Source organism: Campylobacter sp. (assembly GCF_020024835.1).
GTDB lineage: Bacteria > Campylobacterota > Campylobacteria > Campylobacterales > Campylobacteraceae > Campylobacter_D.
Genome location: NZ_JAHHTD010000002.1, coordinates 1 through 57,671, shown reverse-complemented (window position 1 = coordinate 57,671; position 57,671 = coordinate 1). Strand labels below are relative to the sequence as shown.

Sequence of the window (57,671 nt, the reverse complement as noted above, 5' to 3'; positions counted from 1 at the left end):
TTTTACTTAAAATATTTTTTAAAAATAGGAACTTTGATTATAAAGGCTTTTTAATTTGTTTTATTTTTTATAGGAGTTAAATAATTTTCTTTAATTAGAATCTGAACTATATCTTTAAATATAGGTAATGCACTTTGCGCAGCATAATAACTATAAGCTTTAGTTGGATTTCTTACTAAAACTCCTATAGTATAAGCGTGGTTTGTATCATTGGCAAAGCCGAAAAAAGAGGCATTGTAGCGATTTGAAGTATATCCTTTTCTTTCTGCTATACGTGCAGTTCCAGTTTTACCTCCTATGACAATACCTTCAGTAAAAGCTTTTTTTCCTGTGCCTTGTTCGATAACATTGATTAAAATTTGTTGCATTTGTTGAGCTGCTTTACTAGATAAAATCTTATCTTTTTTTACTTCTTTATCTAAGATTACCATACGCCCATCTTGATAAAATTTGTATGCAATTTGTGGAGAGATATAAATTCCATCATTATTAAAAACATTATAAGCAGCTAAAAGTTGTATAAAAGTAGTTTTGAGTCCATAACCATAACTTAAAACAGACTTTTCTATATCTCTTAATCTTTTTGGATTAGGAATTTCTCCTTTTTGTTCATAAGGTAAGTCTATACCACTTTTTTCACCAAATCTAAAAATTCTAAGCCCTGATATAATCTCTAAGTTACTAAGTCTTTGAGCAATTTTTATCATACCGACATTAGATGAATAAGTAATAACTTCTTCCATAGTCATTTTGTTTTTAATATGATCATCTCGTATGGTAAAACGACCAAGTTTATATTGACCTTTATTCGTATCTATAATTTCATTTGTTTTGATTTTATCAAGCATTAAAGCAGTGGTAAAAATAAAAGGTTTGATAACAGAACCAGCTTCATATCCATATTCTACAACACTCGCATTTAGTACCGATAAATCTTTTCCACGATTTTGCGGATCATATCTTCTTGAGCTAGCCAGTGCTAAAATTTTACCACTTTTACTTTCCATTACAGCGACAATAATTTCATTGGCTTTAAGATCTTCATTTTTTTGATCTATAGCTTTTTCTAGACTTTTTTGAAGTTTTAGTGATATATTTAAGTATAAATTACAACCATTAATTTTGCGTTGTCCATAAGAATATAAATTTAAGATAATGTTCCCGCCTATATCTTTTAAACCTTGAATTTTTGCATTTTGAAGAGGATTTAAACATTCGTTATAGTATTTTTCTAAACCCTTAATACCTGAATTTTTAAAAATATTACTTTCCTCATCCATATAAGCTCTAGTATATCCTATAATAGGGGTTAAAGAATCTTTTGGCATATATACACGATCTTCTTTATGCTCTATGATATTAAGACCCCTTGTTTCAACTCTTCCATTACTATTTGTAAATGCTTTGAAAAAACCTTGAGCATAAAGTTTTTTTGCAAGTTCTTTAAGATAGCTTGCATTTTTAGAATTGATATTTTGTAATAAAATAAAACTATAACTTCTTTTTTTAGCATTCATTCTTTTTTTGATATCTTGCATTTCTTCATCGCTAGCACCGCTATAAATTTGAAAAAGTGTTAAAAAAAGATCTTTTTTATTGGGATTTAAACTCCTTAAATCTATCTCTGCTCTATAAATTTGCCTACTAGAAGTAATGATGAAATTATCATTAGTGATAATATTACCTCTTAAAGCAGAAAAATATTGCTCTTTTTCTGTGTTAGGGATATGTCTTTTGGAGGTAAGAAAAAATGTAGATAATAAAAACAATACCATAAAAAACAGAGCCACACAAAAAGCAAAAGCAACCTTTGAAACTCTATTTCGAGTGGTATTTTGGAGCATATATTATATTTGAGTTCTTGAAATTTCTTTATAAGCGTTTATAGCTTTATTTCTAACTTCAAGCATAAATTTCATACTTGTTTCAGCTTTGCTAATAGCTATAGCTGCTTGATGTAAATCTTTTACTTCACCTGTAGCAATATCTGTCATTGCAGCTTCGGCATTTTCTTGATTTTTATTAAGATCATTAATAGAATTTTTTAATAAACTTGAAAATTCATTACCAATATTGTTTGTATTATTTGTATTAGTTTTGTTATTTAAATTATTGAGTTGATTAATATTATTTATATTCATTCGTTTAACCTCTTAGTAAATCTATGGCACTTTGTGCTATGGTTTTAGTGCTTGTAAATGCACTTACATTAGCTTGATAAGCCCTGGTTGCTTCTATTAAGTTAGCCATTTCTATAACAGGATTAATGTTTGGAAATGCGACATAACCTTGTTCGTTTGCATCTGGATGAGATGGATCAAATTTCATTCTAAAATCTTTATCATCTCTAACTACCTTATCAACTACAACACTCATTATAGCAGGTTTTGCATCTTTTTGCGAAGCTGGATCATTGAGTGGATTTTCATATTCTAAAAAATTATTATTTTTTTCTATTTGCTTATTTAAAATTTCACTAAAGTCAGTTGCTTTAAAAATAACTTCCCTTCTTCTATAAGGACCACCTTCTGCTGTTCTTGTTGTATTTGCATTAGCTATATTTGAGCTAATTACGTTCATTCTAAAACGTTGAGCGCTAAGTCCATATCCACTAATATCAAAATCACTTAAGTAAGCCATCTTTCATCTCCTAGCTTAATTTAGAACTTGTTTCAATGATAGTTGAAAAGAGGTTGCTTTGTCTTTTTAAGACACCATCTAAAGCTGAAATCATCATAGCATTTTTACTCATTTCTGTAGTCTCTACGTCTAAATCAACCGTATTAGCATCATTTCTTGCTAAATGTCCGTCTCTTAAATAAATTGTAGATTTATTTGGATCAGGAAATTTCCAAGGTTTTTGATGATTTGCATTAGTGCTTGCAAGCTCAAGTTCTTTAGTATCTTTTCTTTTAAAAATTTCATTTGCTCTATTAACTAAAGCAGTTTCAAATTCTATATCTCTTGCTTTATAAAAAGGAGTATCTACATTTGCAAGATTAGAATTTATCATTTGACTTCTTAAATTTCTTCCTGCTAGTGCATTAACAACGAGTTCTTTTGATTTAAAAGGGTCTATCATCTTTTTCCTTTCATAAAACTTTTCTCAATATAAAGCAAAAAATATTCCAAAAATCTAACATCTTATTTGCGAGAGATTATATCCTTTTAGAGTAAATTTCTAAAATTTTCAAAGCCACTTTGTAGATTAATTTTTTTTTCTAAAATTTCTAAAAAATCTTTTTTAGATAATTCTTTTGCACCCATAAATTTTAAATGATTATTAGGAATTTGACAATCAATAATAAATTCAAAAGGAGATAGAATTTCACAAAGTTTTATTAATGCAATCTTAGAGATATCTTTTTTAAGACTAATCATACTTTCGCCAAAAAACATTTTACCTATAATAAGTCCATATAAGCCACCAATAAGTTTATTATTTTCATACACTTCGACACTATGAGCTATATTTTGCTTAAAAAGCTCATTATAAATTACAATAAATTCTTGAGATATCCACGTTTTTTCTCTTGATGCACAAAGATTAATGAGTGAATTAAAGTTTTTATCAAGTTTAATATCATAAGTTTTTAAAGATTTTTTAATACTTTTTTGTATGTGAATATCTGCAGGAAAAAGAACCATTCTAGGAGAAGGACACCACCAAGTAACAGGATTGCTTGTCCATGGAAAAAGTCCTAATTTATATGCTTGAAGTATAAAATTTAATTCTAGTTTTTCACTTATAAAAACTGGAGCATTATCAGGACTTTTTAGAAGTTTAGAATACAAATTTGATTGTTTCATCTTTAGAAAGTCTTAATTTTACTTTTCCACCATTTTTTAGTTTGCCAAATAAAATTTCATCACTTAATTTTTCACCAATTTCATCTGCTATTACACGTTTTAACAACCTCACTCCAAAATCTTTAAAAGAAGCTTTTTTTGCAATAAATTCTTTTACTTTTTTATCAGCTTCTATGCTAATATCTTTTAAATTTGAACTCATAATTTCAAGTTCTTTTTGAACTATTTGTTCTAAAATTTCATCATTTAAATCATTAAAATGTATGATTTTATCGATACGATTGATAAATTCAGGAGTAAAAAAATCTTTGATGGCTTTATTATTTTTTTCTTTGTTATTACTTAAAAATCCCAACTCATTTGTTTCCTTAAGACCTAAATTTGAAGTCATAATAATGATGGTATTTTTAAAATCAGCTTTAAGACCGCTATTATCGGTCAAACTTGCATTATCAAAAATTTGCAAAAAAGTATTAGTAAGATCAGGATGAGCTTTTTCTATTTCATCAAAAAGCACTACGCTAAAAGGATTTTTTCTGATACTATTGCTTAATAACCCTCCATCTTCATATCCAACATAGCCAGCTGAGGTTCCTATAAGCTTACTAATATCATGCTTTTGAGCATATTCACTCATATCAAATCTTTCAAGATTTAAGTTTAAAATTTGTGCTAATTGTTTTGCAAGTTCTGTTTTACCAACTCCACTTGCTCCGGTAAATAAAAATACACCTTTAGGGGTATTTTTAGCTTTCAAACCTGCATAACTTTGTTTTAAGATTGAACATAAGGCTTTTATAGCTTCATTTTGCCCGAATATATTATTTTTTAGATTATTTTCTAAATTTTTTAAAATTTTTCCTTGATCACTTTCATAAATTTTATGAGAATGAGTCATTCTAGCTAAAGTATTTTCTAAATCTTCATTTTTAATTATTTTTTTAGTTTTTTTATTTTCTAATGCAAAATTAGCTCCCAATTCGTCTATTAAATCTACCGCACTATCAGGTAAAAATTTATCATGTAAAAATTGTTTAGCAAGCTTGATACTATTTTGTAAGATTTCATCGCTAAGTTTGATTTTATGAAAATTTTCATATTTATTTTTTAAGCCTTTTAAAATCAAAAAACATTCTTCTTCACTTGGCTCGTCTATATCGATTTTAGCAAATCTTCTACCTAATGCTCTATTTTTATCAAAAGTATTTTTGTATTCTATAAAAGTTGTAGCACCTATACATTTAATAGAACCATTGCTTAATGCAGGTTTTAATAAATTTGACATATCCGCACGACTTTCATTACTAGCACCCGCACCAACTATGGTATGAATTTCATCTATAAATAAGATCGCATTAGGGATATTTTCTAATTCTTTAATAATATCTTTTAATCTTTTTTCAAAATCACCTCTATATTTAGTTCCTGATAATAAGCTAGCCATATCAAGACTATAAATTTTTGAATTTTGCAGATGTGTTGGGACTTTATTTTGTGCAATAGCTAAGGCTAAACCTTCTACTACAGCAGTTTTTCCAACTCCAGGTTCTCCTACTAAAATTGGATTATTTTTTTTACATCTACTTAAAATTTGCATTATCCTCTCAAGTTCAAATTTTCTACCGATAACAGGGTCTATTTTCCCAGATTTTGCAAGTTCTACAAGTTCAATTGTATGAATTTTTACATTTTCAAATTCAGTGCTTTGTAGAAGTTTTTCTAGTTTTTCTTTGTTGATTAGATGTTTTTTTAAAAGTTGATGAGAGTAAGATTTTTCCTCCTGAATTAATGCAATTAAAAAATTCAATACATCGGTTTGTTTTTTTTTATTTAAATTTTGTAAGATATCATTTAATACTATAGAAAATATAGGCTCTATGTCTTTTTTTAAGACTTCATTATTCTTTGCTAGATAATTTTTTAATTCTATTTCAAAGGTTGATAAGTCTCCATCTCCAATTTCTTCTAGTATTTTTTTAAAATCATTGCTTAATTTTACTAAGGTAAAAAGTAAATGTTCGCAAGTTATAAATTCGTGATGATTGATAAAGCTTAAATGTCTTGCATTAGGAATGAATGAATCTATTAGTTCTTGATATTTCATTGTTCTTCTATCCTTGTTTGTAATGGAAAATTATTATTTTTTGCTGCTATATCAACTTGTTGTTTTTTACTTAGAGCGATTTCTTGGGTATAAATACCACATACTCCGGTGCCTTGATGATGAATTTCTAACATAATAGCATTTGCTTTTTCAAAATTGTGATGGAATATATTAATTAAAATATCTATAACAAATTCCATTGTTGTAATATCATCATTTAGCAACAATACTTTAAACATCTTAGGATCTGCTAATTTTTGTTGTTCTAAGGTTTCATTTTTTAGACTCATGAGAAATCCTGTCGATATCTTTTTGCATAATTTGCTCTGGAATTCTTCCTAGATAATACTTTACAAAATTTTGTGTAGTATTCCAAAAATTACTTAAATCTTGATATTTTTTGTCTTTTAAAATTACTTTAAATGGAAGTTGTTCCATATTTTTGTAGTTTATATCTTTTAGAATTTGTGCAATAATTCTGTCATTTTCTTTAGAATTGCTCAAAAAATAATATGCCCCATATGTGATAGCAAAATCTTTAATAGCTTGATCGCTTACGTTTTCAAAATGGCTTAATCCTATTAAGATAAGATTAGGGTTGTTTTTTTGCCATAAATTAGTAAGAATAGGTGCTTCTTCTTGGCAAGGAGTGCAAAAGGTTCCAAAAAAATCTAACATTAAAATTTTTTCTTCTTCACCTTTGATAACAAATCCATTTTCAGCTCTTACTAGAGTTTTTTCACCTCCATTGATATTTTGCAAGATTATTTCTTCTCCTGTTTTAAATTCTTTGAAATAAAAGTCATCTTCTAAAGTAGCTTGATTAGAACAAGCATTTAAAAAAAATCCGATATTTATTAAAATTAAATACACAAGTTTTTTCATATAAATTCCTTTATGTTAATAATGATTTTTTATAGCAGCTCTTGCTTCAAGATCTGCTTGTTTTTTCTTAAGACTTTCTCTTTTATCGTGTAAATTCTTTCCTTTTGCTAATGCTATTAAGACTTTGACTTTATTTTTTTCATTAAAATAAAATTCTAAAGGAACTATGGTAAATCCTTGAATACTTATTTTTCCAAATAGTTTATCAATTTGCTTTTTATGCATTAAAAGTTTCCTAGCATCTTTTTCATTATGCCTATAAAAAGTGTGTGTGGTGCTTAAATGAGAAATATGAGCATTAAGTAAAAAGATTTCTCCTTTAATAATGCGGATAAAAGAGTCTTTTAAATTTGCCCTAAAAGCTCTTAATGCTACTACTTCAGAACCTTTCAAAACAATTCCTGCTTCAAATTTTTCTAAAATTTCGTAATCAAAAAAAGCTTTTTTGTTTTTTACAATAGTTTTTTTCATTTATTAAACCTTAAAAACACTACTTCCACTTCCACTTAAGAAATATCCTTGAGAAAGAAATTCCTGCATTTTAGGATAAATTTTTACACAAGGGGCAAATAAATCATTTAATTGAGTATTTTTAAATTCTAGCAATTGATTTGTTTTAAGTTGGTTAAATTGTTTGGCTAGTTGTAAATTTTCTTTTAAGTTGTAGTGCGTTTTGTCAAATGCTTCATAAACTTTAGCGCTTGAGCATACAAAAGGCAAGAAAGTAAAATCTAAACAGACAAAATCATCATCAAAATACTCCACAATTTCTCCACAACCACTAACATTTGCACTTTCATATCCACTTAAAAAAAAGAGTAAATCAGAACCAAGTTTTTGGCAAATTTGTTTTAAAATTTGCCAAGATAATTTTAAATTTAACTCTTCATTGATCATAAGTAAAAAAGAAACAGCATCAGTGCTACTTCCACCAAGCCCTCCACCTATAGGTATATTTTTAGTTAATTTTAAACTCTTATTTTTAAAAAAATCTTTCAATTCTTCTTCATACCCTAAATTTTTAAGTTCATTATATGCTTTATGGATAATAGTATCTTCTTTAAAATTACCGGTAATTTCAAAACCTTCTTTATTTTTTTCACTACTAAAATCTAGCTCATCATATAAGTGTTTTAACAAGATAAAACGTGATGATATTAAATGATAAGACCTTGTATCAAATCCTACGATTTTTAAAAAAATATTAGCTTTGGCGTAAGCTTTCATTTTTTAAGCTTTTTACTCAAATCATCAAGCTTAATGGTTTCATCGCTAATTGAATGTAAATTTTCACTTTTTACTTGTTCAATAAGTTCTTTTCTTAAAATCATTAAAGTTTTTGGAGCTTCAATGCCTATTTTTGCATATCCTTTGCCGGTTTGAACTATTTTTATTTCTATATCATCGCCTATTTGTATGCTTTCATTTTCTTTTCTTGATAAAATTAACATTTTAAAACCTTATTTAAATAATATTGCACCTGACTATCTTTTATATTTATAATGGAAAAAAAATTAGCTGTTTCTAGGAGATAGCAACCTTCTTCTTGAATTTCTAAGTCATCTAAGAAAATTCTTTGTCCATTGTATAATTTTTGGGGACATTTTATCGTATTTTTTTTAAGATTTAAATAATCTAATATGTCAAGTTCTTTCTCATTATCATAATAAAAATCACCTTCGCAAATTCTTTCAAGGGAGCTTAAAGTAGCATTAATTCCTAATTTTTTAGCAAATAATTCGCAATATGATCTAATATAACCTCCTTCACTCACTGAAATTTCCATAGTTAAAAATGGATGATTGTAGTGTAAAATTTTAGAATAAAAAATTTCCATTTCGCAAGTTTTTAAATTTGCTTGAATACCTTTTTTTGCTAGCTCATAAGATCGCACACCATTAATTTTTTTAGCACAATAAGCAGGTGGAGTATAAGAAATAACCCCTAAAAGTTCTTTTTGTATTTTTTGTAAAATTGAATGATTAAATGGCGTCAAAGAGGTTATTTTTTCTATATTTTGATTATCAATACTTTTAGATTTTACCCCAAGCCAAAGTGTGGCTTTATATATTTTAGGACTTTTTTTAAAAAATCTAAATAATTTTGTATATTGTCCAAAAGCGATCAATAAAACGCCCTTTGCAAAAGGATCAAGAGTTCCTGAAAAGCCAGCTTTTTTATTTTTGTATTTTTTTTTAAGTTTATTTAAGAAAACATTAGAGCTTAATCCACTTGGTTTATATGCTACAAAGAGTTTATTCATATAATTTTTTCCACAAAATTTGACATTATGATTCTTTCTATACCACCAAAATTAATGGTTAATCTTTCTTCAACTCTTATTTTGCTTACACTTATTACTCTACCTATACCAAAAATTTTATGCTTGATTAAATCACCTTTTTTGTATGATTTAGCATCATCAAGGATTAATTCTTTTTTTATGACATTGCTTTCACTTAAAAATCTACTTTTAGCTAATTTAGCTCTGCTTCCTTTATAAAATCTTGAGTTAGCATAACTTAAATAAAGCTTTTTTTTAGTTCTTGTAATAGCTACATAAGCGAGTCTTCGCTCTTCTTCTATATTGCTTGATTCGCTAGTTAATGGAAAAAAACCTTCTTCTAAACCCACAAGAAAAATATAATCAAATTCAAGACCTTTGCTAGCATGTATGCTCATAATGCAAATACTTTCTTGTTCTAAACCATCTTGTTCATTTAAAAGTGTAATTTCATTTAAAATATCATCTAAATTTTTATAATTTCCATGAGAAATTTTATCTTTTAAGTTAGCATAAAGTTCATCGATATTTAAAATTTTATCTTCACCTTCTGGAGAATTTTTATAAAATTCTTTTAGTTTAAATTCGCTTTCTAAAGAAGTGATGATATCAATTAAGCTATCTTTTTCTTTAAGTTTATATATATTGAGTATAAATTTTTCTATTTCTTTTTCTGTTTTTTTACTAAAAAATTTATTACCTATTGTGGTGCAAAGTGCTTCAAATAAGGATAAATGATGTTTTTTAGCATAATCTTGAAGTTTGTTTAATGCAACATTACCAAAATTTCTCTTAGGTTTATTTATGATACGTTTAAAAGAATAATCATCATTTAAATTAGATAGCAATCTCAAATAAGAAATGATATCTTTAATTTCAGATCGCTCATAAAATCTCATTCCACTTAGCAATTTAAAAGGAATTTTTTCTATGGTAAAAGCTTCTTCTAAAGCTCTAGAAAGTGCATTTACTCTATAAAGTATAGCAATTTCACTAGGATCAATACCCAATTTTAAAAGTTTTTTTACTTCTTTTGCTATTTTAAAACTTTCTATTTTTTCATCATCGTTTTGTAAAATTTCAATTTCTTCGCCCTTGTCTTTAGTGCAAATTAAAACCTTACCTAGTCTTTTTTTATTATGCTCTATAAGCTCATTGGCAGCTTGCAAGATAGCACTAGTAGATCGATAATTTTGTTCTAATTTTACAAGCTTGACGTTGCTAAATTGTTTTTGAAAATTTAAAATATTTTCTATTTTAGCTCCACGCCATCCATAAATACTTTGATCATCATCACCAACTACACAAATATTTTCATGAGTTGAGCATAATTTTTTTAAAATTTGATATTGTAAAGTATTTGTGTCTTGATACTCATCAACCGTGATATAAGCATATTTTTTACTTTGTTCTTTTGCAAAATTTTCATCTTCTAAAATTTTATTTGTAAGCATTAATAAATCATCAAAATCCATAAAATTATGTTGAATTAAAAAATGTTCATATTGCTCATAAAGATGAATAATTTCTTTATAGTTTTTATTTTTTTCATCATCTAATAATCCTAATTCTTTTTGAATTTCTTGAGCATTTTTACTTTGATTTTTAAAATTTGAAATATAAGCCCCTATGGTGGCTAGTGAATTTTTCAAATTTTCACTAGCTAAATCTTTTAAAATCTTTTTTTTATCATCTGTATCGATGATAACAAAATTATTTGCTCGAGAGATTCTTTCGCTATGAAGTCTTAGGAATAATAAGCCAAATTTATGAAATGTGCAAAGTAGAGGATTGAGTAAATTTTCATTTTTAATCAGAGCTAAAGCTCTACTTTTCATTACACTAGCAGCTTTATTTGTAAAAGTAAGAGTTAATGTATGGTGTGCTGGAATTCCTACTTGATCAATCAAATACGCAAGTCTAGTGGTAATAGTTTTTGTTTTTCCGCTACCTGCACCAGCAAGTATCAACATCGCACCATCTATATGTAAAACGGCTTCTTTTTGACTAGAATTTAAATCCTGTAATAAATTCATTTTTTTAATATGTCTTTATTATTTGGATTGTTTAAAAAAGCATTCATAGATTTTTCTTTATGCTTTTGTTCATTATGTTTTTTAAAATAATTAGAAAAATTTACAAAAATTATATTCTCCATTACTTGAATTTGGGTGATTGCCCCTAAATCAACTTTTACAAAGGTTGCAAAATCATCAGGCCCAAAACCTGCGTGAAATTCCATATTTTCTTTGTTTAAAACTATAGATTTAAAAGTATATCCTCCAAGTGCAAAAATACAATAAGGATTATTGCTTATCATATCAATTTCCTTTGGAAGCGAGGGGGTTAAGGTTACAAATTTTGTATTTACTACAATATTAAATTCTACTTCTTCTTTAATCAAAATTTGTAAGCATTGATATATACTATTTTGCATTAAATCTATGAAATCTTTATCATTTAAGATTTTATCAATCATCACTAAGCCTTAAAAATTCATTTACTATATTTTTTACTTGCTCTAAACCTATATTCCAAAATTCATCACTTTCTATATTAAATCCAAACATAGACACGAGTTCGCTTGGGCTCTTGCTTCCTCCACTGCTTAAAAATTTAATATACAATTGCACAAAATCTTTACATTTGCCACTTTTGTATAAGCCATATAAGGTAAGTACTAGAAGTTGTGCATAAGCATAAGCATAGCAATAAAATGGCGAATGGATAAAATGCGGTATATACGAATACCACAAAGCATATTCCTTACTTAGTTTAACACTATCTTTAAACATTTTTTGAGATTCTTCTAGCCATATTTCACTTAATTCTTTAGAGTTTAATTCCTCATTTTTAGTATGAAATCTTCTTTCAAAAGTAGTGAAATTAATTTGTCTATATAAGGTGGCAAAAATATCTTCAATCTTAGCAGCATATAAAGATAAAAGCTCATTTTTGTTTAATTTTTCTTTTATATGATCAAAAATTAACATTTCAGCAAACACTGAAGCAGTTTCTGCTGTGGTTAATGGTGTATTTTGATTTAAAAAACTAACATTATATGAGAGTTTTTGATGGATAGTATGACCAAGTTCATGAGCTAATGTAAAAAGATCACGTCTTTTATTGGTAAAATTTAGTAAGATATAAGGATGAGTTAGCGGGGTGCTAGAATGAGAAAAAGCACCACCTTGTTTAAAATCTTTAGGATAAACATCAATCCATCCATTATTGAAAGCTTCATTGGCTATATTGTAAAATTCAATTGAAAAATTACTAAAAGCTTTTAAAACTATTTCTTTAGCATCTTCAAAATTTATTTGCATATCTTGTCCAATTGGTGCATATCTATCATAATCTTTAAGGCTTTTATAACCAAGTATTTTCTTTTTAGCATTGTAAAATTTAGCAACTAAGTCAAATGAATTCTCAGTTGAATTAATAAGTGCATCTACGCTTTTTTTAGAAATTTGATTTTTGATATGTCGTGAGGTTTCAGGACTTTCATAGGCTCTTAATTTGCATATATTAGAAAGTTCAGTTTTTATCATATTAAATATATAAACTAAAAGTTTATTTTGTTTTTTTAACCCTTTGCTAAAACATTTTGATGCTTTTTTTCTAACATTTCTATCAGGATCATAAAGCTTACTTAGAATTTCTTCTTCGCTTATTTTTTTCCCATCAAATTTAAATCTTAATGCACTAAAAGTTTCATCAAATAATCTTGAAAAAGCATTAGCTCCAGTATTTGATAAATGCAAAATTATTCTTTCTTCTTTTTGTGAAAGATTATGTTGTTTGTGTTGAATAAGATTATTTAAATAAAAAGCATAATCTTTGCAATAATTTATAAAATTTTGATTTTTTTCTTCGCTTAACTCACAAAATTCAAGTTCAAAAAAGAGTAAATGTTCTTCTATTTCTTTACTTAAATTTTCATATTTTGCATAAAATGAACCTTTGGTTGTATCTTGAGCAAATACCAAATACACATAGGTTAAAATATGAGAAAGTTTTAAGATTAAATTTTCATAATCTTTTAAGGCCTGTAAAAAAAATTCATTACTTAAATTACTTAAATTATTTTCGTAATTTTGTTTAAATTGTTTTGCTTCTTTGCAAATTTTATCTATATATATATTTAACTCTTCCTCGTTTTTAAATAACGCGCTTAAATCCCAATTTTTCATATTTAACTTTCTAAAATTAATTTTTTTAATACAGCCATTCTAATAGCAACCCCATTTTTAACCTGCATTAAGACCTTTGATCTTTTATCTGCCATAATCTCATCACTTATATCTATGTTTCTATGCACAGGGCCTGGATGTAAGATAATGATATCTTTATCTTTTATAAGTTTTTTAGTAATACAAAAATCATTTGCATAGTCTTTTAATGATGCGTAAGTTGGTATGTTATGTCTTTCAGTTTGTGTTCTAAGACTCATTATTATATCAACACTATCAATAACATCTTCTAATTTATTGAATTTTTTTATTGGATAAGTTGGCATAAAATGAGGTGGACCAACTAAGGAAATATCGATACCAAATCTAGGAAGTAATTCTAAATTTGAAGCAGCAACACGAGAATTTTTTATATCTCCAACTATGGCGATCTTTTTACCTTCTACATCATAATCAAAATGTTCCATTATAGTAAAAAGATCAAGAAAGGCTTGTGTTGGATGAGCGTGTTTTCCATCACCACCATTAACAATAGGACAATGAGTGTAATTAGCAAGTGTATATGGGATTCCTGAATTTTTATGCCTTATTACAATGGCACTTGGTGCCATAGCGTCTAAATTAGCAGCAGTATCAAAAAGTGTTTCGCCCTTGCTTGAGCTACTTCTTGAGACATCAAGTTTTAGTATTCTTGCACCTAATCTTCTTGCTGCACTTTCAAAACTTGATTGAGTCCTTGTTGAATTTTCAAAGAAAATTGTTGTAATACTTTTTCCTTGTAAATCACTGCGTTCCTTTTCATCTAAATAAGATTTAGCATCTTTAAAGAGTTTTAAGATTTCTTCATTGTTAAAATCTTTTGTAGTAATTAAGTGCCTCATGAAAAACCTTTTTTAAAATTTTAAATTAAGTTCATTATCAGAGCAGATTGCACTAAATAAAACATCTGTAGAGCTATTTAATGCAGTTTCTACACTATCTTGAATCACTCCTATTATAAATCCTACGGCGACAACTTGCATTGCTATATCATAATCAATATTAAACAAAGAGCAAGCAAGTGGTATTAAAAGTAATGATCCACCTGCTACGCCACTTGCTCCACAGGCAGCAAAAGTTGCTAAAATGCTTAGAAGCATAGCTTGTAAAAAGTTAATTTCAATTCCAACCGTATGGGCAGCAGCTAAGCTTAATATAGCTATAGTTACAGCAGCACCAGCCATATTTATAGTAGCACCTAGTGGTATAGAAATGCTATAGAGATTATTATTGATATTAAGTTTTGAACATAATGCCATATTTACAGGTATGTTTGCAGCAGAACTTCTTGTAAAAAATGCAAATACAGCACTATGCTTTAAGCAGATAAAAATCAATGGATATGGATTTTTTTTAGTATAAATGAAAACAATTAAAGCATTGATAACAAAAGCTACAAAGAACATAGTTAAAACTAAAATTACTAATAATTTTGCATAGCTTAAAAGACCTTGAGCACCAGTTTGAGCTACAGAATTTGCCACAAGACCAAAAATTCCAATAGGAGCAAGTTTGACTATAAATTTAACGATTTTTAACACTCCTTCGTTAATATCTGAAAAAAGTTGTTTTGCGTCATTAGAACAATGTCTTAAAGCAAAACCTCCTCCTACTGCCCATACTAAAATACTCAAATAGTTTCCAGAAGAAAGAGCGTGTATAGGATTATCCACTATTTGAAGCAATAAGGTCTTAAAAACTTCACTAATGTGAGTAGGGCTTAAATTTGAAGCTTTTTCGACATTTGTTAATGTAAGTTCAACAGGAAAAATAAAACTAACACTAACAGCGCTAAGTGAAGCTAAAAAAGTGCCAGTTATATATAAAAAAATAATATGTTTTATTTTAGCATTTCCATAAGTAAATTCTTTTGTGCATATTGTAGTTAGGATTAAGATAAAAACTAAAATAGGGGCTATTGCTTTTAATGCTCCTGTAAATAAATTTCCAAATATATTTGCAAAGGCAGCTAGGTCTTTAGAAACTAATCCAATGAGCACTCCTAAAATAATACCAATGCAAATTTGCAGTATTAAATTCCCATTCTTATAGTATGTAATTGCACTAGAAATAAAATTCATACATAACCTTTTTATATATTGTCGATCTTTGTGGGTTTATTTTAGCAAAGCAAAGCTTAAAGTTTTTGATTTTTAAGTAAAGTTTTGTTACAATCAACTCGGATATATAATTTAATTTTTCAAAGGAAAAAAATGTATTTATTTACTTCTGAAGTTGTTAGTGCCGGACATCCTGATAAATGTGCAGATATAATAGCTGATAATATCGTTGATACTTTTTTAACACACGATAAAGATTCACGTGTTGCTAGTGAGGTATTTGTAGCAGGCAATAAAGTCGTAATTGGTGGCGAAATTAAATCAAAACATAAATTAGAGAAAATAGATTATGAGAATATAGTCAAAAAAGCATTAGCTGATATTGGTTATGATGGCCACCCCCATTTTAATAAAAAACAATGCTTACATCCTGATGATGTAGAAGTTATGGTGTTTTTAAACGAACAAAGTCCTGATATTAATCAAGGTGTTGATCAAGAAGATGGAGAAATAGGAGCGGGTGATCAAGGCATTATGTTTGGTTTTGCAAGTAGTGAAGCTAAAGAGTATATGCCTGCGGCTATTTCTTATGCGAGAATGCTTTGTGATAAGGTGTATAATTATGCAAAAGAAAATCCTGATAAGCTTGGAGTAGATATAAAAACTCAAGTAACAATTGATTATGGAACTAAGGAAAATTTTGAAAATTGTAAGCCACAGAGTATCCATACTATAGTGGTTTCAGCACCATGCGTAGATAGTATGGATATTGAAAATTTAAGATCTTTAATTATGAAATTAATCTTAGATACAAATTTACCAGAAGATCTTTTTCATATGGAAAAAACAAGAATTTTAATTAATCCAACAGGAAAGTATGTAAATCATAGCTCATTGCATGATAGTGGATTAACGGGAAGAAAATTAATAGTAGATAGTTTTGGTGGTTATGCTCCAATAGGCGGAGGAGCACAATCTTCTAAAGATTATACTAAAGTAGATAGAAGTGGTTTGTATGCTGCAAGATGGCTTGCAAAAAATATTGTTGCTGCACAACTAGCAAAAAAATGTATTGTTCAATTATCCTATGCTATAGGTGTTGCAAAACCTACTTCTGTAAGTGTTGATTGTATGGGGACAAATACTAGATTAAACGATAATATTTTAAGCGATTTTGTAATGAAAACTTTCCCTTTAACCCCTAATTGGATTAAAAATAAATTTGCTCTTGATAAACCTAGTAAAGAAACGTTTTTATATGCTGATGTTGCTGCAAGAGGTCAAGTTGGTCAAGCAGATTATCCTTGGGAAAAACTTGATGCTGTAGAAGAATTTAAATCACTAAAATGAAGCCTTAAAAAGCTTCATTTTACTTTCGAGAGTATTTTTTATTTTTTGTAATAAAATTTCTTTTGGTTTTATCACCATATTACCTTCTCCGTTAGTTGTATGATATACACTTACATTGTAATTGTTTGCATAAAATTGAATTAAAATATTTTGTAATTTGTATTGGATAGAATGATCAAACCACGCATTGTTTGAAATAGCTATAATAATTTTAGAATTTTTATATATTTGTTCTTTTGTTGCTTCATAGCATATAGCATTAGTAATTTTTTGATTATTTAAAGTATATTGATTAAATATTTTTCCTTTTGAAAATTCATCTAAATCATAAAAAGCTTTTTTAAATAAATCTTTAAAAATGGGAATTTCTTCCCCAAAAGGAACAAGATAATATTTGTTAAAAATTTCTACTTTTCCTTTGTTAAAAATGTAAGTGCTATTATAAATACCATTAGAAGTTAAACTTATAGCTCCGGTAATGATAATGATTTGATGAGATAGTTCTTTTAAAAGTTGTATATGATATGAACTTTTATTTAACGCAAAAGCAAAAGTAGTTTCTGGAAAAATTATAAGTTCCTTTTTTTCTTTGATTGCCTGTATTATTTGCTCTATAATCATATTTGAGTGAGTTTGTAGATTTTCTTGTAAAAATTTTTGATCTTGAGATATATGAGTTTGAATTAGTTTATAGTCTAATTCTAATTTCTCGGGATTTTTTTGCTCATATTGTATGCCTATTAAAGCTAAAATTAAAATAATACTTATTTTATAATATCTTGAAATATATTTTTCATAATAAAAATAAGCTATTAAAAAAATAATAATTGCACCTTTATAACTCGCATCAAAAATTCCATATACACTTAAAATTCCAAAATTTAACCAGTCAAATCCAAAAGGATGCACAAAACTTAATAAAAAAATTCCACAAAGGCGTAAAAAATCAAAATATAAGAAATAACAAATTAAAAATAAAACACCATAAATAATACCAATGATAAGTATTTCAATAGGAATTAAATATGATAAGTTAAAATAAATTGATGATAAGCCTACCCACCAAAACCATAAAATTCCTATAAAAAAACCAGTTAAAAAATAGGACATTTTGTTTTTACTTCGCAACAATAAAACTAAACCATAAATACTTAAAAAGGGATTGAGCAGTTCTAAAAATAAATTTTCAAAAAAAGAAAGATATATGAAATTTGAAATTAAAAGTGCAGAAAAAAAGGCTTTTATTATTTTAAAGATGATAGAATTAGGATTTATGAATTTAAGAAAAAGGGGAAGAAATGGCAGAAAACGGAAATATTTGGACTTCATTATTGCCTCTCATTGTGCTTTTTGTAATTTTTTATTTTTTGGTTATTAGACCACAACAAAAACAAGCAAAAGACCACAAATTAATGATTTCATCTTTAGAAAAAGGTGATAAAATCATCACTAGCGGTGGAATAATTTGTGAAGTGGTAAAACCTGAAGATGATTTTATCAAAGTTAAGCTTAATGATGAAAATGTAATGATAAAAATTTCTAAAGATTTTATAGCAAAGAAAATTAATGCGTAATGGAAAAATTACTTATAGAAGTATCATTTTTTTTATAGTTTTTATCGTAGGCTTAGTTTTTTCCATACCTTCGTTTTTACAAACTAAAAGTGGTGCTAAGATTAATTTAGGACTTGACTTGCAGGGTGGTTTGTATATGTTGCTTGGAGTTGAAGTTGATGAGGCAATTAGATCCAAAATTAAATCTATTGCTTCATCACTTAGTTATTCCATCAATAAAGAGGATATTATTATTGATAAAATAAAAATTGGTGATGATAATATAAAATTTACTCTTTTAGATGAAAGTGATGTAGCTAAGATTGATTTATTGTTAAAAGATATAAAAGGTTTATTAATTGAACGTCAAAATCTTCATTATACGATTTCTCTAACTCAAGAGGAAATTAAGCTTACACAAGAGCAAGCTATATTGCAAGCAATAGAAACTATAAGAAATCGTTTGGATCAATTTGGACTCGCAGAGCCAAATGTGGCACGATCAGGAAATGATAAAATTTTAGTTGAACTTCCAGGTATTAAGACTGCTGCAGATGAGACAAGAGCTAGAGAGCTTATTGCTAAAGCAGCACATTTGCAATTAATGGAAGTAGATGATGTAAGAATGGATCAAGTTAATAATCTTACGCAAAATGAGGCAGCAGAGTATGGAGATGTAATTTTTGAAGATGCTAAAAATTCACAGATGAAATATCTTGTAAAATCTATACCAATACTAGATGGTGCAATGCTAACTGATGCTAAGGTTGGGTTTGGACAAGGAAATAATTTACCTGTTATAAATTTTACTTTAAATTCAGAGGGTGCGAAGAAATTTGGAGATTATACTGGAAATAATATTGGAAAACGTTTAGCCATAGTTTTAGACAATAAAGTTTATTCTGCACCAAGAATCAATGAAAGAATTGGTGGAGGTAGCGGTCAAATTAGTGGAGGTTTTAGTGTAGAAGAAGCTCACGATGTAGCTATTGCTTTAAGAAGTGGTGCGCTTTTAGCACCTGTTAAAATGCTAGAAAAAAGAAGTGTTGGGCCATCATTAGGAGCTGATAGTATTAGAATGAGTATGATTGCTTTAGCTGGAGCTTCTATTTTAGTAGTTGCTTTTATGATTGTATATTATGGCATAGCTGGAATTTTTGCAAATATTGCTTTAATTGCAAATATTTTAATGATTATTGCTGTTATGGCGATGTTTGGAGCTACACTTACTTTGCCTGGTATGGCCGGTTTGGTTTTAACAGTTGGTATGGCTGTGGATTCTAATGTTATTATAAATGAAAGAATTAGAGAATTATTAAGAGATGGTATGAGTATAAAACAAAGTATCGAAGGTGGGTATAAACATGCTATGAGTGCGATTTTAGATTCAAATATCACTTCGCTTATTACTTCTATAGTTCTTTATGCTTATGGAACAGGTGCAGTAAAAGGTTTTGCTATAACTTTGAGTATAGGAATTTTAGTTTCAATGGTTACCTCTATTGTAGGGACTCACGGAATGTTTGAGATGTTTATAAATCGTATAGAAAAAAGCAATAATACTAGACTTTGGTTTGGATATAGGAGACCTTAATGCAGTTTTTTAGTCAAAAACACATTTATAATTTTATGAAGATGAGATTTGTAGCTATATCTTTATCTTTTGTTTTATTTTTTGGTTCGCTTTTTATTCTTTTTATTAAGGGTTTAAATTTTGGTATTGATTTTACCGGTGGGACATTAATACAACTTCAATATGAACAAAAAGCTCCACTTGTTGATATACGAAAAGCATTGTCTGATAATGAAGATTTAAAAGGTGCAAGTGTAACTGAATTTGGTAGCGAAAATGAAGTAATTATCCGTTTTTCAGGGAGTAGTGATAGTTTAGGCTCAGATCCTGGAATAGGCGTTGCAAATTTGTTGCAAAATACTGGTAAATTTGAGGTGCGTCGTGTAGATGTGGTGGGTCCTAAAGTGGGAGATGAATTAAGAAATAAAGGTCTTATGGCAGTTGGAATGTCTTTAATTGCTATATTGATTTATCTTGCTATTAGATTTGAATGGCGTTTTGCTATGGCTTCTATAGTGTGTGAAATTCATGATATTGTGATTACATTAGGAGCTATTGCTTTATTTGAAATTGATGTCAATTTAGATATTTTAGCGGCTATTTTAACTGTGCTTGGATATTCTTTAAATGATACTATTATTATCTTTGATAGAATTAGAGAAGGTATTAAAACAAGTAAAAATTCACAACTTGATCTTATTATAAATGAGTCAGTTTCTGCAACTTTATCAAGAACAACACTTACTACAGGATTGACTTTGATTTCAGTTGTTGTATTGTATTTTTTTGGTGGCTCAATGATAGAAGGTTTTGCATTAACTATGATAGTAGGCATTTTAGCAGGAACTGCAAGTTCTATTTTTGTAGCAAGCCCTGCATTATTATGGTTTAAATTTAGTGTTATGCAGTATCGCCAAAAAGAATTAGAAAAAGCTAAAAAAAGACAAGAAAAAGATAAAATAAGATCTATGTATGAAAAAGGAATAGTTTAAAAAATGAATTGGGGTAAAGTTGTATATATCTTTTTTGCTCTTATGAGCTTAACCACTATAGCAGGTTTTTTATACGAGCAAAATGAAGTGGCTTTATTTGTAGCAGCTTGTGTAAATTTAATTTCTACATTATTAAAAATTGGTGTTAGAAACTTTTTAGCAGCAGAATTGTTCGCTAGTTCTTTAGTCGCAGATTTGCATTTAATACCTGCATTTGCGTTAATGCAGATTAATCCAAGTGCCAATGTGATGGTTTATACTTTAGCAATAGGTGCATTGATAGCTAATGTATTTTCAATGATTTTAGTAATAGTTGATTCGGTAAAAAATACAGAAGATGATAATTAATAATCAGGAGTAAGCAAATGGCGTATGAAGCATCGCAAATAGAAAAAAAGTGGCAAGATAAATGGCAAAAGGATAATTATTTTGAGCCTAAAGATGATTATTCTTTACCAAAAAAATATGTTTTATCAATGTTTCCTTATCCTAGTGGTAGAATTCATATGGGACATGTTAGAAATTATTCTATAGGTGATGCGATTGCAAGATATTATAGAAAAAAGGGCTTTAACGTCTTACATCCAATAGGTTTTGATAGCTTTGGTATGCCCGCTGAAAATGCTGCTATAAAACATGGTGTTCATCCTAAAAAATGGACTTATGAAAATATTGATTATATGAAAAATGAATTGTTCTCTTTAGGTTTTTCATTTTCAAAAAAACAGATGTTTGCAACTTCAGATCCTTTATATACAAAATTTGAACAAGAAATTTTTATTAAAATGTATGAAAGAGGTCTTATTTATACAAAAGAAGCTGAGGTTAATTGGTGTGATAATGATAAAACGGTTTTGGCAAATGAACAAGTAGAAGATGGTAAATGCTGGCGTTGTGGTTATGATGTTATTAGAAAAAAAATGCCTGGATATTATATTAAAATTACTGAATATGCTGAAGAATTATTGCAAGATTTAAAAAGATTAGAGGGCAAATGGCCTAATCAAGTTTTAACAATGCAAGAAAATTGGATAGGAAAAAGTGTAGGGCTTGGTTTTGATTTTATTTTAGATAAAAATAATAAAATAGAAGTTGAAAAGGTTAATGTTTTTACTACAAGAGCAGAGACGATATATGGAGTTTCTTATATTGCTTTAGCTCCTGATCATCAAATTGTAAATGAGTTAATTTCTAAAGGGGTTTTAAAGCAAGATCTAGTGGAAAAAATTCAAAATATACAAAATCAAAGTCCGCGTCAAAGGCAAGCGTCTGAAAAAGAGGGCTATTTTTTAGATCTTTATGCTATACATCCTTTAAATAAGGAAAAAATTCCATTGTGGGTTGCAAATTTTGTATTGGGAAATTATGGTAGTGGAGCTATTATGGGCGTTCCAGCTCATGATGAAAGAGATTATGAATTTGCAAAGAAATATAATCTTGCTGTAAAACAAGTAATTGCAAAAGATAATAAATATCAAGAGTTTTATTCTGCTAAGGAAGGTAAATTAATAAATAGTGATGAGTTTAATAATTTAGAATGCGATGAGGCACGAGAAAAAATTAGTTTAAAAATTAAAGAATTAGGTATTGGTAAAAAAATAACTAATTTTAAAATTCGAGATTGGGGCGTTTCAAGGCAAAGGTATTGGGGTGCTCCTATACCTATGATTAAATGTCATAATTGTGGTTTAGTGCCTCAAAAAATTGAGAATTTGCCTATAAATTTACCAGAAGATGTAATTATTAATGGCGAGGGTAATCCTTTAGATAAACACGAAAAATGGAAAGAATGTATTTGTCCAAAATGCGGTAAGTTAGCTCAAAAAGAGACTGATACTTTAGATACTTTTTTTGAAAGCTCTTGGTATTTTGCACGTTTTGCAAGTGATAATCGCACATGGGAAAATCAGGCTATTGATAGAAAAAGTGTTGATTATTGGATGAATGTAGATGAGTATATTGGAGGTATTGAGCACGCGATATTGCATTTGTTGTATGCTAGATTTTTTCAAAAAGCATTAAGAGATCTAGGATATTTAAGGGATAATGAGCCTTTTGAGAGACTTTTAACTCAAGGTATGGTTACTAAAGATGGCTTTAAGATGAGTAAGTCTAAGGGTAATGTTGTTGATCCTGATTATATTATAGAAAAATATGGAGCTGATAGTGCAAGATTGTTTATACTTTTTGCAGCACCTCCTGCTAAAGAGTTAGAATGGAATGATAATGCGTTAGAGGGAGCTTTTAAATTTATTAATAGACTATATGAAAAAGCAATAAAATTGCAACCTGGTTACTTAGAGCAAATTAATCATAATGATTTAAATAAAGATGAAAAATATGCGAGATTAAAAGTTTATGAGGCTTTAAAAAAGTCTTTTGAGGTTTATGAAGAAAATTTTGCTTTTAATACTTTGATTGCTTCATGTATGGAAGCTTTAAATGCTTTAAATGCTATATATAATGAAAAAATTTTAAAAGAAGCGTTTTATATTATTTTGAATATTTTAGAACCCGTGATTCCTCATATTTGCTTTGAATTAAGCGAATATTTATTTAAATGTGAAAATTTTAAAGTTTTAGAGATTAAAGAAGAGGTTTTTCTCAAAGATAATTTTACGATTGTAATTAGTGTAAATGGTAAAAAGCGTGGCGAGATAGAAATTTTATCCAATATGAGTAAAGATGAAATTTTAATATTAGCTAAGAAAAATGTAGCAAAGTGGATTGCTGATAAAGAGTTGATTAAAGAGATTTATATTGATAAAAAACTTGTAAATTTGGTTGTTAAATGAAAAAACTAATTTTTACATTTTTAGCTTTTTTTTTAGTTTCTTGTGGATATATACCATCATCACATATGGCTGGAGTAGTGCTGGGGGAAAATGTTTTTTTAAAGATTAATATTAGCAAACAAGATCCTCAAAATAGTGTATTTATCACAGATGTTTTAAGAGAAGCTATGTTAAATAAACTTGGTAGAAGTATCACTAATGAAAATAGTGCTGATAGTATTATTATTGTTACAATGAAAGATTTAAAATATACGCCAATGATTTATGATAAAAATGGTTATGTTGTTAATTATAAAGCAGAATTATTTTTGGAATTTAAATTGCGTTATCAAAATGGAAAAGAAGAAATTATCAATACTAAGGGTAGTTATTATTTTGATATTAATCCTAATTCGATTATAAGTGATCAAGCAAGATTTGAGGCGATTAAAAATGCTTCAAGTCAAGCATTTGATGAATTTATTTCTATTGTTGCTATTAGAGGTTATAAATAATGGCAAGTCATATTAATGAAATTGCAAAAGAAACCCTAATAAAATTAAAAGAAAGAAAACTTCATCCAACTCCGGAAAATTATAGTGAAATTTTTGAAGAGTGTGCGCAAAAGGCAGGTATTGCAAGCTTCAATAAGGCTAGAATTGAAAAATACATTAATTTATTAGATGATATATACAAACAAGAATTAAAAAGAAAAAAAATTTATACTATTGATGAATTTTTAGCTTTTTTGGTTTCAAGACTTAATAGACAAACTAGTAAAAAATATGAAGATGTTTATGCTTTATTAGAATTAATTATTTATCAACTTAGTATAAGTAAAGACAAAAAGATTAAAGAATTAGCTCAAGCTTCATTGTGTAGGTTATCTCAAGCAATGGACATTGAAACGATTTATCTTTTAAGATCAAAATGGAAAGAGCTTGAGAAAAGTTATGAAGATGAAGAATTATTAAAGAAATTAGAAGAATTAAATATAAGAAATTTTTCTGATTTTTATTTTTTAATAGAAAAACTTATTTTTATGTTAAAAGAGCGTTCTTATGAAAAACAAGCAGAATTATTGCTTTGTAGTTTAGATCCCTTATTTGGAGAGAGTAAGGAGATAGAGCAATTTAAGGAACAATTAAGAGAAAATCCAAGACTAATAGCAAGAAAAGAATTTGCTCGTGATTTTTGTTTGATGATGCAAAAGAAAGAAGCTATAGATAGATATTATATACAAAAAAATCTTTCCTTTTTTCATAAGCATTTAGAAAGCTTAAATGAGATGGTGTCTAAGCTTTATAATCATAGTCAAGAAGATGTAAAATTTATTGATACTTTAACTAAAGACAAAAATGGTAATGTGCAAGTTAATTTTGATATTTTAAAAGACAAATTATTATATGCAAATGAACAAATTGCACAAATTAAAACACAAATTCATGCCACTAGTGATGATGAGCAAAGAGAGCAATGGAATTTAGCTCAAGAGCTTAAAAAGCTTGATGAAAATTATTATCTTTATGCTGTGAATTATACTTTATGTTTTTTCAAAATAAATGATATAGAACACATAATTAATACATATGGAGTCGATAGTTATAAAACTATTGAAGAAAAATTTAAGAAAATTTTAAAAGATTCTTGTAAAAATACTGAAGAAATTTGGATTTTAGATGAGAGCTCTTATCTTGTTATTTTACCAGGAAAAAATTTAGAATATGGTCAAATTTTCACAGAAAGAGTATTAAAACTTATTGAAGATTATAAGTTTATTTATAAAGATAGAGTTGTAAAAATAAAATTATTAACATCATACATAGAAAAAAGCAGTTTTGCAGATGGTGATATTTTAAAAGATCTTATAGATAAAAGTGTAAAATGAAATTTAAAGATTTTATTACAAAAAAAACTATGTTTTATAAAAAAATTAATAGATTTTTTATGTTTTCTATATATGAAAAATATAAAGATCATTTTGCAAAAACAAAAAATATTCAGATTGTAGGGACTAATGGCAAAGGTAGCACAGGGAGATTTTTGGCTATGCTTTTGCAGCAAGAAGGTTTTAACGTAGGTCATTATACTAGTCCTCATATTTTTTCTTTTAATGAAAGATTTTGGTTAAATGGTAATATTTTAGACGATGAAACATTGGAAAAGGCACATCAAAAATTAGAACAAATATTAACTAAAGACTTAATGAGACTTAGTTATTTTGAATATGCTACTTTTTTAGCGTTGATAGCTTTTGAAAGATGTGATTATGTAATATTTGAAGCTGGTGTTGGCGGAGAGTATGATGCTACAAGTGTTTTTGAGAAAGAATTTAGTGTTTTTACTAGAATTGGTTTTGATCATCAAGATATATTAGGAAGCACTCTTAATAGTATTGCAAGAACTAAATTAAAAACTATGAAAATTAAAGCGATTATTTCTAGCAATCAAAATAAAGAAATTTTAAATTTAGCCAAGCATATTGCACTTTTAAAAAAATCTACACTTTGGATATCTTCATTTCACGAAGATAAAAAGATTGAATTTTTAGCTAAACAATACATTGAAAAATATTCTTTAGCCACATTTTTAAAAGATAATCTTTTGCTTGCATTAGAAAGTTTTATGTTGATTTTAAATAAAAATAAGAGTGATTTAGTTGAAAATATTAAGAAGCTTTCAAAACTTGATTTAAGGGCTAGATGTGAGCAAATTTCTTATAATCTTTTTGTTGATGTTGGTCATAATGAGATGGCAGCATCAGCTTTAATTTCAATTTTCAAGGAAAAAAAAGTTCATTTAGTTTATAATTGTTTTTTAGATAAAGATTTTCGTAGTATTTTAAGGATATTAAAGCCTATTATTAAAATAATTGAAATTTATGATTATCAGTGCGAAGATAGGGTTTTAGCTGGCGAAGAGTTGATAAAATGTTTAGAGGAATTAAACATTAAATACAAGACATTTGAATCTATAAAAAATGAGAATTTATATTTAGTTTTTGGTTCTTTTGTTTTAGTTGAAAAATTTTTAAGAGGATATTGTGAAAGATAAATTTACACTTACTATAACAGATGTCAATGGTTCTAGACATTTTTTGTTGAGTCAAATTATTAAGAAAGTAATTATTTATTTTACATCTTTTGTTTTCGTAGTGATAGTTTTAGGCGCTTTATATATTAATTATTTAGCAACTAAAAGATCAGAACTTTTAAAAGATCAAGAAAGTTTGAGTGCAAAAAATACTAAACTTTTTTCTCAAAATGAAAGTATGCAAAAAAATTTAGAGGAAAAAGCCGCTTTATATGATGAGCTTCAAACTCAACTTGCCGATATTGAAGAAAATCTTGGTTTAAAGCAAGATGAAAGTTTAGATATACCCGAAAGATTAGAAAAGGTAAAATTAACCAATGACCAAGCATATTTATTTTTAACTCAAATTCCAAATGGTCATGTAATACCAGATAATGGCGTTACAGGGGATTTTGGTTGGCGTCATCATCCTATATTAAACAAAAAAGAATTCCATCCAGGTATTGATTTAAGAGCACCTTTGAAAACTCCTATTTATGCCCCTGCAAATGGAGTTGTAGAATATGCTGCATATAGCAATAACGGGTATGGTTATTCTGTGATTTTAATCCATAATTTTGGGTTTAAAACGGTATATGCTCATATGACTCGTCAAGATGTCGTAAAAGCAGGAGAATTTGTAAGAAAGGGTCAATTGTTAGGTTATACAGGCAGCACAGGACTTTCTACTGGTCCGCATTTGCATTATGAAGTTCGATTTATCAATAAACTTTTAGATCCTACAATTTTTATAAATTTAAATCATAAAAACTATGAACAAATTTTTGATCAAGAAAGGAGAGTTCCATGGCAATCTTTAATAAAGGCTCTATTGCTTCAGTATCCGAAACTACAGTCATTTCAAGCGGTGCAAAAATAGAGGGTAATTTTTATTTTAATTCTATGCTTCATTTAGATGGAGAAATCATTGGAGAAGTAACTTCTTCAAGTGTAATAGTAATAGGTAAAAGTGGTGTTTTAAAAGGTCAGGTTAAAGCTAATAAAATAGTAATTAATGGTATTTTTGAAGGAGAAATGAATGTTGATTCTCTTGAGATTTTATCCGGAGGTATTTTAAATGGAAATATCATCGTTAAGCAACTTAGTATAGAAAATGGTGGTAAATTCAATGGAAGTAGTAAAATTGTAGAAAAAGATGAGGAAGCGGCTGTATTTAGTGGTGTAGAAGAAAAAAATCAAGATGCAAGCTAGATTGTATGAATATTTACAAGATACACAAATTGAGTTAATCATTTGCGAAGATGATAAAGAAGCTGATGATTTAGCTCAAGTTTGTTTGTATTTAGAATTTAAAACTTATGTTTTACCAGATTTTAGAGCATATTTTGGAAGTGATTTACGTTCTTTTTCAAAAGAATTATTTGAGATTTGTAAGGTTTTAAGTGCTTATCACAAACAAACACAAAAAAAGATTTTAATTTCACCTATTAGAACCATTTTACAGAAACTACCAGGAAAAAATAACTTACAAAATATAATATTAAAGAAAAATTCTTTAATTAGATTGGAAAAATTTAAAGAAGAAATTTTATATAGTGGGTATGAATTTGTAGATATTATTCAAGATAAAGGGGAAATTTCTATTCGTGGAGAAATAATTGATATTTTTGCTATCAATGAAGAACAACCATTTAGAATTTTGCTTTTTTCAGATGAAATAGAAAGTATAAGATATTTTGATATAAACTCTCAAAAATCTATACCTCAAGAACTTTCTAGCATAGAAATATGTCCATTTTTAAGTAATTTAAATAAAGATCAATATGAAAAATTGCAGGAAAAAATTAAAAATTTTCAAAGTCAAAGTATTGTTAATGATATTAATTCTTTGGGTTTTTGGTGTATCGATGATTTTTATGATTATTTAAATTTAAATTTTATAAGTACTAAAAAATTTGATAATGAAGATTTTGAAGAAAGTGTCAGTAAAATTAATCAATATATTTTACCGCAAGCTAAGCATTGTAAAGATTTATTAAGTACTTATAATCAAGATTTTTTTTCTTTTCATAAAGATAAAAATATTTTAATTTTAGCTAAGAATGAGGTTTTATTTAAAGCTTTAAATGTAGAATATTCTCAAAATATTACTTTAAAATTATGCGATATAAGATTAAATTTAATCACTAAAGAAAAATTAATTATTTCTTTAAATAAAAAACAGAAAAATAAAAGAATTAGAAAAGTAAATTTGGTTATAGATGAGCTTAGAATAGGTGATTATATCGTTCATGAAGATTATGGAATAGCTAAATTTTTAGGACTTGAAATTATTGTTATTGCTGGAGCAAAAAAAGAATTTGTAGCACTTGGTTATTTAAATAATGACAAATTGCTTTTGCCTGTTGAAAACTTATATATGATAGATAAATATATTGGTGCTAGCGGTAGCATACCTTTGCTTGATAAGCTTGGCAAAGGAACATTTTTAAAACTCAAAGAAAAACTCAAAGAAAAACTTTTCATTATCGCTTCTAATATAGTTTCATTGGCTGCTACTAGATCGTTAATTAAAGCTAAAAAAATATGTATTGCAGATGAATTACAAGATGAATTTGTAAATAGCGCTGGATTTATTTATACTAAAGATCAAGAGCAAGTTTGTAAAGAAATTTCTCAAGATTTACAAAGTTTTAAGGTTATGGATAGATTATTAAGCGGTGATGTTGGATTTGGTAAAACAGAAGTTGCTATGAATGCCATATTCTCTTGCATAAAAAGTGGCTATACTGCTTTATTTTTTGTTCCTACGACTTTGCTTTCTTCTCAGCATTTTAAGACATTAAAACAAAGATTTACTAGGTTTAATATAAGTGTTTTAAAACTTGATCGTTTTACTAGTTCGAAAGAAAAAAAACAAATTTTAGAATTTTTAAAAGAAAAAAAACCTTGCGTGGTGGTTGGGACCCATTCTCTTTTAAATATAGAGTGCGAAAATTTAGGTTTAGTTGTAATTGATGAAGAACATAAATTTGGTGTTAAGCAAAAAGAAAAATTAAAAGAGCTTAGTAAAAATTCACATATTCTTTCAATGTCTGCAACACCTATACCAAGAAGTTTAAATCAAGCATTAAGTTCTTTAAAATCTTATAGTATTTTGCAAACTCCACCAGAGGATCGTTTAGATGTAAGAACTTTTGTTAGAGAAAGTAGTAATGCTTTGATTAAAGAAGCTATTTCAAGAGAATTAAGACGAGCAGGTCAAATATTTTATATTCATAATCATATTGCAAGTATTAATGAGAGTAAAGAATATCTTTTAGAATTATTTCCATATTTAAAAATTTTAATATTACACTCTAAAATCGATGCTAAAACAACTGAAGAAGAGATGCTTAAATTTGAAAATAAAGAATATGATTTATTATTATGCACTTCTATAGTTGAAAGTGGCATAGATCTTCCAAATGCAAATACTATTATAGTTGAAAATTCAGATCGGTTTGGTATGGCTGATTTACATCAATTAAGAGGTAGAGTCGGACGAAGCGCTATACAAGGATATTGTTATTTTTTAATTGAAGATAAGGAAAAAATTACTAAAGATTCTTTAAAAAGATTAACTAGTTTAGAAAGCAATTCTTATTTAGGTTCAGGCTCTGTTCTTGCTTATCATGATTTAGAAATTCGTGGTGGTGGAAATTTGTTGGGTGTTGATCAAAGTGGGCATATAGAACAAATTGGTTATAGCTTGTATCTTAAGATGCTTGAAGATGAAATTAACAAATTAAGCAAGAATGAAACAATCAAAGAAAAAAAGATTGAATTAAAATTAAATGTAAATGCTTTTATTAATAGTGAATATATTAATGAAGATCGTTTGAGATTAGAGCTTTATAGAAGGCTTAGTAAATGTGTGAGCGTGAGTGAAATATTAGAAATAGAAAGTGAAATGATTGATCGTTTTGGAAAATTAGATCTTTACACAAAGCAATTTTTAGATTTAATCACGATAAAAATTTTAGCTAGCAATGACTATAAGCTAATTAGCAATTTTGAACAAAATATTTGTTTTGTAAAAGATGATGAAAATAAAGAGATTATTAAGGCAAAAAGTAAAGATGATGATGATATATTAGATGCAGTGCTTACTCATCTTAGGAGTGTAAAATTATGAGTGGATATGATATATTTGAAACTTTGATTTTAGCTAATATTAATTTTAATGAATTTGAGTGGATTGAAAATGATAAATTAAGTGAATTTGAAATTTTAGTTTCTATTATTTTAACTCAAAATACGAATTGGAAAAATGTGCTTAAAGCTTTAGATAATTTAAGATGTGCCAATATCACTAAGCTTGAAGATCTTAAAGCTATTTCAACACAAAATCTTGCTTTTTTGATAAAACCTAGTGGTTTTTATAATACAAAAGCTAAATATATAAAAAATTTTATCCAAGCTTTTTTTGATAATTTTATTTCACTAGATGAATTTAAAAATAAAGTTTGTCGAGAATGGCTTTTGGGTATTAAAGGATTAGGTCAAGAAAGTGTTGATGGAATTTTAAATTATATTTGTAAGCGTGAAGTATTAGTAGTAGATGCTTATAGTGCAAAAATTTCAAAATATTTAGGTTATGAATTAGATAATTATGAAAATTTAAATGATTTTTTTATACAAAATATATCTAGTAATCAAAATAAATTAAATAAATTATTAAAAAGACAATATGAACTTTATGAACTTTATCAAATTTTTCATGCAATGATTGTAATTTTTTGTAAAAAATATTTTTTGGGTAAAAATATATCAATTCAAGGACAAGAAATACTAAAGCCTTTGATGATAACTTAGTGTTTTGTTTTTTTTAAAGTGCTATAATGTATTTGACTTCAAAAAAGGAGAGGTAATGAATACAAGTATAGTCGGGAAACAATTTGAGCTTACAGATTCCATTAAAGAGTATGTAGAAAAAAGTTTTGATACTTTGACAAAGTATAATCTTGATGTAATTTCTGCTCGTTGTGTGATTAGTGCTGATGAAAGACATGGAAAAAAAGGATTTTGGGTTGAATTTGGTATAAATTTAGCAGGAATTAATACCGTTGTTGTTAAGCAAAAGGATAAAGACTTATATGCTGCAATAGATTTAGCAATTGATAGAATTTCTAAAGTTTTAAGAAGGTTGCACGATAAAAATACTACTCATAAACACCAAGATGAAATAAAAGAAAATATCATTTTATCAAGTGTTATTGATGATGATGAAATAATTCCTGTAGAACTTGAGCTTTATAAGCCTTTAGAAATTGATGAAGCTTTAGAAAAACTTAAATCTAGCAAAGATATATTTTTAGTTTTTAATGATATGGACGCTAAGATGAGAGTTTTATTTAAGAAAAAAGATGGAAAATTCGGTTTATTTTAAATGATATTCTAAGCTCTTAAGGGCTTAGAATATTTTATTAAAAAGCTTATTTATACCCTTGTCATTTTTATTCTTTTCTTCTTTTGGATCTTGTCTAGTAATGATATTTTTGATTGTATTTAATGTGCTTTTTGTATCAAGTTTTATCTTTGGATTTTCTATTGTTCCTTTAATTATTCCTTTAAATATTGCCCTGTCTATTTCTATATTAAACGGGATATTTAAGGCACTATTTTTAGTATTAACTTTACCTTTTGTGATATTTATTTTACTATTATCAGCTAGTAAATTGAGATTTAAATCAATTAGATTTTTATTGATAATAGCACTTGCGTCCCCGCTACGATAAACATCTTTGGTAATATCTTTTTGTAATAATAATATCAGTGTATTTATCATTAAATTCTTTTTTAGCTTTCCATTTTTAAGATTTAACAAAACTTCTCCACTTTCTGTTGAAAGATTGTAATTTGCTTTTAAATCAGATTTTGCTTCGTAATAATCTGGTAAATCTAAACTTTGAGTTAAAATTGATAAATCAATATTTTTAATATCTGCTTTTAATATATTATTTTTTAAAGTTGCTTCCATTTGCCCTTCAAAGATTTTTTTACTAAAAATGCTTGCATCAATTAAATTATTTTCAAAATTTAATTGACCATTAAAATTTGCATTTCCTTTTAATTTTCTATCTACTAAAAATCCTAAGGTTGAAAAGTCATTGATTGAAATATCATAGTTGCTTTGTAGAAAAATTTTATTAATATCAAATTTACCTTTAAAGGTATTGATGTTAGCAAAAGATGAATGTATTTTTGTATCAAAATCTAGAATAGATTTGTTAATTTTTCCTTCGATATTTACTTTCGCTGAAGTATTTTTTGGAAATTTTTTATTAAGAAATTTTGAAAGTTCTATTTCATTGAAAGACGAATCAATATTTACATTAAATTTTCCATTTAAATTATTAAAATCTAAAGAATCTAATTTTATATCTGCATAAATATTTCCATATGCTAAAACTTGTTGTCTTATTAAAGGAAAAATCTGTTGTAATTTCAAACTATTTATAGTTGCTTGCAAATTTTTTCCATTATATTTTGCGTTGATTAATCCTTGCATAATTTTGATATTTGCATCAAGGTTTTGTATAATATTTTCCTTAAGATCGATTTTAGCGTCTATACTTAAAGGTCCATTAAGGTCTTGCTTGGTTAAAACTTTTATTTTATTAAGATTGTCTATAAATGCATTTAAATTTAAATTTAGATTTTTATTTTCAAGATGATACAAACCGCTTAAATTTGAAATTTTGGCTATATTTGAATCTAGTGACATTTCATAATTAATTAATGAATTTTTTGCATCTGCTTTTGCTTGTAAATTAAAATTAGTCTTTGGAAAATCTAGATTATTGATTTTTTTAAATTCACTAGCATTAATATTTGCATTTTTAAGTTCTACAAAAAGATCAAAATTTTTAAAATCTAAACCTTTAGCATTAAAATCTAATTGTAATTTAGAATTTATAAATTTTGGCATAGAAATGGTATTGAGCAATTGTGCAATCTCAATAGAGCTTGTATTTAAATTTAAATTATCATCTAAAAGTGTAGCTTTTAATTCTCCACCAAGTCCATAAAAAGTAGCATCTATTTTTTTTAATTGATTTTGTGTAAATTCTAAGTTGCCATTAATTTTACTTTTTCCTTGAAGTTTTATTTTAGCGATACTTGAAAATTGATTAAAATCATCTAAAAGAATTTCAAAATCAGAATTTAATTTGTTGTTTTGAAGCTCATAAATACTTTGTTGAGTATAGAATTTAAAAAAATTACTTAAAATTTTACTTTTAGAAGTAATAATATCATTTTGTATTAAAGAATTAATTTCACCTTTTATAAAATTTTCTTTTGGCAAGCTAAGATTGAAATCTCGTTGAATTAATGTATTATTAATGGAGTTTGTATAAAAACTAATTAAAGAACTTCCATTTGCTTTTGAATCTTTGGCGTTAATATTAGTGGTAATACTTATTTTTCCTTGGATATATCTTGGTAAATTTATAAAATCTAAAATTTGAGTCATATCCATATCTTTTCCTAAAAATTGCAAATTTAAAGGATAAAAATTAACAATATTGGCCTTTAGATTAAGAATAGAATCAAATAAAAATCCATTTCCATTTATATTGAAATTACTACTTTTTCCGATAATATTTCCTTTAAAAGTAATATCTTGTTGATTGCTTAATTTTAGCTCTTTAATGTATTTTTTTTGCAAGTCTATAATATAATTTAAATCAAAACCTAAACTCAAAGGAGATATATTTCCTTCAATATTAATAAAAAATTTATCATCTAAATTCGCCTTTATATCTAAAGTAGAAAAGCGAATTTTGAAATTATCAAATTTAACCTTTATACCGCTTTTTTGTATGATAATCTCTTCTAGTTTTGGTTTTAAGAAATTATTTCCTATGCTTGTAAAAAGTAAAACATAGCTACTTGCTAGCAGTATGAAAACAACTATTAAGGAAGTATAAAAAATTTTTTTCATTTTAATACCTTTATACTAATATATCATATAAATTTAGTTTAATAGACTAAACTTATATGATATATATAACTTAATTTATTGACAATTTACTTTATTTTATGTATAATTGTTATCACTCAAAAATAACGAGTGCTAATAATGATACATTTTGAAAGGATAAAAAATGAATTTTCAACCTTTAGGAAAGCGTGTATTAGTTAAACGCTTAGAAGAAGCTACTACGACTGCTTCAGGAATTATTATACCAGATAATGCTAAAGAAAAGCCATTAAAGGGAGAAGTTGTCGCAGCAAGTAAAGAAGTGGAAGGAAAAGAAATACAAATAAACGATGTTGTGATTTTTGCAAAATATGGTGGTACAGAAATAAAAATAGATAATGTAGAATATTTAGTTTTAAATGTTGATGATATATTAGGAATTTTAAAATAAAGGATATTAAATGGCAAAAGAAATATTTTTTTCAGATGAAGCAAGAAACAAGCTTTATGAGGGTGTTAAAAAATTAAATGATGCGGTTAAAGTTACAATGGGACCAAGAGGTCGCAATGTGTTAATTCAAAAAAGTTTTGGTGCTCCATCTATTACCAAAGATGGTGTTAGTGTAGCAAAAGAAGTGGAACTTAAAGATTCTTTAGAGAATATGGGTGCTTCTTTAGTAAGAGAAGTTGCGAGTAAAACAGCTGATCAAGCAGGAGATGGCACTACTACAGCAACTGTATTAGCGCATGCTATATTTAAAGAAGGTTTAAGAAATATTACAGCTGGTGCAAATCCTATTGAAGTAAAAAGAGGTATGGATAAAGCTTGCGAGGCGATTGTAGCTGAACTTAAAAAAATGTCTCGCGAAGTAAAAGATAAAAAAGAAATTGCTCAAGTTGCAACGATATCAGCAAATTCTGATGAAAAAATCGGAAGTTTAATTGCTGATGCTATGGAAAAAGTAGGTAAAGACGGAGTAATTACCGTTGAAGAGGCAAAGTCAATTAATGATGAGTTAAATGTTGTTGAAGGTATGCAATTTGATAGAGGTTATTTGAGCCCATATTTTATCACTAATGCTGAAAAAATGACGGTAGAATTACAAAGTCCATATATTTTGTTATTTGATAAGAAAATTGCAAATTTAAAAGATTTATTGCCAATTTTAGAACAGATTCAAAAAACTGGTAAACCTCTTTTAATTGTAGCTGAAGATATTGAAGGTGAAGCTTTAGCAACTTTAGTTGTAAATAAATTAAGAGGTGTATTAAATATTTCTGCTGTAAAAGCTCCAGGCTTTGGAGATAGAAGAAAAGCAATGTTAGAAGATATTGCTATATTAACTGGCGGTGAAGTGATTTCTGAAGAACTTGGAAGAACTTTAGAGAGTGCTGGTATTGAAGATCTTGGACAAGCTTCGAGTGTGATTATTGATAAAGATAATACTACTATTGTAAATGGTGCTGGAGAAAAATCAAGTATTGATGCGAGAATTACACAAATAAAAGCTCAAATTGCCGAAACAACAAGTGATTATGATAAGGAAAAATTACAAGAAAGATTGGCAAAACTTAGCGGTGGTGTTGCAGTAATTAAAGTTGGTGCTGCTACTGAAACTGAAATGAAAGAGAAAAAAGATAGAGTAGATGATGCGCTAAGTGCTACAAAAGCTGCTGTTGAAGAAGGAATAGTAGTAGGTGGTGGTGCTGCTTTAATTAAAGCAAAGTCTAAAATTAACTTAAATTTTTTACAAGGCGATGAAGCAATTGGTGTTGCGATTGTAGAGAGAGCTTTAAGAGCACCTTTGAGACAAATTGCTGAAAATGCTGGTTTTGATGCTGGTGTTGTGGTAAATACAGTGGAAAATAGCCAAGAGGAAAATAAAGGTTTTGACGCTGCAAAAGGCGAATATGTTAATATGCTTGAAAGTGGTATTATTGATCCTGTTAAAGTAGAAAGAATTGCATTGTTAAATGCTGTTTCTGTTGCTAGTATGTTACTTACTACAGAGGCTACTATTAGCGAAATTAAAGAAGATAAACCTGCTGCTATGCCAGATATGAGCGGTATGGGTGGAATGGGCGGTATGGGTGGAATGATGTAATTTAGCCCCCCATCTTTTTTACCTTTCTTATTTTTTGGCCGTCTTATTTTTAAAGGCGGTCTAATTTACAATTTCAATTTTATATTCTTTTAGTATAATTAAAGCAGATTATATTTTAAGGTTTTAATTATGAAAAATTTAAAAGAAGAAATTTTCACTAAATCACAATATATTAAGCCAAAAAGATATTCTTATCAAGGCAAAGATGACAAAATATATACTTGGGATTTTATAGAAGCTATGGATAGTGTTTCTGTGTTTTTATATCATACTCAAGATGATGTTTTTTTATTTGTCAAACAATTTAGAATTCCATTATGGGATTATCAGAAACGAAATAATATAAATTTAGATGAAATAGGCTATAGCGTGGAACTTTGTTCAGGTCTTGTAGATAAAAATTTAAGTTTAGAGCAAATTGCAAAGGAAGAATGCATAGAGGAAGTAGGATATAATCCTAAAAAAATAGAATTAATTAGAGAATTTTATACCGGTTTTGGTTCTGGAGTAAGTAGGCAATTTTTATATTTTGCACAAATAGATGAGGACGACAAAATTAGTTGTGGTGGTGGAATTGATGGAGAAGATATTCAAATAATTAGAGTTAAAAGAGATGATTTTGAGCATTTTTATAAATCAAATATTGTTAAAAATCCATTACTTGAGTTTTCGTATTTATGGTTTAAGAATAGATAGATTCTATTCTTAAACGTTTTCTTTATTTGTATTTTCTAAATTATCCATCTCTTTTTCTTCTAACATTTTTTTGAATATTTCAAATAATTCTTCAGAAGCTTTTTCAGCATTAGAGCATTTGTCTAAAATTTGATTTTGCACTAATTCACTTGATGTATCTTTGCTATATGCTAAATTTATAGCTTGATTAACATTTTCATGAACTTTTTGATGTGGAGAATTTAATTTTCCAAAAGATTTACCATTAGAAAATCTTTCTTTTCCTATACCCATTATCCATTTTGCAAGGCGACAACTTAAATGATCAGAAAGTGCTTTTCCTGAAGAATGGATTATTTCATTGTAGCCATTTAATTTAAATGCTATATGATCTAATTTTGCAAGTGAAATGAATATTTCAGATGTAATATTTTTTGCATGGATATTAGTTGAGTTTGCGTTAGCGATTAATTGTGTAAATTTGCTTGAAAATTCCATAATATATTGATTTGAATCAAGAGAAACTTTTTCTACTTGTTCGCTTTGACCATACATTTCATCTGCATTTTGCTTTAGTAGATTAATATTTAATTCCACTTCCGAAGTTGCTTTTTGGGTTTTCTCTGCAAGTTTTCTAACTTCATCAGCAACAACAGCAAAACCACGACCATGCTCTCCAGCACGAGCTGCTTCAATAGCAGCATTTAGCGCTAAAAGATTAGTTTGATCGGATACATCTTTAATGAGATTAATGACATTTGTAATTTCATCAACACTACGATGGAGATTGCCAGCTGTGTCTCTTGAGCGATTTGCAGATTCTATGATACTTTGCAACGAAGAAAGAATTAATTGTGCGATAGAATTTAATTCTTGCATATCGTGTAAAGATGAGTCAGAATATTGAGAAATTTTTTCTGTTTTATCTACATTTTTTTGCATATCACTTTGCACATTTGCTATTCCTTTTAAAACGCCAGCTAATAACATATCTAAAAGTTTTATCTCGATAGAGCATGTTTTATGTGCCGTATTTTTTTCGTAATTAGCTAGGATTTCTTGCTTTTCAAGATTTAATCTTGCATTTTCTTCTTCTAGAAATTTAATTTTATCCTTTAGTTTTTCAATTGTATTTTGGGTTTGCTTATTGCCAAACATGAATTCTCCTTTAAAACTATTTCTTGTAGTTTGATAAGTAAGTATTTAATTCATCTTTTAATTTTAATTTTTCTTTTTTAAGATTTGCAACTTCAAAATCATCTAAATGGATTCTACCTTCTTCTGCATCTTTAATTTTATGATCTAATTCATTATGTTCGTTAAATAACTTATCAAAATGCTTATCTTTACCCTTTAATTCGGTAATTAAATCTCTAAATTCATGTAACATAATTTTCTCCTTATTTTATCGAATATAGCCTAAAGATTATAACTTAAATTTATTAAATGTATTTTAACTCATCAGGCTTTTGTTTGTTTTTAATAATTTTTTTTGCAATCTTAATACTATCAGCTGTGCCCACTAAAAGTAACTTTGAACCTGTGCCTATTAAAGTATCACCTCTTGGCATAGGTGTAAATTTTTTATTTTCTAAAATTCCTACAATACTTACATTAGCCATATCTCTTAAATGAATTTCTTTTAATCTTTTAAAACGCACCCAGGATTCATCTGGAATTTTAACTTCTTCTAAATCTATAGGACTATTTTTTTTGTATAGATAATTTTCTAATAGATTTTCCATATCAGGTCTTGCAGACATAGCACTCAATCTTTGAGCGACAAGTTTAGTTGCTGAAACAATAGAATTTGCTCCAAGTTTTTTTAATTTTTGTGTTTCATCATCATTTGCTGAGCTAGCTAGTATAAAATAGGGATTGATTCTTTGAAGTTCTTTTTCAAATAATCTTACAGAAGCTATTATTGCAATATTATCTGCGATATTGTGACTAAGAGTTATTACTCCTTTTGCACTAGATAAATTTGATTTTAAAAAGGCAAGATTTGTATGCGGTGCAGCTTCTATATGGTAAGGATAATGATATTTTTCAGATATTTCATCAAGATTTTGAATCTCATCAATAACAACAAATGGAATATGATTTTCTCTAAATTGTTGTGCTAATTCTATAGTAAAATCATTATGGTAGCATATTACAAAATGATTTTTCAATCTTGCAATTTTATATAACATTCTTCTTTCCTTTATAATTTTTGATAAAGTTCCTTTTTTTATTATTTCTATGACTAAACCCATACAAAATGTGAAAATTGTAAAAGTTGATAATACATATAAAACCGTAAAAATTCTACCAGCTGTTGAAATTGGATTTACTTCTGTATATCCTAAAGTTGTAAAAGTCATTCCTGCTTGATAAATGGCATCATTGAGATTAAAATTACTTGTGAGCATATATCCAAAAGCACCAATTAAAGTTATAATAACAATGGCTATAAGCGGGATTCTTAAAAACTTAAGCTGTCCGTATAATTCATCATTGAGATTAATTGCTGGTTTAGGAGAGGAAGACCAATTGAGGAATTTTTTAAGCTTTTTCAAAAAAGACATACTACAATTCCTCTTTATATTGTAAATTTTATAGGTTATTTGTTATTTTGTTTTCTAAGAGTTCTTAAAGTAGAAGCTGCAACTTTAATTTTTCTCGTTGTTCCATCTTCTAATGTGACACGAATAGTTCTTAAATTTGGTAAAAATCTTCTTTTTGTTTTATTATTTGCATGACTTACATTATTACCTACCATAGGTCTTTTTCCAGTTACTTGACATATTCTTGACATTGATATTTCCTTGCTTGATTAAAATAAAAATAATTTTTATATTGTATCTAAAAAAGCTTAAAGAAACAAATATTAAAAAAACAAATAAAGAAAATATTGATATTAAGTATGATAGAATTATTTTCATACAAGTATTGGAGAGTATTGATTATGTATGTAGCACCTAGTTTGTTATCAGCAAATTTTTTAAATTTAGAAAAAGATATCAAGAGAGTATATGAGGCTGGAGCTGATTTGTTGCATATTGATGTAATGGATGGTTATTTTGTTCCAAATTTCACTTTTGGGCCTTGTGTTTTAGAAAATATATGTAAAGTTACTCCTATTCCTTTAGATGTGCATTTGATGGTCAATGATGTGAGCAAATTTGTAGAATTTTTTAAGCCATTAAAGCCAAAATTTATAAGTTTTCATATCGAAATAGAAAATCATCCAATAAGAATTTGTGAAGATTTAAGAAAAAATGGTATTCATCCTGCAATTGTTTTAAATCCACATACTCCAATAACAAGCATAGAATATCTTTTAGAATTTGTGGATATGGTTCTTTTAATGAGTGTTAATCCTGGATTTGGTGGGCAAAAATTTTTACCTTTAGTCTATCAAAAGATTAGAATCTTAAGAGAAATGATTGATAAAAAAAATTTAAAAATTTTCATAGAGGTTGATGGTGGTGTGAATGGACTTAATGCGCCTGATTTAGATGAAGCTGGAGCTGATATTTTAGTAGCGGGTAATTATATTTTTTCTTCACAAGATTATAAAGCTGCAATTAATTCTTTAAAGTGTGAATTTTGAGTCAGCAACAAATTGATGATCTTATTAATAAATTAAGCAAAGAAAATAGACCTTTTGCTTGGGTTGCTGATGAGTTAAAAAAGATAGAAGAGCTTTCTTGTTATGATTTTGATGTTTATACATTTGCACTTTTAGGGCTTGGTATTGAAATAAATAAAAATAATCAAATTTGTTTAAAGACTAAAAATATTAATATAAAAAATGAAATTTTTTGTGTAGTAGATATTGAAACTACAGGAAGTATTAAAAATGGACAAATTTTAGAAATTGGTGCTGTTAAAATTCAAAATTTTAAAGAAATTAGTCGTTTTGAGAGTTTGATTAAAGTAGATGATATTCCTGAAAATATTACAGAATTAACAGGTATTACTCAAGATATGAGCAAAGATGCTCCATCGTTAAAATTTGTTTTAAATAATTTTAGATTATTTTTGAAAGATTCTATTTTTGTAGCACATAATGTTCGGTTTGATTATAATTTTTTATCAAAAGCTATGCGAGAAAATGGTTTTGGTGTTTTATTAAATAGAAAATTATGCACTATCGATCTTGCTAAAAAATGTATAGATAGTCCTAAATATGGACTTGAAACATTAAAAGAATTTTTAAATATACAAAATCAGCACCATAGGGCCTTAAATGATGCTTTAGCTGCAAGTGAAATTTTAAATTATTGTATTAAAAAAATTCCATTTTACATAAAAACTACTGAAGAATTATTGCAATTTAGCAAGCAATCAAAAAAGAAAGTTAAAAAGAAATAACTTTTATAATTTACGCTATACTTGATTACTTAAATGACGGGAGCTTGTGTAACAGGCTGAGAGTAAGCTAAAAGCTTAGACCGAACCAGAACTAGATAATGCTAGCGTTGGGAAGATTTATATTAATATGCTTTTTACTTATCTTTTCCTTTCATTTATCCATAAAATTTAATTTCAAGGGATAAACAAATGAAAACTCAAATGACATACGCAAAAGAAGGTGTATTTACAAGACAAATGCAAATTGTTGCACAAAAAGAACAGGTAAAAGAGTGTTTTTTGCTAGAAAATATAGCAAATGGCAAAATTATAATACCAGCAAATATTAATCACAAGGCATTAGATCCTAATGGAATAGGGTATGGTCTTAGAACAAAAGTGAATGTAAATTTAGGTGTATCTAATGATTGTGTAGATTATACAGAAGAAATGCAAAAAGTTGATTTAGCACATAAATTTAATATAGAAGCTATAATGGATTTAAGTAATTATGGTAAGACAAGTAAATTTAGAGATGAATTAATTGCAACTTCAAAAGCTATGATAGGTTCAGTCCCTGTTTATGATGCAGTTGGATTTTTAGAAAAAGATTTAAAAGATATAAAGGCTAAAGATTTTTTAGATGTAGTATATCATCATGCAAAAAGTGGTGTTGATTTTATGACTATACATGCAGGAATAAATTCTAGAGCCGCTAGAGTGTTTAAAGAGTGCGATAGAATTACAAATATTGTTTCAAGAGGTGGATCTGTGCTTTATGCTTGGATGCAAATGAATGATTGTGAGAATCCTTTTTATGAATACTATGATGATTTATTAGCAATATGTAAAGAATTTGATGTGACTTTATCTTTAGGAGATGCATTAAGACCAGGTTGCACTCACGATGCTAGTGATAGTGCTCAAATAGCTGAATTAATAGAATTATCTTTGCTTACAAAAAGAGCTTGGGAGCAGGATATACAAGTTATGATAGAAGGACCTGGACATATGGCTATAAATGAAATAAAGACAAATATGCAAATTGAAAAAAGAATTTGCAATGGTGCTCCTTTTTATGTTTTAGGGCCATTAGTTACTGATATTGGTGTGGGATATGATCATATAAGTGGAGCAATAGGTGGTGCAATCGCTGCTGCTACTGGAGCTGATATTCTTTGTTATGTAACTCCTGCAGAGCATTTACGATTGCCTGATATAAATGATGTAAGAGATGGTATTGTAGCTACAAAAATAGCAGCTCATGCTGGAGATATAGTAAAACTTCCAAAAGAAAGAGCAAGAGATGATGCTATGAGCAAAGCAAGACAAGATATAAATTGGGAGAAGATGTTTAAACTAGCCATAGATGGAGAAAAAGCTAAAAAAATGTTTAATGAAAGAAGACCTGAAGAGCTTAATTCTTGCTCTATGTGCGGAAAAATGTGTGCTATGAATACTATGAATCAAATTTTAGAAGGCAAAGAAGTTAAATTAACAAAAGAAGTATAAAGCAAAAATCCCGTTTAAACGGGATTTTTGTTATTTGTCTATATTTTCGTAATTATAAGGTTTAAGATTTTTGTCTTTATCTAAAAGGCGTTGTGAAGGACTACCATTGATATTATCGTGTTTATAATAACGATCTCCTGCTTTGTGTCCATTTAAATCCACTTTGTAGCGAATTTCACCTGGATTGAATTTTTGAATATCTTCAAAAGTCAAATCAGAAGTTTTAAAATCTTTAATACCATTTGCATTAGCAATTTCTACTAATTTTGTTTGCCCCATTCTTGCCATATCTACAGCTTGTAAAAGCATTCTTGAAGCTTCTCTTGGATTATGAAAGCCTGTAGAATTTTCAGCACCAACAAAATCTGCTCTCATTTGAGCTTTTCTATGAAGTTCTAACACTTCTTTTAAGACATCATTGATTTTACTTACATCTGCTTTGCCATCTGTTTGATATTTTGGCATCTCACCTAAGTCTTTGCGTATAGTTTGAGTATCTTTGATAAGACTTACGATAGCATATTCTGCTGTTCTTAAATCATGAGCAATTGAATTTTGAATATCTTTAATTTGTGATTTGAGATATTCTTCACTTTGAGTATGACAAGTTTTACAAGCAGCATTAATGTTTTGCAAAGGTGAAGTAATATTATGTTGAGTCATTTTTTTTGCCCCTTTTCTAATGTAAGGCATATGACAATCAGTGCAACTAACTCCATTAGCCGCATGCACTCCACCACTATATAATTCACTTTCAGGATGTTGAATTTTAATCATAGGTGCACCACTTAGCTTATGTGTCCAGTCTTTATCAAAAATCGTGCGTATTTTATCATAATAATCATCAAACATTTCTATTCTAAATGCTTGTCCTTTTCTCCACTCGCTCCAAGGAAATACTAACTCTAATCCATTTACTTCTATTTGTGTTGGTTTATTGCCATCTCTCCACGAATCAAATTCATCATAAGTTTTTTGAGTTCCATTCCACCATTTTTTAGTAGGATCATTAGCTATGCTTTCTCCCATTACTTTGATTTTTTCTCCAGTAGGTCTAAAGTAATATTCCACATGACATTGAGAGCAAACTAATGTTCTCATTTCTTCTCTTGTAGCTTTGACTCCTTGTTCTGGATCTTTTTCATAGCCTCTTGCTATTAGTGCATTTATAGCAGCAGGACGTGTAAGTCTTAAACTCATATTATTTGGAGTGTGGCAATCTGCACAGGTTACTCCCATTCTTTTACCACCATGAGGACCGCTATGTTCAGATGAACCTTCTTTATGACCATTTACAGCAGGAATGTTTTTTATCATTGTCCAGTATTTTGTAGAATTAAAAGCTACCCATTTTTCTCTATCATTTTCTCCCTGTGTATTTTTAATAAGCCAAGGAGACCAGCCACTATGACAATTCATACAAGCTGTTGGTTGGCCACCAAATCCAGCAAATCCGTGAGAATTTAGAAAATCCTTATTATTTCTTGCTGTATCCATTTGATCAACTTGGACCCAAAAATGTCCTCTTTCTTCATTAGCATCAATTGAAAAAGGATAGCCCGCCCACAAAATAGTAAGTTGAGGATATCTTATTAACTTTGAGTATGATAAGTTTCCACCAAAATCAGTTTCCATAGGTTTTTCTCTTTCCACTGTAAGATACATATCTAAATAATCTGGAAAATTTTTACCCCATTCATCAAAAGTGGGATTTTCATCACTCATCTCAACAAAATTCTTACTAACAACACCATTGTTGTTACCTTCTTCTTGTTTTTTACTTATATCATTGTTTAACCATAAAACAGCACCAATTAATACAAGTAAAACGATTATTCCTGAGTATAAAAGACCTTTCTTAATCATTGAATCTCCTAAAATTAAAATCCGCGTTTGTGTCCTACACTGCTATGACATGAAACGCAATTTAAAGAATTATCCTTGTGAGGATTAGTTGTTGCATTAATAGCCACACTAGCATAATCAAGATGGCAACGAATGCAATTGCCTTGCACCATTTTTTTACTTTTTTCATTTGCATCTAAATTTGTTGGTAGTTCGTTTAATTTAAATGTAAAGGCGTAAGCGTGTCCTAAACCACTTTGTGCTTTAGCGATCCATTTATCTACAAAATTGTGAGGTAAATGACAATCAATACAGGTTGCTCTTGGTTCTCCCTTAATTTTTTTTGAGTGTGGAGCTGCAAGATAGTCATTATAAACTTCATTCATAATATGGCAGTTATTACATGACTTGCTTGCATTACTAAGGTAAGAAGCACCTTTAGCATTGTAAAAGGTGTAAAAACCAAATACCAGCAGTATGGCAAATAAAAGTAGAAAAATACTAAACAGACTAGGGAAAGCTTTTTTTTGTTTCAAGAATTCCTCCTTGCATACGATTAGGCGTAAAATCGCCATGTCGTAACTATATTACAAATATATTTAAGATTAATTTAAGGACATAAAATATCTTATTTTTATGATAATTTAACAAAAGTAAGTATTCTTGATATAATATTATAATAATAAAATATAGATTGAGGTAAGTAAAATGCAGTTGCAATCGTCTATGTATATTAACAGAGAATTATCTTGGCTAGCTTTTAATTCTAGGGTTTTAGATCAATGTTCTAAAAATCTTCCATTGCTAGAAAAACTTAAATTTATAGCTATATATTGCACCAATTTAGATGAATTTTATATGATTAGAGTGGCTGGTTTAAAACAACTTTTCATTGCGGGTATTAGCACTACTAGTAATGATGAAATGACTCCATTAGCTCAATTAAAAGCAGTAAGAAATTATTTACACGAAGAAAAATATGTTCTTGAGCGATATTTTTCTAAAATTTTATTAGAGCTTGAAAAAGAAAATTTATTTATTCGATCTTATGAAGATCTTGATGAGGATATGAAACAACAATGCAACGATCATTTTTTTTCTAATATTTTTCCTGTTATAGTTCCAATTGCTGTAGATGCAACACATCCTTTTCCACATTTAAATAACTTATCTTTTTCATTGGCAGTAAAACTTTGCGATCCACTTCATCCAGAACTTTTAAAATTTGGAATGATACGCATTCCAAGAGTTTTGCCTAGATTTTATCAAGTAAGTTCAAATATTTATGTGCCTATTGAGAGTATAGTGCGTCATCATGCAGAGCAAATTTTTCCTGGCTATAAGCTTTTGTCATCTGCTGCTTTTAGGGTAACTAGAAATGCAGATATGGAGATTGAAGAAGAAGAAGCTGATGATTTTATGATGATCTTAGAGCAAGGTTTAAAACTTCGTAGAAAGGGTGCATTTATTCGCTTACAAATTCAAAAAGGTGCTGATGAACAATTAATTGAATTTTTATGTTTGCATATGAATATTTTTCATAAAGATATCTATGAATACGATATTCTTTTGAATTTGTCATCACTTTGGCAAATTATTTTTAACAAAGAATTTACCCATTTGTTAAGTCCAGTATATACTTCAAAGATTTTACCGCCATTTGGAGATAATTTATCAATTTTTGGTGCTATGGATAAGCAAGATATTTTGATTTTTCAACCTTATGAGAGTTTTGAGCCTGTTTATCAATTCATAAAAGAAGCAAGTAAAGATCCTAAAGTAGTTTCTATACGAATGACACTTTATAGAGTGGAAAAAAATTCTAATATAGTTCAAGCATTAATTGATGCTGCAAGTGATGGTAAGCAAGTTACCGTGATGGTAGAACTTAAAGCTCGTTTTGATGAGGAAAATAATTTACATTGGGCTAAATCACTAGAAAATGCTGGTGCTCATGTGATTTATGGTATCACAGGATTTAAAGTGCATGCTAAAGTTGCTCAGGTAATTAGAAAAGAAGGAGAAAAATTAAAAATTTATAACCATCTTAGCACAGGAAATTATAATGCAAGTTCGGCTAAAATTTATACAGATGTTAGCTATTTTACTTCAAAAGAAGAATACTCACAAGATACTACTACTTTTTTTCATATTTTATCAGGATACAGCAAAAGTCGCCGTCTTAAAACTTTATCAATGAGTCCTAAGCAGATTAAAGAAAGAATTTTAGAAATGATAACACTAGAGGCAAATCACAAAGAAAATGGAATTATCATAGCTAAAATGAATGCCTTAGTTGATGTAGATGTGATTAAAGCATTATATGAAGCATCAAATAAAGGAGTAAAAATCAATCTAATTGTAAGAGGAATTTGCTGTTTGAGACCTGGTGTGAAGGGTTATAGCGAAAATATAAAAGTTAGAAGTATAGTTGGAAAATATTTAGAGCATGCTAGAATTTTATATTTTAAACATACAAGTCCAAATTATTTTATTTCAAGTGCTGATTGGATGCCAAGAAATTTAGAAAGACGTTTAGAGCTAATGACACCAATATATGATGAGCATTCTAGAGCAAAATTAGCTCAAATTTTGAAGTTGCAATTAAGTGATAATGATTTAGCTTACGAATTAGAAAGTGATGGAAGATATGTAAAAGTTGGCATAAATGAAGATAAAAAAATTAAAAATTCTCAACAGATTTTAGAAGATTATATTAGTAGAATTTTTAATACGCTTAAAAAAGACACAGATCAAAGCAGGGCAGCACGTCTTGCAACTAAACTTTTTAGAGATAATTAACCCTTGTAAAACAAGGATTAATTGTTTATTTCCAACCTTCAATATAATTTTTTAATTTTCTACCAACTTTAGGATGTTTGAGTTTTTTGATAGCAGAGCTTTCTATTTGTCTAACTCTTTCTCTTGTTACATTAAGTTCTTTGCCTATTTCTTCTAAAGTTCTATCACTTTCATCATCCATTAATCCAAAACGCATTCTAATAACTGCTTTTTCTCTATCGTTTAATTGATCTAAAACTTCATCAATTTGTTCTTTTAGATCATCTTTTAAAATATGATCCATTGGCGAAAGTGAAGTTCGATCTTCTACAAAGTCTCCAAATTTACCATCATCTTCATTGCTAATAGGAGCTTCTAAAGAAATAGGTTCTTTAGTAATTTTTATAACTTGTTTAACTTTGTCTATGCTTAAATTTACTTCCTTGGCAATAATATTAACATCAGGTTCTTTACCTTCTTTTTGCAAATATTCGCGAATAATTTTATTTATTTGATTGATAGTTTCTATCATATGAATAGGAATTCTTATAGTTCTTGCTTGATCTGCTATAGCTCTTGAAATAGCTTGTCGTATCCACCAAGTAGCGTAAGTTGAAAATTTATAACCTCGTTTATATTCAAACTTATCAACCGCTTTCATTAAGCCAATATTACCTTCTTGAATTAAATCTAAAAAAGGCAAACCTCGATTAGTGTATCTTTTTGCTATACTGACTACTAGTCGTAAATTTGATTTAGCCATTCTAGTTTTTGCTTCATCAGAAATTTTTTTACCACGTTTAATTTGTTCTAAAATTTCTTTTAGTTGATCTTTTTCTAAATCAAAAGAGTTTTGGCTAGCTTCTTTTGTTTGTATGAGTTTTTTTATTTCCATATAAGTACTAACCATAGTTGTTTCTAAAGCACGTTCGGCTATTTCTTCTTTGCTAAGTTTAGTGATATCTTTTAAGATATCTGCATGTCTTTGTTTTAATTCTTCTGAAAACATCGGCAATCGATACTCTAGACGCTTGAGTTCTTTGTCAAATTCCTCATCACTTTTTAAGGCAGTTTCCATTGATTTTACTATCTCTGATATGAGTTTTGAGGTTGGACCTAAATTCATAAGTTTTTCTTTTAATATATTTTTCTTAAAAGCTATTATTAGTTTATCTAGTAAATTATCTTCATTTTTTTCAGCGCTAATTGTAGAGATAGTTTTTAACCATTCTTTTTTTGCTTTTTCTAAGGCTTTGAAACTTTCTACAACTTTTAAGGTTCTTTCATCTTCTTTTTTACTTATTTTTTTAATTTTTTTATCGTTAGCAAAATCACTTTCTTCATTTTCTTCAATTTCTTCTTCAGTGTCTATTTCATCATCATTTTTATCATCATTTTCAAAGCTTTTAAAAAGCTCTTTAACTCTTCTTTCTCTATTAATCAAAGGTTCTTTATAATCAAGTATAAAATCAATTAAATAAGGTACAGAGCAAAATGCATCAATGATAATATCTTCACCAAGTTCTATTTTTTTGGAAATTTCTACCTCTTCATCTTTGTTTAAAAGCGAAATTTGTCCCATTTCTCTTAAATACATTCGCACAGGAGAGTCTGATCTACTCCATTCTAATAAGTCATTTTCATTGGCTAAATCAAATTCATTTTCTAAACTTGTATCTTGTAATTTTTGCTTTTCTTCTTGTAGTTTTTTTGCTTCTTCAAGATTGCGTTTTTTTGCAATTTCAGCTGAAGAAACTAATTCTACCTTATACTTACTCATTAAATCTCGAATTCTTTTTACACTAGTAGCATTTGGTAGTTTGGTTAAATACTTGACAAGTTTTTCGTATGTGATATAATCCTTAGAATTCTCTTTAAAAAGTTCTTCTAGGGTATTTGCTTCTCCAGCCATTTGAAGTATCCTTTAGGGTAATTTATAGTATAAAACTTGTCAGTATTCCTAAAAATTAATTAAAAACAAATAAAATTATTTTGGAACAAATGTTGCTTTTAGTGTCAAAAATACTTTAATTTTTAGGAATGACAATGCAAAATGGATATTATCAAGCTACTGGTGCTATGGTAACACAATTTAATCGTCTTGATGTTGTTACTAATAATCTTGCTAATGTTAATACTAGTGGCTACAAAAGAGATAATGTTGTTATTGCAGATTTTAAGAGGATTTTTAAAGAAACCCAAGATGAATTACCTATAGAAAATCACACAAAAGATGCAGCACGATTTGTTAATACTACTATAGATAGAGTTCCTCAAGTTAATCATGTATATACAAATTTTAGTGTTGGCTCAATGAAAATGACCCATAATCCTTTAGATCTTGCTTTGACACGAGAAGATACTTTTTATCTTATTAAAACTAATAATGGTGAAGTAAGATTAAGTCAAGATGGAAATTTTCAACTTAATGAGGAGGGATATTTAGTTAATCGTCAAGGATATAAGGTTTTAAGTAGTGATTATTTTAATAATCCAGAAAATGATGGGATTCGTATTGGCAATATTACTTCTTTTGTTAATGTGGATAAAAATGGGATTATAAGCACTGCTAATCAAAATATTGCAAGATTATTTGTAGCTCAAGTTGATGATTTAAGAGATTTACAAAAAGATGGCGATAATATGTATAAGGTGGATATAAAAAAAATAAGGGATTTACAAAATTCAAGTGCTATTAAGCAAGGTTTTACTCAAGGTTCTAATGTCAATCCTGTTTCTGAAATGGTTGGCTTAATAGAAGCAAATAGAATGGTTGAGATGTATCAAAAGGTTATGACTTCTCATATGGATGATTTAAATCAAGAAGCCATTAATAAACTAGCAAGTGTTAAATAAAATTCTAAGGATAGATAAATGTTAAGGTCTTTATATACAGCGGCATCAGGGATGGTATCGCAACAAACTCAAATTGATGTAACTTCAAATAATATTTCAAATGTGAATACTGTGGGCTACAAGAAATCTCGTGCTGAATTTGCAGATTTAATGTATCAAACTATGAAATATGCTGGAACATCAACTTCAAGCACAACTAAACACCCAAGTGGTATAGAAGTAGGACTTGGTTCTAGAGTGACTGCAATTAGTAAAATTTTTAGTGTAGGTAGTTTAAAACAAACTTCAACTTCAGGCCTTGATATGGCTATAGCTGGAAATAACGGATTTTTTCAAATTCAAATGCCAGATGGAACTATTGCTTATACTAGAAATGGACAATTTACAAAAGATGCTGAAGGCAATATAGTAAATTCTGATGGGTATAGACTTTTACCTGAAATGACAATTCCAGAAGATGCAACCGCAATTAATGTCGCAACTGATGGAACTATTTCAGTTATCCAACCAGGAAATACAGCTGAAACTCAAATAGGACAAATAGAGCTTGTAAATTTTATTAATCCTGCTGGTTTGCACGCACTTGGAGATAATCTTTTGGTAGAAACTGATGCAAGCGGTGCGCCTATTGCGGGAATTGCAGGTGAAAATGGATTTTCTACTATAAAGCATGGCTTTGTGGAGCTTAGTAATGTGCAACTTGTAGAAGAAATGACAGATTTAATTACAGGACAAAGAGCTTATGAGGCTGGCTCTAAAGCTATCACAACAAGTGATGATATGCTTGGCATAGTAAATCAATTAAAACGCTAAAATAAATTAGCGTTTTAATATGCTTATTGATTCTAAAAAATACTAAATATATCCTAAATATAAGATTTTAAAAATATTCCTTTTATAATTTATTTTTAATATAAATGTGATAATATGGCATATGTGTTACTTATTAAAAGTATGCACAATAATAATAATGAAGGGGATACGATGAACAGAAGAGACTTCATAAAAAATACCGCTATTGCTAGTGCTTGCGGTGTTGCAGGTCTTAGTGTTCCAAGTAATGTACTTGCAAATACAGAAAATAAATGGCGTTGGGATAAAGCTGTTTGTAGATTTTGTGGTACAGGATGTGGGATATTGGTTGCAAGTTTAGATGGCAAAATCGTTGCTGTAAAGGGAGATCCTGCAGCTCCAGTTAATCGTGGATTAAATTGTATTAAGGGTTATTTTAATGCAAAAATTATGTATGGAGAAGACCGCTTAGTTACTCCTTTGCTTCGTTTAAATGCTAAAGGTGAATTTGATAAAAAAGGAAAATTTCAACAAGTTTCTTGGCAGAGGGCCTTTGATGAAATGGAAAAGCAATTTAAAAAAGCATATGAAGAAAAAGGAGTTGAGGGTATTGGAATTTTTGCAAGTGGTCAATACACTATTCAAGAAGGATATGCCGCTGCTAAACTTGTAAAGGCTGGCTTTAGATCAAATAATATTGATCCAAATGCACGTCATTGTATGGCCTCTGCAGTCGTTGGTTTTATGCAAACTTTTGGAGTTGATGAACCTTCTGGTTGTTATGATGATATAGAACTTACAGATACTATAATTACGTGGGGTGCAAATATGGCTGAAATGCATCCGATCTTATGGTCAAGAGTAAGTGATAGGAAGTTAAGTAATTTAGATAAAGTAAAAATAATAAATTTATCAACTTTTTCAAATAGAACTTCTCATATAGCTGATACTGAAATTATCTTTAAGCCAAATACTGATTTAGCTATTTGGAATTATATAGCAAGAGAAATTGTTTATAATCATCCAGAAGCTATAGATAAAGATTTTGTTAATAAACATTGTATATTTGCAACAGGATATGCTGATATTGGTTATGGAATGAGAAATAATCCTAATCATCCTAAATTTAAAGCAAGTGAAAAAGATACGGTTGCTAAGCAAAATGAGATTATTTTAGATGATGAAGAAGCTGTATCTTTAGCTTATTTAGGAGTAAAAGCAGGCGATAAATTTGAAATGAAACATCAAGATAAATCCGGCATACATTGGGAAATTTCTTTTGAAGACTTTAAAAAAGCATTAGAGCCTTATACGCTTGATTATGTGGCTAAAGTAGCAAAAGGTAATGATGATGAAAGCATAGAAGAATTTAAAAATAAATTGCAAGAATTAGCAAATTTGTATATTGAAAAAAATAGAAAAGTTGTTAGTTTTTGGACTATGGGATTTAACCAACATACACGCGGTTCTTGGGTAAATGAACAAGCTTATATGGTGCATTTTTTATTGGGCAAACAAGCAAAACCAGGTAGTGGAGCCTTTTCTCTTACTGGACAACCAAGTGCCTGTGGGACAGCAAGAGAAGTAGGGACATTTTCTCATCGTCTTCCAGCTGATATGGTGGTTGCAAATGCTAAGCATAGAGAAATTTCTGAAAAAATTTGGAAAGTACCAGCAAATACAATCAATCCAAAACCAGGTTCTCCGTATTTGAAGATTATGAGAGATTTAGAAGATGGAAAGATTAAATTTATTTGGGTGCAAGTAAATAATCCGTGGCAAAATACAGCAAATGCAAATCACTGGATAAATGCAGCTAGAAATATGGATAATTTTATTGTCGTAAGTGATTGTTATCCAGGAATTAGTGCTAAAGTGGCAGATTTAATTTTACCAAGTGCTATGATTTATGAAAAATGGGGAGCTTATGGTAATGCAGAAAGAAGAACTCAGCATTGGAAACAACAAGTTTTGCCTGTAGGTGAGGCTATGAGTGATACTTGGCAAATTATGGAATTTGCAAAACGCTTTAAATTAAAAGAAGTTTGGGGTGAAAGAAAAGTCAATGATAAGGTTATTTTGCCAAATGTTTTAGAGGAAGCTAAGGCGATGGGCTATAATGAAGATGATTCGTTGTATGATGTATTATTTGCTAATGATGAAGCAAAAACATTTAAAGCTGAAGATAGTATCGCAAAGGGTTTTGATAATTCTGAAGTTCTTGGAGATGAAAGAAAAGTTATAGGTAGTGATGGAGAGGAATTTAAAGGCTATGGCTTTTTTGTTCAAAAATATTTATGGGAAGAATATCGTAAATTTGGTTTAGGACATGGACACGATTTAGCTGATTTTGATACTTATCATAAAGTAAGAGGTTTAAGATGGCCTGTAGTAAATGGCAAGGAAACTCAATGGAGATTTAATACAAAATTTGATTATTATGCTAAAAAAGCTAATCCAGAATCTGATTTTGCTTTTTATGGAAGCTTTGCTAAAGAATTACCAAAAGGAAATTTACTAGCACCTCAAACAACTGAAAAATATAGCTTAAAAAATAAAGTTAAAATTTTCTTTAGGCCATTTATGAAGGCTCCTGAAAGACCAAATAAAGAATATCCATTTTGGTTATCTACTGGTAGAGTTTTAGAGCATTGGCATAGTGGCACTATGACTATGAGGGTTCCAGAGCTTTTTCGTGCAGTTCCTGAAGCACTTTGTTATATGAATGAAGATGATGCTAAAAATATGCAAATTAATCAAGGTGATGTTGTATGGGTAGAATCACGTCGTGGAAAAGTTAAAGCACGAGTAGATTTTCGTGGTAGAAATAAACCTTCAAAAGGTCTTGTGTATGTTCCTTGGTTTGATGAAAATGTGTATATTAATAAAGTTACACTTGATGCAACTTGCCCATTGTCTAATCAAACTGATTTTAAAAAATGTGCTGTAAAAATTACTAAAGCATAACAAATGAACAATAGAAGAGAGTTTTTAGCTTTTGCATTTAAACTTTTGTGCATAAGTAGCGGTAGTGCATTTTTAGCAAGTTTAGCTTTTAGTGCTAATCAGGAATATTTTTTAAGACCTCCTGGAGCTGATAATGAAAAAGAATTTTTATCAAAATGTATAAGATGCGGACTTTGCGTAAAGGCTTGTCCTTATGATATTTTGAAATTAGCTACTTTGCAAGATTCTCCTCAAAATGGCACTCCTTTTTTTGTTGCTAGAAAAAATCCGTGTAGATTATGTGAAGATATTCCTTGTATTAGAGATTGTCCTACTAATGCACTAGATTACAAATATTTAGAGCAAAAAGATGGAATTTATAAAACCAAAATGGGTATAGCTATTATCGATAGTGCTAGTTGTGTGGCTTATTGGGGTATTCAATGTGATGCTTGTTATAGAGCCTGTCCTTTGATAGATCAGGCCCTAAAATTAGAATTAAAACGCAATGAAAGAACCGCAAAACATGCACTTTTACTTCCTGTTGTAGATTATGAAATTTGCGTAGGTTGTGGAATTTGCGAAAAAGCCTGTATTACTCAAAAAGCAGCCATTAAAGTTTTACCTAGAAATTTTGTTTTAGGAAAAGCAGGAGATAATTATATCAAAGGTTGGGATGAAAAAGATGAAAAACGCTTACAAGATGTAGATACTAAAAAGAAGTTTGATAATGGTAAGGCTAAAAATTACCTTAATAATGGAGAGTTGTTATGAAATATCTTATCTTAAGAAGAATTGTGCAATTTTCTATTTTAAGCTTGTTTTCTTTTAATATATTTGATTTTGTTTTAAAAGGAAATTTAAGTTATTCTAAAGTGTTTTCTACTATACCACTTAGCGATCCTTTTGCATTTTTACAACTTGTTTTAGCAAGTTTGCAGATAAATTTAATGGTATTAATCGGGGCATTAATAGTATTTTTATTTTATGCTATTTTTGCTGGAAGAGCCTTTTGTGCTTGGGTATGTCCGATTAATATTATTACAGATTTGGCTAATTTTTTTAGAATGAAATTAAATACAAATCAGATAAAAACAATTAATGTTAGTAAAAATTTACGTTATTACGTGATGGTTTTTTCTTTAGTTTTTTCTTTAGTTTTTTCTTTTCCTGTATTTGAAGAATTTTCTTATATAGGTATTATTCAAAGAGGGATTATATTTGGAGGAATTTCTTGGATTTTTGTAGCATTGATTATTTTTTGTATAGATACTTTTTTAAGTCCTAGATTTGTGTGTTCTCATTTTTGTCCTTTAGGTGCTTTTTGGGCTTTAGTATCTCATTTTTCACTTTTAAAAGTAAGATATGATTTGCAAAAATGCACTAAATGCTATAAATGTATTCAAATTTGTCCTGAAAAACAAGTGCTTTGGATGATAGGAAAAGAAAAGCAAGATGTTAAATCTGGTGAATGTATAAGATGTGGAAGATGTATTGATGTTTGTAATGATGATGCTTTAGATTTTAATATAATAAAAATAAGGAGAGAAAATGAAAAATAAAATCTTTTTATTCTTGATGGTTACTATTTTAATAAGTGCATGTGGTTTTGCTGTTAAGAGTGTTGATTCAAAAGATTTAGGTTTAAGAAAAACAAGTTTAGAAAGTGAAAATATAGAGTTATTAGATGTTAAATATTCTCAATCATCAGCTGGTGAATCTGTATTGATAGAAAGATCATTTGAGAATGCTCCACCGCTAATTCCTCATACTTTAGAGGATATGCTTCCTATAATTAAGGATAATAATATTTGCTTAAGTTGTCATGATCAATCTATTGCAAAAGATGTTGGTGCTACACCAATTCCAAGCAGTCATTATTATGATTTTAGAAAGAATAAATCCACTAAAAATATGGTTAGTGAAGCTAGATTTAATTGCACTCAATGTCATGTTCCACAAAGTAATGCAAAACCTTTAGTGGAAAATAATTTTAAAGCTAAATTTAAAAATGAGGAATCAAAGAAAAGATCTAATCTTTTAGACGTTTTAAATGAGGGCGTTAAGTAAAAGATGAAAAAAATATTTTTAATCTTACTAATTGGAATTTGTGCATTTGCAAGTGAATTAAAGCTAAAATCTAACTTAAATGCAGTGAAGTTAATTGATGAAAGACTCTTATTGGGATTAGACAATGGAGAAATTTTAAGTGTTTTGATAAAAACTAAACAAAAAGAGTTGATTGCTAAATTAGATAAGATTAAAAATTTTTACGAAGTTAATGCTGAACCTAGAATTTATAGCATTGATTATCTAAATGGTATGATATTAATTCTAAGTGAAGGAGATTTTGGAAGTAAAAAATTAAATATTTATAAAAAGGATATGATATTTGATTTTCAACTTCCAAATAATAGCGTTAAGAAAGCGTTATTTTTAAATGATGAGGTTGTTTTATTAGCTTCATTAGATTCTAGTATCGAGCTTTTAGAATTAAAAACAAAGAAAATTATTAATAAAATTACTTTTTCTAGTTCAAGTTTGAGTGATGTAGTTTTAGATGAAAGCAAAACAACATTAGTTGCTGGATTTGAAAGTGGAGAGATAATACTTTTTGATTTAAGTAAATGGCAAAAAATAAAAAGTTATAAAAATATTCATAAAGATAATATCTATCAATTAGATTACAAAAACAAAACTATAGTAAGTTGCAGTACAGATAGGAAATTAGGTATTATTAAAAATGATAATGAAAAATTTTTAGAAAGAGATTTTTTGATTTATGCTTGTGCTTTAAATGAAAATGGCACTATAGCTGCTTTTAGCGATAATGAAAAAAATATTATAGAATTAGTAGATACAAAAACTTTTAAAACAATAAAAAAAATTCAAAATAAAAATTTTTTGTTAGAATATCTTATATTTTTGGGTGATAATGAGCTTATAAGTGCAGGTTTTGAAAATACGATAATATTTTGGAGTATCAATGAATCTTTCTAGTGTCTTAATTTTATCTAAAAGAGAGCAAGTTGCCTCTCTTAAGAAAAAAATCGAAAAAATTCCTTTTTGTAGTATAGAGTTAATACATGAGGAAAAAATTATTGTAATCATTGAAAGTGATAATTTAGACAATGAATTACAAGCTTATAGAAATTTAGAACAATTAGATGGTGTTGTAAGTATTAATATGGTATTTTCT

General features: G+C 28.2%; 55 protein-coding genes and 1 riboswitch. Of the genes, 29 read left to right on the top strand and 26 right to left on the bottom strand.

Features of this window, described 5'->3' with window-relative positions; translation table 11 throughout:
• Positions 1 to 50: 50 nt before the first annotated feature.
• The 17 genes from QZ429_RS00750 to sstT all read right to left on the bottom strand — a co-directional run bounded on the left by QZ429_RS00750 (position 51) and on the right by sstT (position 15,396).
• Complete coding sequence (locus QZ429_RS00750; protein ID WP_291949558.1) at positions 51 to 1,844, bottom strand: penicillin-binding protein 2; 1,794 nt, start codon at positions 1,842 to 1,844, stop codon at positions 51 to 53.
• Positions 1,845 to 1,847: 3 nt separating this feature from the next.
• A complete protein-coding gene (gene fliE, locus QZ429_RS00745) occupies positions 1,848 to 2,135 on the bottom strand; it encodes a flagellar hook-basal body complex protein FliE (RefSeq protein WP_291949614.1) in 288 nt (95 codons plus the stop codon).
• 10 nt (positions 2,136 to 2,145) lie between these two features.
• A complete protein-coding gene (flgC, locus tag QZ429_RS00740; RefSeq protein WP_291949555.1) occupies positions 2,146 to 2,640 on the bottom strand; it encodes a flagellar basal body rod protein FlgC in 495 nt (164 codons plus the stop codon).
• Between the two features lie 10 nt (positions 2,641 to 2,650).
• Positions 2,651 to 3,082, bottom strand: coding sequence for a flagellar basal body rod protein FlgB (flgB, locus tag QZ429_RS00735; protein WP_291949552.1), 432 nt, complete (start codon positions 3,080 to 3,082; stop codon positions 2,651 to 2,653).
• 86 nt (positions 3,083 to 3,168) lie between these two features.
• Complete coding sequence (aat, locus tag QZ429_RS00730) at positions 3,169 to 3,810, bottom strand: leucyl/phenylalanyl-tRNA--protein transferase (protein WP_291949549.1); 642 nt, start codon at positions 3,808 to 3,810, stop codon at positions 3,169 to 3,171.
• Positions 3,785 to 5,914, bottom strand: coding sequence for an AAA family ATPase (locus tag QZ429_RS00725; protein ID WP_291949546.1), 2,130 nt, complete (start codon positions 5,912 to 5,914; stop codon positions 3,785 to 3,787). The genes aat and QZ429_RS00725 overlap by 26 nt, the downstream gene beginning before the upstream one ends.
• On the bottom strand, positions 5,911 to 6,204 hold the full coding sequence (locus QZ429_RS00720; RefSeq protein WP_291949545.1) for an ATP-dependent Clp protease adaptor ClpS: 294 nt from the start codon (positions 6,202 to 6,204) through the stop codon (positions 5,911 to 5,913). Before QZ429_RS00720 ends, QZ429_RS00725 begins: the two co-directional genes overlap by 4 nt.
• Positions 6,188 to 6,799 (bottom strand): thioredoxin domain-containing protein, encoded by a 612-nt coding sequence (locus QZ429_RS00715; RefSeq protein ID WP_291949544.1) that lies wholly within the window; start codon positions 6,797 to 6,799, stop codon positions 6,188 to 6,190. Before QZ429_RS00715 ends, QZ429_RS00720 begins: the two co-directional genes overlap by 17 nt.
• 15 nt (positions 6,800 to 6,814) lie before the next feature.
• Complete coding sequence (gene smpB, locus QZ429_RS00710) at positions 6,815 to 7,270, bottom strand: SsrA-binding protein SmpB (RefSeq protein WP_291949543.1); 456 nt, start codon at positions 7,268 to 7,270, stop codon at positions 6,815 to 6,817.
• A gap of 3 nt (positions 7,271 to 7,273) precedes the next feature.
• The gene (locus QZ429_RS00705; protein WP_291949541.1) at positions 7,274 to 8,026 is read right to left on the bottom strand and encodes a 4-(cytidine 5'-diphospho)-2-C-methyl-D-erythritol kinase; all 753 of its coding nucleotides are present in this window, start codon (positions 8,024 to 8,026) and stop codon (positions 7,274 to 7,276) included.
• A complete protein-coding gene (csrA, locus tag QZ429_RS00700) occupies positions 8,023 to 8,250 on the bottom strand; it encodes a carbon storage regulator CsrA (RefSeq protein WP_039650414.1) in 228 nt (75 codons plus the stop codon). The genes QZ429_RS00705 and csrA overlap by 4 nt, the downstream gene beginning before the upstream one ends.
• Entirely contained in the window at positions 8,244 to 9,062 is an 819-nt protein-coding gene (truB, locus tag QZ429_RS00695) for a tRNA pseudouridine(55) synthase TruB (protein WP_291949533.1), read from the bottom strand. The genes csrA and truB overlap by 7 nt, the downstream gene beginning before the upstream one ends.
• Entirely contained in the window at positions 9,059 to 11,119 is a 2,061-nt protein-coding gene (locus QZ429_RS00690; protein WP_291949531.1) for an ATP-dependent helicase, read from the bottom strand. The genes truB and QZ429_RS00690 overlap by 4 nt, the downstream gene beginning before the upstream one ends.
• Complete coding sequence (locus QZ429_RS00685; RefSeq protein ID WP_291949529.1) at positions 11,116 to 11,562, bottom strand: hypothetical protein; 447 nt, start codon at positions 11,560 to 11,562, stop codon at positions 11,116 to 11,118. The genes QZ429_RS00690 and QZ429_RS00685 overlap by 4 nt, the downstream gene beginning before the upstream one ends.
• The gene (locus tag QZ429_RS00680; protein ID WP_291949527.1) at positions 11,555 to 13,276 is read right to left on the bottom strand and encodes a M3 family oligoendopeptidase; all 1,722 of its coding nucleotides are present in this window, start codon (positions 13,274 to 13,276) and stop codon (positions 11,555 to 11,557) included. The genes QZ429_RS00685 and QZ429_RS00680 overlap by 8 nt, the downstream gene beginning before the upstream one ends.
• A 2-nt stretch (positions 13,277 to 13,278) precedes the next feature.
• Positions 13,279 to 14,157, bottom strand: a complete 879-nt coding sequence (locus tag QZ429_RS00675) for an aspartate carbamoyltransferase catalytic subunit (protein WP_291949525.1) — start codon at positions 14,155 to 14,157, stop codon at positions 13,279 to 13,281.
• Positions 14,158 to 14,169: 12 nt separating this feature from the next.
• Positions 14,170 to 15,396, bottom strand: coding sequence for a serine/threonine transporter SstT (gene sstT / locus QZ429_RS00670; RefSeq protein ID WP_291949523.1), 1,227 nt, complete (start codon positions 15,394 to 15,396; stop codon positions 14,170 to 14,172).
• A 132-nt stretch (positions 15,397 to 15,528) separates the two neighbouring features.
• On the opposite strand from sstT, the gene metK reads away from it, so the two are divergent.
• Complete coding sequence (gene metK / locus QZ429_RS00665) at positions 15,529 to 16,725, top strand: methionine adenosyltransferase (protein WP_291949521.1); 1,197 nt, start codon at positions 15,529 to 15,531, stop codon at positions 16,723 to 16,725.
• On the opposite strand, the gene QZ429_RS00660 is transcribed toward metK, so the two are convergent.
• Positions 16,717 to 18,054, bottom strand: coding sequence for an apolipoprotein N-acyltransferase (locus QZ429_RS00660; protein WP_291949519.1), 1,338 nt, complete (start codon positions 18,052 to 18,054; stop codon positions 16,717 to 16,719). The two genes, metK and QZ429_RS00660, sit on opposite strands and share 9 nt — an antisense overlap.
• On the opposite strand from QZ429_RS00660, the gene yajC reads away from it, so the two are divergent.
• From yajC to raiA, 13 genes are read left to right on the top strand one after another with little or no spacing between them, the layout of a single operon-like run.
• Positions 18,024 to 18,299 carry a preprotein translocase subunit YajC gene (yajC, locus tag QZ429_RS00655; protein WP_291949517.1) on the top strand — a complete coding sequence of 92 codons (276 nt, stop codon included), beginning with the start codon at positions 18,024 to 18,026 and terminating at the stop codon, positions 18,297 to 18,299. The two genes, QZ429_RS00660 and yajC, sit on opposite strands and share 31 nt — an antisense overlap.
• On the top strand, positions 18,292 to 19,872 hold the full coding sequence (secD, locus tag QZ429_RS00650) for a protein translocase subunit SecD (protein ID WP_291949515.1): 1,581 nt from the start codon (positions 18,292 to 18,294) through the stop codon (positions 19,870 to 19,872). Before yajC ends, secD begins: the two co-directional genes overlap by 8 nt.
• Positions 19,872 to 20,843, top strand: a complete 972-nt coding sequence (gene secF, locus QZ429_RS00645) for a protein translocase subunit SecF (protein ID WP_291949512.1) — start codon at positions 19,872 to 19,874, stop codon at positions 20,841 to 20,843. Before secD ends, secF begins: the two co-directional genes overlap by 1 nt.
• A 3-nt stretch (positions 20,844 to 20,846) precedes the next feature.
• Positions 20,847 to 21,191 carry a DUF6394 family protein gene (locus QZ429_RS00640; RefSeq protein WP_291949509.1) on the top strand — a complete coding sequence of 115 codons (345 nt, stop codon included), beginning with the start codon at positions 20,847 to 20,849 and terminating at the stop codon, positions 21,189 to 21,191.
• Positions 21,192 to 21,208: 17 nt separating this feature from the next.
• Positions 21,209 to 23,638, top strand: coding sequence for a leucine--tRNA ligase (gene leuS, locus QZ429_RS00635; protein ID WP_291949507.1), 2,430 nt, complete (start codon positions 21,209 to 21,211; stop codon positions 23,636 to 23,638).
• Positions 23,635 to 24,132 (top strand): LPS assembly lipoprotein LptE, encoded by a 498-nt coding sequence (lptE, locus tag QZ429_RS00630; RefSeq protein ID WP_291949504.1) that lies wholly within the window; start codon positions 23,635 to 23,637, stop codon positions 24,130 to 24,132. The genes leuS and lptE overlap by 4 nt, the downstream gene beginning before the upstream one ends.
• Positions 24,132 to 25,505 (top strand): hypothetical protein, encoded by a 1,374-nt coding sequence (locus tag QZ429_RS00625; protein ID WP_291949503.1) that lies wholly within the window; start codon positions 24,132 to 24,134, stop codon positions 25,503 to 25,505. The genes lptE and QZ429_RS00625 overlap by 1 nt, the downstream gene beginning before the upstream one ends.
• The gene (locus QZ429_RS00620) at positions 25,502 to 26,671 is read left to right on the top strand and encodes a Mur ligase family protein (protein WP_291949500.1); all 1,170 of its coding nucleotides are present in this window, start codon (positions 25,502 to 25,504) and stop codon (positions 26,669 to 26,671) included. The genes QZ429_RS00625 and QZ429_RS00620 overlap by 4 nt, the downstream gene beginning before the upstream one ends.
• The gene (locus tag QZ429_RS00615; protein ID WP_291949611.1) at positions 26,658 to 27,569 is read left to right on the top strand and encodes a peptidoglycan DD-metalloendopeptidase family protein; all 912 of its coding nucleotides are present in this window, start codon (positions 26,658 to 26,660) and stop codon (positions 27,567 to 27,569) included. The genes QZ429_RS00620 and QZ429_RS00615 overlap by 14 nt, the downstream gene beginning before the upstream one ends.
• A complete protein-coding gene (locus tag QZ429_RS00610) occupies positions 27,497 to 27,901 on the top strand; it encodes a polymer-forming cytoskeletal protein (protein ID WP_291949497.1) in 405 nt (134 codons plus the stop codon). Before QZ429_RS00615 ends, QZ429_RS00610 begins: the two co-directional genes overlap by 73 nt.
• Positions 27,891 to 30,827, top strand: a complete 2,937-nt coding sequence (locus QZ429_RS00605; RefSeq protein ID WP_291949494.1) for a DEAD/DEAH box helicase — start codon at positions 27,891 to 27,893, stop codon at positions 30,825 to 30,827. Before QZ429_RS00610 ends, QZ429_RS00605 begins: the two co-directional genes overlap by 11 nt.
• A complete protein-coding gene (locus tag QZ429_RS00600) occupies positions 30,824 to 31,507 on the top strand; it encodes an endonuclease III domain-containing protein (RefSeq protein WP_291949491.1) in 684 nt (227 codons plus the stop codon). Before QZ429_RS00605 ends, QZ429_RS00600 begins: the two co-directional genes overlap by 4 nt.
• A gap of 55 nt (positions 31,508 to 31,562) precedes the next feature.
• Positions 31,563 to 32,081 carry a ribosome-associated translation inhibitor RaiA gene (raiA, locus tag QZ429_RS00595; protein ID WP_291949488.1) on the top strand — a complete coding sequence of 173 codons (519 nt, stop codon included), beginning with the start codon at positions 31,563 to 31,565 and terminating at the stop codon, positions 32,079 to 32,081.
• A 24-nt stretch (positions 32,082 to 32,105) separates the two neighbouring features.
• On the opposite strand, the gene QZ429_RS00590 is transcribed toward raiA, so the two are convergent.
• Complete coding sequence (locus QZ429_RS00590) at positions 32,106 to 34,640, bottom strand: hypothetical protein (RefSeq protein ID WP_291949485.1); 2,535 nt, start codon at positions 34,638 to 34,640, stop codon at positions 32,106 to 32,108.
• Positions 34,641 to 34,803: 163 nt separating this feature from the next.
• Here QZ429_RS00590 and groES point away from each other — a divergent pair, with 163 nt between their 5' ends.
• From groES to QZ429_RS00575, 3 genes are all read left to right on the top strand, one after another.
• Positions 34,804 to 35,070, top strand: a complete 267-nt coding sequence (gene groES, locus QZ429_RS00585; protein WP_291949482.1) for a co-chaperone GroES — start codon at positions 34,804 to 34,806, stop codon at positions 35,068 to 35,070.
• Between the two features lie 10 nt (positions 35,071 to 35,080).
• Complete coding sequence (gene groL, locus QZ429_RS00580; RefSeq protein WP_291949477.1) at positions 35,081 to 36,724, top strand: chaperonin GroEL; 1,644 nt, start codon at positions 35,081 to 35,083, stop codon at positions 36,722 to 36,724.
• A 129-nt stretch (positions 36,725 to 36,853) separates the two neighbouring features.
• A complete protein-coding gene (locus QZ429_RS00575) occupies positions 36,854 to 37,420 on the top strand; it encodes an NUDIX hydrolase (RefSeq protein ID WP_291949474.1) in 567 nt (188 codons plus the stop codon).
• A gap of 9 nt (positions 37,421 to 37,429) precedes the next feature.
• On the opposite strand, the gene QZ429_RS00570 is transcribed toward QZ429_RS00575, so the two are convergent.
• The 4 genes from QZ429_RS00570 to rpmB are packed head-to-tail and all read right to left on the bottom strand — an operon-like array spanning position 37,430 to position 40,199.
• On the bottom strand, positions 37,430 to 38,557 hold the full coding sequence (locus tag QZ429_RS00570; RefSeq protein WP_291949471.1) for a methyl-accepting chemotaxis protein: 1,128 nt from the start codon (positions 38,555 to 38,557) through the stop codon (positions 37,430 to 37,432).
• A gap of 16 nt (positions 38,558 to 38,573) precedes the next feature.
• Entirely contained in the window at positions 38,574 to 38,789 is a 216-nt protein-coding gene (locus QZ429_RS00565; RefSeq protein WP_291949467.1) for a DUF465 domain-containing protein, read from the bottom strand.
• A gap of 52 nt (positions 38,790 to 38,841) precedes the next feature.
• Positions 38,842 to 39,969, bottom strand: a complete 1,128-nt coding sequence (locus tag QZ429_RS00560; RefSeq protein WP_291949464.1) for a TrkA family potassium uptake protein — start codon at positions 39,967 to 39,969, stop codon at positions 38,842 to 38,844.
• Between the two features lie 35 nt (positions 39,970 to 40,004).
• The gene (gene rpmB / locus QZ429_RS00555) at positions 40,005 to 40,199 is read right to left on the bottom strand and encodes a 50S ribosomal protein L28 (protein WP_291949461.1); all 195 of its coding nucleotides are present in this window, start codon (positions 40,197 to 40,199) and stop codon (positions 40,005 to 40,007) included.
• Positions 40,200 to 40,349: 150 nt separating this feature from the next.
• Between rpmB and rpe the strand changes: the two genes are divergently transcribed.
• The 3 genes from rpe to thiC all read left to right on the top strand — a co-directional run bounded on the left by rpe (position 40,350) and on the right by thiC (position 43,252).
• Positions 40,350 to 40,997 carry a ribulose-phosphate 3-epimerase gene (rpe, locus tag QZ429_RS00550; RefSeq protein WP_291949608.1) on the top strand — a complete coding sequence of 216 codons (648 nt, stop codon included), beginning with the start codon at positions 40,350 to 40,352 and terminating at the stop codon, positions 40,995 to 40,997.
• Positions 40,994 to 41,761, top strand: a complete 768-nt coding sequence (locus QZ429_RS00545; RefSeq protein WP_291949458.1) for a 3'-5' exonuclease — start codon at positions 40,994 to 40,996, stop codon at positions 41,759 to 41,761. Before rpe ends, QZ429_RS00545 begins: the two co-directional genes overlap by 4 nt.
• Positions 41,762 to 41,787: 26 nt before the next feature.
• A riboswitch (TPP riboswitch) is annotated at positions 41,788 to 41,892 on the top strand.
• A 58-nt stretch (positions 41,893 to 41,950) separates the two neighbouring features.
• Positions 41,951 to 43,252 carry a phosphomethylpyrimidine synthase ThiC gene (gene thiC, locus QZ429_RS00540; RefSeq protein WP_291949456.1) on the top strand — a complete coding sequence of 434 codons (1,302 nt, stop codon included), beginning with the start codon at positions 41,951 to 41,953 and terminating at the stop codon, positions 43,250 to 43,252.
• 30 nt (positions 43,253 to 43,282) lie between these two features.
• On the opposite strand, the gene QZ429_RS00535 is transcribed toward thiC, so the two are convergent.
• Together QZ429_RS00535 and nrfH are read right to left on the bottom strand one after the other, a co-directional pair.
• Positions 43,283 to 45,115, bottom strand: a complete 1,833-nt coding sequence (locus QZ429_RS00535) for an ammonia-forming cytochrome c nitrite reductase subunit c552 (RefSeq protein WP_291949606.1) — start codon at positions 45,113 to 45,115, stop codon at positions 43,283 to 43,285.
• A 17-nt stretch (positions 45,116 to 45,132) separates the two neighbouring features.
• Positions 45,133 to 45,672, bottom strand: a complete 540-nt coding sequence (gene nrfH, locus QZ429_RS00530) for a cytochrome c nitrite reductase small subunit (protein WP_291949454.1) — start codon at positions 45,670 to 45,672, stop codon at positions 45,133 to 45,135.
• Between the two features lie 133 nt (positions 45,673 to 45,805).
• Here nrfH and QZ429_RS00525 point away from each other — a divergent pair, with 133 nt between their 5' ends.
• Positions 45,806 to 47,899, top strand: coding sequence for an RNA degradosome polyphosphate kinase (locus tag QZ429_RS00525; RefSeq protein WP_291949452.1), 2,094 nt, complete (start codon positions 45,806 to 45,808; stop codon positions 47,897 to 47,899).
• A 25-nt stretch (positions 47,900 to 47,924) separates the two neighbouring features.
• Here QZ429_RS00525 and rpoD read toward each other — a convergent pair whose 3' ends face one another.
• Positions 47,925 to 49,790, bottom strand: a complete 1,866-nt coding sequence (gene rpoD, locus QZ429_RS00520) for an RNA polymerase sigma factor RpoD (protein WP_291949449.1) — start codon at positions 49,788 to 49,790, stop codon at positions 47,925 to 47,927.
• Positions 49,791 to 49,924: 134 nt separating this feature from the next.
• On the opposite strand from rpoD, the gene QZ429_RS00515 reads away from it, so the two are divergent.
• The 8 genes from QZ429_RS00515 to QZ429_RS00480 form a co-directional block, all read left to right on the top strand.
• Positions 49,925 to 50,734 (top strand): flagellar hook-basal body protein, encoded by an 810-nt coding sequence (locus tag QZ429_RS00515; RefSeq protein WP_291949446.1) that lies wholly within the window; start codon positions 49,925 to 49,927, stop codon positions 50,732 to 50,734.
• A gap of 18 nt (positions 50,735 to 50,752) precedes the next feature.
• Positions 50,753 to 51,547: a flagellar basal-body rod protein FlgG gene (gene flgG / locus QZ429_RS00510; RefSeq protein WP_291949443.1), complete on the top strand. Its 795-nt coding sequence runs from the start codon at positions 50,753 to 50,755 to the stop codon at positions 51,545 to 51,547.
• A gap of 171 nt (positions 51,548 to 51,718) precedes the next feature.
• Entirely contained in the window at positions 51,719 to 54,493 is a 2,775-nt protein-coding gene (napA, locus tag QZ429_RS00505) for a periplasmic nitrate reductase subunit alpha (protein WP_291949439.1), read from the top strand.
• A gap of 3 nt (positions 54,494 to 54,496) precedes the next feature.
• On the top strand, positions 54,497 to 55,246 hold the full coding sequence (napG, locus tag QZ429_RS00500) for a ferredoxin-type protein NapG (protein WP_291949436.1): 750 nt from the start codon (positions 54,497 to 54,499) through the stop codon (positions 55,244 to 55,246).
• Positions 55,243 to 56,034: a quinol dehydrogenase ferredoxin subunit NapH gene (gene napH / locus QZ429_RS00495; protein ID WP_291949433.1), complete on the top strand. Its 792-nt coding sequence runs from the start codon at positions 55,243 to 55,245 to the stop codon at positions 56,032 to 56,034. The genes napG and napH overlap by 4 nt, the downstream gene beginning before the upstream one ends.
• A gap of 16 nt (positions 56,035 to 56,050) precedes the next feature.
• Positions 56,051 to 56,542, top strand: coding sequence for a nitrate reductase cytochrome c-type subunit (locus QZ429_RS00490; protein WP_291949602.1), 492 nt, complete (start codon positions 56,051 to 56,053; stop codon positions 56,540 to 56,542).
• 3 nt (positions 56,543 to 56,545) lie between these two features.
• A complete protein-coding gene (locus QZ429_RS00485) occupies positions 56,546 to 57,472 on the top strand; it encodes a WD40 repeat domain-containing protein (protein WP_291949430.1) in 927 nt (308 codons plus the stop codon).
• Positions 57,459 to 57,671: chaperone NapD (locus tag QZ429_RS00480; protein ID WP_291949429.1), on the top strand; the 213-nt coding region annotated here is incomplete at its 3' end. The genes QZ429_RS00485 and QZ429_RS00480, both read left to right, overlap by 14 nt.

Bases quoted from the DNA above. Each gene is read 5' to 3' on its own strand.
- yajC (WP_291949517.1), top strand. From the start codon at position 18,024: ATGGCAGAAAACGGAAATATTTGGACTTCATTATTGCCTCTCATTGTG.
- QZ429_RS00620 (WP_291949500.1), top strand. From the start codon at position 25,502: ATGAAATTTAAAGATTTTATTACAAAAAAAACTATGTTTTATAAAAAA.
- groL (WP_291949477.1), top strand. From the start codon at position 35,081: ATGGCAAAAGAAATATTTTTTTCAGATGAAGCAAGAAACAAGCTTTAT.
- QZ429_RS00605 (WP_291949494.1), top strand. From the start codon at position 27,891: ATGCAAGCTAGATTGTATGAATATTTACAAGATACACAAATTGAGTTA.
- QZ429_RS00660 (WP_291949519.1), bottom strand. From the start codon at position 18,054: ATGAAGTCCAAATATTTCCGTTTTCTGCCATTTCTTCCCCTTTTTCTT.
- QZ429_RS00705 (WP_291949541.1), bottom strand. From the start codon at position 8,026: ATGAAAGCTTACGCCAAAGCTAATATTTTTTTAAAAATCGTAGGATTT.
- QZ429_RS00685 (WP_291949529.1), bottom strand. From the start codon at position 11,562: ATGATTGATAAAATCTTAAATGATAAAGATTTCATAGATTTAATGCAA.
- csrA (WP_039650414.1), bottom strand. From the start codon at position 8,250: ATGTTAATTTTATCAAGAAAAGAAAATGAAAGCATACAAATAGGCGAT.
- QZ429_RS00640 (WP_291949509.1), top strand. From the start codon at position 20,847: ATGAATTGGGGTAAAGTTGTATATATCTTTTTTGCTCTTATGAGCTTA.
- QZ429_RS00485 (WP_291949430.1), top strand. From the start codon at position 56,546: ATGAAAAAAATATTTTTAATCTTACTAATTGGAATTTGTGCATTTGCA.
- QZ429_RS00715 (WP_291949544.1), bottom strand. From the start codon at position 6,799: ATGAAAAAACTTGTGTATTTAATTTTAATAAATATCGGATTTTTTTTA.
- rpmB (WP_291949461.1), bottom strand. From the start codon at position 40,199: ATGTCAAGAATATGTCAAGTAACTGGAAAAAGACCTATGGTAGGTAAT.
- secD (WP_291949515.1), top strand. From the start codon at position 18,292: ATGCGTAATGGAAAAATTACTTATAGAAGTATCATTTTTTTTATAGTT.
- flgB (WP_291949552.1), bottom strand. From the start codon at position 3,082: ATGATAGACCCTTTTAAATCAAAAGAACTCGTTGTTAATGCACTAGCA.
- smpB (WP_291949543.1), bottom strand. From the start codon at position 7,270: ATGAAAAAAACTATTGTAAAAAACAAAAAAGCTTTTTTTGATTACGAA.
- QZ429_RS00565 (WP_291949467.1), bottom strand. From the start codon at position 38,789: ATGTTACATGAATTTAGAGATTTAATTACCGAATTAAAGGGTAAAGAT.
- QZ429_RS00690 (WP_291949531.1), bottom strand. From the start codon at position 11,119: ATGAATTTATTACAGGATTTAAATTCTAGTCAAAAAGAAGCCGTTTTA.
- QZ429_RS00575 (WP_291949474.1), top strand. From the start codon at position 36,854: ATGAAAAATTTAAAAGAAGAAATTTTCACTAAATCACAATATATTAAG.
- rpoD (WP_291949449.1), bottom strand. From the start codon at position 49,790: ATGGCTGGAGAAGCAAATACCCTAGAAGAACTTTTTAAAGAGAATTCT.
- QZ429_RS00515 (WP_291949446.1), top strand. From the start codon at position 49,925: ATGCAAAATGGATATTATCAAGCTACTGGTGCTATGGTAACACAATTT.
- rpe (WP_291949608.1), top strand. From the start codon at position 40,350: ATGTATGTAGCACCTAGTTTGTTATCAGCAAATTTTTTAAATTTAGAA.
- napH (WP_291949433.1), top strand. From the start codon at position 55,243: ATGAAATATCTTATCTTAAGAAGAATTGTGCAATTTTCTATTTTAAGC.
- nrfH (WP_291949454.1), bottom strand. From the start codon at position 45,672: ATGGCGATTTTACGCCTAATCGTATGCAAGGAGGAATTCTTGAAACAA.
- sstT (WP_291949523.1), bottom strand. From the start codon at position 15,396: ATGAATTTTATTTCTAGTGCAATTACATACTATAAGAATGGGAATTTA.
- groES (WP_291949482.1), top strand. From the start codon at position 34,804: ATGAATTTTCAACCTTTAGGAAAGCGTGTATTAGTTAAACGCTTAGAA.
- QZ429_RS00560 (WP_291949464.1), bottom strand. From the start codon at position 39,969: ATGTCTTTTTTGAAAAAGCTTAAAAAATTCCTCAATTGGTCTTCCTCT.
- leuS (WP_291949507.1), top strand. From the start codon at position 21,209: ATGGCGTATGAAGCATCGCAAATAGAAAAAAAGTGGCAAGATAAATGG.
- QZ429_RS00590 (WP_291949485.1), bottom strand. From the start codon at position 34,640: ATGAAAAAAATTTTTTATACTTCCTTAATAGTTGTTTTCATACTGCTA.
- napA (WP_291949439.1), top strand. From the start codon at position 51,719: ATGAACAGAAGAGACTTCATAAAAAATACCGCTATTGCTAGTGCTTGC.
- secF (WP_291949512.1), top strand. From the start codon at position 19,872: ATGCAGTTTTTTAGTCAAAAACACATTTATAATTTTATGAAGATGAGA.
- flgC (WP_291949555.1), bottom strand. From the start codon at position 2,640: ATGGCTTACTTAAGTGATTTTGATATTAGTGGATATGGACTTAGCGCT.
- napG (WP_291949436.1), top strand. From the start codon at position 54,497: ATGAACAATAGAAGAGAGTTTTTAGCTTTTGCATTTAAACTTTTGTGC.
- QZ429_RS00725 (WP_291949546.1), bottom strand. From the start codon at position 5,914: ATGAAATATCAAGAACTAATAGATTCATTCATTCCTAATGCAAGACAT.
- QZ429_RS00750 (WP_291949558.1), bottom strand. From the start codon at position 1,844: ATGCTCCAAAATACCACTCGAAATAGAGTTTCAAAGGTTGCTTTTGCT.
- thiC (WP_291949456.1), top strand. From the start codon at position 41,951: ATGAAAACTCAAATGACATACGCAAAAGAAGGTGTATTTACAAGACAA.
- QZ429_RS00610 (WP_291949497.1), top strand. From the start codon at position 27,497: ATGGCAATCTTTAATAAAGGCTCTATTGCTTCAGTATCCGAAACTACA.
- QZ429_RS00600 (WP_291949491.1), top strand. From the start codon at position 30,824: ATGAGTGGATATGATATATTTGAAACTTTGATTTTAGCTAATATTAAT.
- truB (WP_291949533.1), bottom strand. From the start codon at position 9,062: ATGAATAAACTCTTTGTAGCATATAAACCAAGTGGATTAAGCTCTAAT.
- QZ429_RS00680 (WP_291949527.1), bottom strand. From the start codon at position 13,276: ATGAAAAATTGGGATTTAAGCGCGTTATTTAAAAACGAGGAAGAGTTA.
- QZ429_RS00625 (WP_291949503.1), top strand. From the start codon at position 24,132: ATGGCAAGTCATATTAATGAAATTGCAAAAGAAACCCTAATAAAATTA.
- QZ429_RS00490 (WP_291949602.1), top strand. From the start codon at position 56,051: ATGGTTACTATTTTAATAAGTGCATGTGGTTTTGCTGTTAAGAGTGTT.
- lptE (WP_291949504.1), top strand. From the start codon at position 23,635: ATGAAAAAACTAATTTTTACATTTTTAGCTTTTTTTTTAGTTTCTTGT.
- raiA (WP_291949488.1), top strand. From the start codon at position 31,563: ATGAATACAAGTATAGTCGGGAAACAATTTGAGCTTACAGATTCCATT.
- QZ429_RS00720 (WP_291949545.1), bottom strand. From the start codon at position 6,204: ATGAGTCTAAAAAATGAAACCTTAGAACAACAAAAATTAGCAGATCCT.
- aat (WP_291949549.1), bottom strand. From the start codon at position 3,810: ATGAAACAATCAAATTTGTATTCTAAACTTCTAAAAAGTCCTGATAAT.
- flgG (WP_291949443.1), top strand. From the start codon at position 50,753: ATGTTAAGGTCTTTATATACAGCGGCATCAGGGATGGTATCGCAACAA.
- QZ429_RS00525 (WP_291949452.1), top strand. From the start codon at position 45,806: ATGCAGTTGCAATCGTCTATGTATATTAACAGAGAATTATCTTGGCTA.
- QZ429_RS00570 (WP_291949471.1), bottom strand. From the start codon at position 38,557: ATGTTTGGCAATAAGCAAACCCAAAATACAATTGAAAAACTAAAGGAT.
- QZ429_RS00675 (WP_291949525.1), bottom strand. From the start codon at position 14,157: ATGAGGCACTTAATTACTACAAAAGATTTTAACAATGAAGAAATCTTA.
- metK (WP_291949521.1), top strand. From the start codon at position 15,529: ATGTATTTATTTACTTCTGAAGTTGTTAGTGCCGGACATCCTGATAAA.